The sequence below is a fragment of the Lysinibacillus sp. FSL L8-0312 genome (assembly GCF_038003285.1).
Lineage (GTDB): Bacteria > Bacillota > Bacilli > Bacillales_A > Planococcaceae > Lysinibacillus > Lysinibacillus fusiformis_D.
Window position 1 is genome coordinate 3,569,978 of the sequence record NZ_JBBOOV010000001.1, and the last position, 57,671, is coordinate 3,627,648.

The following is a 57,671-nucleotide window of genomic DNA, read 5'->3' on the forward strand; positions in this document are numbered from 1 at the left end:
AAGATGTTATTGAAATGCTTGATAGTTACACGGAATTTAGTGTCAGTGGTACAGGCATTCACATCATCGTACGCGGCAGTCTACCACAATCAATCTGTGGTACAGGTCGTAAAAATGCCAAATTAGGTTTAGAGATATATCAGCATGGACGTTACTTCACAATGACTGGCAACCGCGAAAATTCGAATGAAATTTTTGATCGCACAGACGAACTTGTCGAATTGCTTGAAAAATATTTTGATGATAGCGATTTGCGAGGGCGTGTTGTAAATATTTCTGAATACGAAAACGATGAAATTAAATTATCAAATGAGCAGCTATGGCAGAAGATGTTCAATAGCCGCAACGGTGATGAAATTCGTGCATTATACAATGGACATTTAATCGATGACGACCACTCATCATCTGATATGGCATTAGCAAACCATTTAGCCTTTTGGACAGGTAAAAGTGCTACGCGTATGGATAGCATGTTCCGTGAGACTTCGCTGATGCGTGATAAATGGGACAGAATCACATACGGCGATACAGGTGAAGCGTACGGAGAGCGAACGATTGCAAAGGCTATCGCTTCTACTACCACAACTATATTGGACCATAAAAACGACAGTGAATTTTCATTTGCCATCCACAGTGATGATGTGGTGGAAGAAGTTGAGCAAAAGCCAGCACGTAAATTCAAATTGACCGATTTAGGAAACGCCGAGCGCATTGCATACGAATATGGTCACATCATTCGTTATATTCCATCGGTCGGTTGGTATGTATGGAACGGCAAGTATTGGGAGTTCGATGATAAAGGTAAGCTACACCGATTAGTCGCGAAGGTTGTTCGCAAGCTAGGCGAATCAGAGGACGAAATCGAAAAAAAATGGGCACGTCATTGCGAAAAGCATAATGTTCGTGAAAGCGCGATTAAGGATTTAAAAATTTTAGTGCCAGGAGATAGGAGCGAATTTGATATGAACAAATTTTTATTTAACGTATCGAACGGTATTGTTGATTTGCAAACAGGTCAGTTACAACCTCACGACCGAGAAAAGCGATTAACGAAAATGGCGAATGTCGAATTTGTGGAAGGCGCAAAATGCCCGACATGGCTTGCGTTCCTTGACCAAATATTTTTAGGCGATAAGGATTTAGCGGAGTATATGCAGCGTTTAATAGGCTACTCATTAACAGGTGATATTTCCGAGCAAATTATGATGTTTTTAGTCGGTGGTGGTAGTAACGGGAAATCAACATTTATCAATACAATAAAAGATTTGGTGGGCGAATATGGCAAACAGGCAAAAGCGGACACGTTCATTAAGAAAAAAGATACAGGAGCTAATAACGACATAGCTCGACTTGTTGGATCACGCTTTGTAAGTGCAATCGAATCAGAAGAAGGCGAAAAACTTTCAGAATCATTCGTTAAGCAAATCACAGGCGGTGAGCCAGTATTGGCCCGTTTCTTAAGACAAGAATATTTCGAGTACATTCCTGAATTTAAAGTGTTCTTCACTACGAATCATAAGCCAATCATCGGTGGACTTGATGAAGGTATTTGGCGCCGCGTTAAATTAATACCATTTGATTTGAACCTACCAGCTCATCAACGTGATAAAAAGTTACCTGAGAAGTTATCACTCGAAATGCCAGGTATTTTAAATTGGGCTATTGAGGGTTGCTTAAAGTGGCAGAAGGATGGATTAAAAGAGCCTGCCATCGTTACGAAAGCGACTGGGTTATACAAAGCAGATATGGATATTTTAGACCCATTCTTAATTGAGTGCTGCTACCAAGATAAAGACAATGATCAAATTAAAATCGAAGCAAAAGAGCTTTATAACGTATATGACAGTTTTTGCTACAAATCGGGTGAGCGTACTTTAGGTAATCGTAGTTTTTACAGAATGTTGGAAACTAAGGGGTATAAAAAGGAACGTGGAGCCGGAAATAAATTGTATGTTTATGGAATTACATTACTCGAGAGAGCGCCGAAAGGGGTTACTCAACAGCACGAAAACGTTACTGAGGAAGCCGAAAAAGTCGGTTTTAAGCTTGTTTAGTACCTCACGGTTACTTTAGTAACTATTTTAGCTAACCTTCGAAAAGTCAGACATACCAAGGGTTTATAGTACTTTTTATAGTTAATTAGTTATTTTTGTTATTGGGAAATCAGTTAAATAAAAAAATAAAAATAAATATATAAGTACTATATAAGAGCGTAATACCTAAATGTGAGTAACTAAATTAACTTTTTAGGGTGCGAACGAACTCAACCCCTTGTGGCTGTAAGGTTTGTGAGGTGTTATTTAACTAACATGTAGCTAACTTTTGTGGTTACTTTAGTTAGTAACGGAGCTTTTTTAAAAATATCGATAACTTACAGGAGGTAAAAATGCTTAATGAATTTATAGCCGAAAATTTAACTATGACATATAACTTTATAAAAATGCCTGCAAATGAAGTTTATGAGAGGTATTTAAAATATTGCAAAGTAAAAAAAATCGAGCCGCTGGGAGTAAGAAAGTTTTATAACAAATTGGAACGATGCGGATTCTCTAAATGTAAGGGTACAGGCAATGTACTTTCTTTTAGAGGGGTTCATTTAAGAAAATGTCTGTACTAATGATTTTATCGCAAATATGGAAATTCGGCGGTGTCATTGAACGAGATGAAATGGATGGTAGCCTTGAATTAAAAAATTCTAAGGATATTCCAGCAGAAGTTTTAAAAGCCTCTGAACCAATTTTCAATGAAATAGATGCATACCTCAAATCTGTGGAAGGCATGAAAGGCGCAGATATGACTTTGTGGAAAATGATCGTTGCATTATGTGGTTGGCAGAAAAATGAATCGATTAGCAATTTCTTAAGCAATGATGAAGTTGCATTAAATCTGTTTTGTGATTACCAAGCAAAATTGGCGGTCAATGGTTGGAAGGAAATCTATGTTGATTGGCGCCAGTATGAAAATAATGAATCAAATGAGTTGAAACAAAAAATATATGAACGGGCAATTTTATATGCTAATCAAAATAAGTGATTTACGGCCCTTCTAAGACGTTTTAGAAGACGGATGATAAATATATCCAACTTTGAAATAGAACATCTGTACGGTGCTTGATTTGAGCTAAAACAAGGAGGTTAAGAGAATGAGAGAGATTAAGTTTCGAGCAAAAGTTGCTGATAGTGATTACGAGAACGAAAAACAATCAGAAATGATAAGTTCCTTTGTACATTTCACTGGATTTATAGGTTCGGAAAATGACATTGGTTACGTTGAGCAATTAGAAGAAATAGATGGTGTTGGTTGGTTCGATATTGATTTAAAAACATTAGGTCAATACACAGGCTTAAAGGACAAGAACGGCAAGGAGATTTATGAGGGGGATATTGTAAAAATCGGCGACTATCCAACGTACGAAGTAACTATAAATGAATTTACACAAATGCATGTAATAGACAATGAAATGGGAATGGAGGAACTTTGGAAAAATCATAAGGTTTGCAAAATCATCGGCAACATTTACGAAAATCTTGATCTGCTAGGTGATTCACAATGATTCACTATAAATACACAGATAAAGAGATTGATAGCGTATTAAAAACATTAACAATCGTTATCGATACGCGCGAACAGGTCAATGACCATATATTGCATTATTTAAGAAAACATGAAATCCCATTCATTAACCGTGCAATTAAAACAGGTGATTATGCTGCAATGATTCCGGCAAATGAAGAACTTGGTATCAAGCGCGATATTTGGCTATCTAGTCGAATTGAACGTAAAGCACATATGGATGAAATCACTGGCAACTTACAAAAAGATACGAAAACAGCTTTTGAAAATGAATTAATACGCGCGAAGGATATTCCTTTCACCCTTTTATGCGAAGATCCTGATGGTTATGGAAAAATGATTCGTGGTGAATATCGAAGCCAGTACAAGCCATTATCTTTACTGGGAATGCTTAATAGTTTCAAATATCGTTACAACTTCGAAATTGTATATTTGGATAAAAAATATAGTGGCAATTTTATTTATTACCATTTTTATTATCAAGCAAAGGACTTATTGAAAAATGGGGTGTTCTAATAATCATGAACATGCGCAATGGGATTCCTATTGTTCAGTCGGTGAAGAAGTCAAAACAGCCACAGGGTAGATTGTGGAAGGCCATACCCAATCCATTTACAAAGTATATAGAGTTGTTTATGACAGTGGATGGATGTGAAGTCAGTATTATCATGCCTTACGATTTCGAGTGGATTCAACAGTATTTAAACGAGGGTTGGATCGAGAGGGGAGTGTGGGATATAGATGAACGCAGACATGCTTGATAAACGTGTAGCGATATTAAAGAAGGTCGATGCACTTACTAACAAATGTAATTGTGAGACCGCAAAGGAAATGGAAAAGTGTCCTAATTGCAAACAATTAACAAAGTATGGCCATGAGTTACTTGCATTAGTAAACAGTCGAATTAGACTTAATGCATCAATTGATCGAGTGCCTATAAGTAGTTCAAAACTTCCATTAACCAAAGTCAAATATCTCAAATTAAAACAAGCAGGAAAAACAGATAGATATATAGCTGATATGTTAGGTGCTTCATGTGGGGCACTACAGAATTGGAAAAAGCTAAATCATGTTGAAGTACGAATAAGAGGAAAGAGGTTAAAAGCAAAATGACCATTGAAGATCAAATATTAGCGAATCCAGTGTTAAGAGAGGTAAATGAACTGTTACAAAATCAAACAGCTAAAGGCATTGCAAAGTACGGTACAACTGTCAATCCAATGGATTACACAACAATCGAATGGATTGAACACGCTAGACAAGAATTAATAGACGAGCTTGTTTATTTGACGGTTTTAAAACAGAAAATGGAGGAAATGCAAAAATGAATGAATTAATCAAACAAGTAGAACGATGGTCGATTGAAAAAGAACTTGATAAAGCAGAATCTAGTAAACAATTTTTGAAAGTAGTAGAGGAAGTTGGCGAGGTTGCGGCGGCATTAGCTCGTAATGATAAAGACGCATTGCGTGATGGTATTGGCGATGTAATTGTAACGATGATTATTCTTGCACAACAAAACGATATGGACTTACACGAGTGTTTAAATACAGCCTACGATGAAATAAAAAATCGTACAGGAAAAATGGTTGATGGTGTATTCGTAAAATCTAGTGATTTAGTAGATGAAGCAACACCATGAAAATCCCATGGCATAAACGGATTTACGCTTTATACAAAGGTGAACAGTTTATTGCAGAAGGAACTATACGAGAAATCAGTAGAGAAACAGGTAAAACAATTGATTTTCTTAAATATATGACTTATCCAATTTATGAAAAGCGAAGCATGAACGGTGAAAATCGACTGAAAATGATTTCACTGGATGATTAATCGAAAGAAAATGTTCAATACGAAGGGAGTAAGTGAAATGAATATGAAAAAGCATGTATTACACCTATTAAAAATCGGAGATATTATTCGATTTCCTAATGATGAATTCGATTATGTAGTACGCCATGTGGGACTACGTTTTGTATTTGCTGGTTCTGATTGTGGTTGCGTATATACAGTAATTGATAAAAAGGAAGAAATTTTAGCATCGACAACAATGCTGTTTGAAGAATTAGCTAACTTTACAGTAGATGGCAATGCACAAAAACTAGAAATACTTTTAACTAATGGCGAACGTGAGTTATCAAAAAAATATAGAGACACATTTAAGGACTTTAATTATTACAAAGGTAAAGTGATTCCAGCGTAAGGTGTTGAACATTTTGAAGAATAAACAAACAAGGTAGGTGCTGCACATGCATTACGAGTGGTTAAAAAACTATCAAAAATTAGAGGATGAAATTGCAGACATCGAATTTAATTTAGAACGTAGTAAAAAGGAATTAAAGCGCTGGGTACATGGTGATTTAACAAAAGTAAAATTAACTTCTGAAAGCCATGGTGCTCAATTAGAAGAAATTATTGAAGCTGCCGAACGTGAATTAGCACATAAAATGAATGACTTGGATGATATGAAAAATCTGATTAATACATTCAGAGGGTTAGATAATCAGATACTGTACAAGCATCATGTGGAGGGCAAAACCCTTATTTCCATTGCAGATGAGTTAAATAAAAGTCCAAATTACATTTACAACAAGCATGCACAGATAATGAAAATGGTTAAGTATAAATATGCGGAGAGTGTAAACGGGTGAATGAAATGAATTCTACAGCAGGGGGTGATGAATTGGAACTTAATAAAATCTATCAAGGGCATTGTCTGGACGTACTTAAAACACTACCCAATGAAAGCATAAATACTGTGGTCACAAGTCCTCCTTATTGGGGGCTGCGTGATTATGGTGTGAAAGAACAAATCGGTCTTGAAAATTCAGTAGAAGAATATGTATCAGCACTTGTAGATGTGTTTCGAGAGATTAAACGGATCCTGAAAGACGATGGTACGGTTTGGCTAAACCTTGGTGATGCATATGCTGGCAGTGGCAAAGGTGCATGGGCTCAAAAGGACAAACAAAAACATGTCTATGTTCCAAACCCTAAAGGCAGCGAAACAAAAATCAACAATGTTCCTATTGGATTAAAGCCAAAAGATTTAATTGGACTACCTTGGCGTGTAGCATTCGCTTTACAAGCTGATGGATGGTATTTAAGACAGGATATTATTTGGAATAAGCCGAATCCGATGCCTGAAAGTGTAACTGATCGGCCAACTAAATCACATGAATATATATTTCTATTAAGCAAGCAGCCTAAATACTATTACGATCATGAAGCAATAAAAGAACCAGCTGTATACGGAACTTTAGATGTTAGAGGATCACAAGGAGCATTCGGACAAGCGCAAAAAGCAAGGCGTACTGATAAGCCTAGAGGCTCGTTTGATGGTAAGTATGGTAATGATGCGTTTAGAGCAATACGAGATAAACGCAATAAACGATCAGTATGGACAGTTTCAACAAAACCGTTAAAGGAAGCTCATTTTGCAGTATATCCAGAGGATTTAATAGAACCGTGTGTTTTAGCAGGATGTCCGTTAGATGGTGTTGTACTAGACCCATTTTTCGGTTCAGGAACAACAGGATTGGTTGCATTAAAACATGACCGTAATTTTATCGGCATCGAGCTCAATCCAGAGTATATAAAAATTGCAGAGAAGCGATTAAGTAAAGTACAGCTGGAACTAATTCATGAATTAGGTTGCTGACCAATATTAGGATACTATCCCAAACCTAACTTAATGTAATGTTAAGTTGTAATTAAATTATAGAACCTATTGAATAATCGAGATATTATAGGAGTATCAAAAAGCGTACGGAAATACGCTAAATAATATTGAATTACAAAATAAACACGTTTGCTTGTACGTGTATGTCGGAAACAAGCGATAGGTCACGCCTGAAAAGGTGTGGCTTTTTATTATGCAATTAACTATAAATTGTGGAGGGATGAACAATGGAACTTACAAAAGCTGAAAAGATTGTATTGGTATCAATGGTTACTGATTGTATAGGTGTCGAAGCGTTTATCGAACTATGTGGAAAAGAAACTGTTAGTAAACTTGATACACTGGCGATTGATTTGGCAGGTAATACAACTCCAAATGAAATGAATGAGATTGGTCCAAGTGTTGTAAAGAAATTAGTTGATAGCATCTTAGAAGATGAATTACCAACTCAATTAGAAGGTAGTGAATAACATGGAACCAATCTACGCTAAATGCAACAAGTCATGCGGTCACAGGTTCAATGTCCAACACTTTAAGCTAGACAAACTAGATAACAAAGTCGAGAAGACATACTTCAACTGTCCTAACTGTGGACGTGAGTATGTCTGTTTTTATACAGATGAATCAACACGTAAGCTACAGGCAAAGATGCGTGAGCTACACCGCAAGATGAAGTGGGCTGATGCTCATAAGCTAGACCAGCTAAAGCAGGACGAGGCACAGCTGAAGGACAACATAGCACATGCCATGGCGAGGGTGAAGCAAGGGGTAGAGCAGCATGAACAGTAAACCTCTACGACCATGCAACAAACCAGGCTGTCCAAACCTGACGCGTAATGGATATTGCGAACAACATAAGACAACCAAGGCAGACAACAACCGGTACTATGACAAGTACAATCGTAACAAGAAGCATGATCAGTTTTACCATTCATCTTCTTGGATTAAATGCCGTGACTACATCAAGATTCGCGACAACGGATTGTGTCAGCATTGCCTAAATGAAAAGCGAATCACAGTCGGGGTTCTTGTCGACCACATCGTGCCACTAACTGCTGACTGGACCAAACGATTAGACGAAAACAATTTACAATTGCTTTGTCAATCTTGTCATAACAAGAAGACGACCGAGGATGTACAGAAATACGGTAAGAAATAGGGTATCCCCCCTCCATTCAGTTCTCATAGGGCAGGGGGCCCTACACCGGCTGACCGTTTTCTGCGTACAAAATTCCCTAAATGAAATATTTTTCAGAAAGCGAGGTGATAGAAATGGCTAGACCGCGACAACCAATAGATTTGCTGGTTTTAAAAGGGAAAAAAAACCTAACAAAAACAGAGATAAAAGAGCGCCAAATGCAAGAAAATGCTTTAAAAGGGCCAACAGAAAACATAAAACCGCCATCTTATTTAACAGCTTCTCAAAAGAAGGAGTTTATTGAGATTGCTGAAAAATTAGTAGCAATCGATATTTTTAGTGAACTTGATGTTGACTCATTAGCGAGGTATTTAGATTCAAAATATCAGTACTTGCAGTTGGTAAAGGATATGAGGAAGATTAAATCCACCGATGTAGTAGAACAGGAGAATGGCAGGAAAATTACTGTTGCGAATGAGGATTACCCGAAGTTGGCTCGTGTGAAAAATACATTATTCAATGAATGTCGTGCTGCAGCAACTGATTTAGGTCTAACTATCACTTCGCGTCTGAAACTTGTTATTCCTGATCCAACACCAGCTGTACACACACCTTCTGAGTTTGAGCAAAAGTTTGGTGATATTTAATGAATTTAAAGAAAAAACTAATTGATTATAGCAAACAAATTATAAACGGTGATATTCCAGCTTGTTTTGAACACAAGTGGGCGTGTCAGCGTTTTTTAAATGACCTAAAACAAGAAAATACAGATGCCTTCCCATATGTTTTCGATGAAGAAAGAGCAAATAAATTCCTTGATTGGATGAGGTTATTTAAACATCGTAAGGGTGTGTTAGCCGGTACTTTTATTGAACCTCATATTATCCAAGAATTTATCTTTGGCAATATTTATGGCTGGATTCATCGTGAAACGGAATATAGACGGTTCAAAAAGATGTACTGGCAAGTAGGACGTAAAAATGCTAAGTCCCAATCATTAGGGGCCGTGGGTAGTTACGAATCATCTGCTTTAGGTGAAGCATCAGCTGAAGTGTACTGTGCAGCTACAAAGAAAGATCAAGCAAAAATCGTTTGGGAAGAGATACGCGACATGATAAAGGGTTCCAAGGATTTAAGAAGTCGATTCAAAGAAGCCTATGGCACCATTACACATTTGAAAAGTGGCTCTATTATAAAGCCGTTATCAAAAGAGGACCGGAAAAGCGGTGATGGTACTTCGCCTTCTTGTTTCATCATTGATGAATACCACGCTCATGAAACTGATGAAATGTATGACATTGGGGATTCTGGCCAAGGAGCTCGACCACAACCTTTACTAGCTATCATAACAACAGCGGGATTCGAATTAGATTACCCTTGTTATCGCGTTGAATATCGTTATGTACGACAAATATTAGATCCTGATAACCCAATTGAAAATGAAGAATACTTCGTGATGATTAATACACTTGATCCAGATGATGACATTTCAGATGAACGTAACTGGATTAAATCTAATCCTATTCTTGCGTCCTATCCTGAAGGGTTATCGTATATACGAAGACAAATGAAGGCAGCACTTGATGTACCTGAAAAAATGCGTAATTTCCTCACGAAAAATATGAATATATGGATTGACCAAAAGCAAGGCGGCTATATGCCATTATCAAAATGGAATGCATGTGCTCGTGAAAATGTTGATGTCACTGGGTATGACGTATTCATAGGAGTAGATTTATCAAAGAAAATCGATTTGTCATCCACAGGATTGATATTCCCAACTGATTATGGATTCCATGTCAAACAACATTCTTTCATGCCTGAAGACGCTCTGAGAGAAAGACAAGCAAAGGATAAAGTACCTTATCAACTCTGGATAGATAAAGGGTGGTTGTCTACAACACCTGGTGCAGTGGTTGATTACAGTTTTATTGAAAACTGGATTATAAAGACTGTGGAGGACAACGGATGGAATCCTATAGTCTTTTGTTATGATCCTTATGGCGCGACACAATTTGCGCAGAATATGGCTGCAAGTGGTTTTGTAGTTGTGGAAGTCCGACAAGGCTATCCAACACTTAGTGAACCTACAAAAGATTTCAGGGAGCAAGTTTATCAGCAAAACATTACACATGATGGTGATGAACTTTTAACATGGGCCATCGGGAACGCGGTTACAGAAGTTGATGTAAATGAAAATATTCGGCTATCAAAAAGAAAATCGAGGGAGCGAATTGATCCAATTGCTGCAGTGATAACAGGGTATGTACAGGCAATGTACAACAAAATCGAAAGTGGAGATGGCAACATAAGCTTTATTTCTATTCACGATTTATAAGAGGGAGGTGAGAAATTGAAGTTATGGCAACGTATAAAAACTACAGCGTACATGGCGTATGCAGGGGCTAGTACAGGTTGGAAAGGATCGACATGGGATTTTAGCAACTGGATTGGACGAACCTTTTGGGGCATCGATAACAGCCAGTTAGCGACTAATGAAACCATTTTCAGCGTTATCAGTCGATTGGCCAACACTATGTCAGCACTGCCCGTAAAATTGCATCAACATTATGACGTGATTCAAAACGATGTTTCAGATGTGCTCATAAATGAGCCTAATCAAAATATGAGTAGCTTTGATTTGTTGAATTCTTTAGAGGTAAGTCGAAACGAAACCGGAAACGGATATGCAGTTATCTTACGAGATATAAGAATGCAACCATCCGACATATTACCTTTAGATCCCAATTGTGTTACGGAATTTATTGATCGTGAAGATGGTTCTTTATGGTATGAGGTACGTGGAGAATCCAAAAATATGTATGTTCATAACAGTGACATGATTCATGTTAAGCACATTCGTGGCCCATCTAGATGGAGAGGACTTTCACCATTAAAAGTATTGGCCAATACCATCAAATACGATAAGGCAGTTCAGGAGTTCAGTTTATCTGAGATGGAGAAAAAAGAGTCCTTTATTTTGAAATACGCTGCTAACTTGGATAAAGATAAAAGAGCTGCTGTAATAGCAGATTTTAGACGGTTTTATCAAGAAAATGGTGGAATTTTAATGCAAGAACCAGGTGTTGAAATTACTGAAATGAAAAAACAATACTTTGCATCCGATACATTGGCATCAGAGCGAATTACACGCTCAAGGGTGGCCAATGTTTTTAATGTACCTGTATCCTTCTTGAATGATGTGGAAGGTGGCACAATGGCATCTAATGAGCAGTTAATGATTCAATTCGTAAACATGACACTGTTACCTATTGTAAGACAATACGAACATGAATTTAATCGGAAATTACTTACGAAAGCAGACCGAAAGCAAGGTATGTACTTCAAATTTAACCTTGGTGGCCTTTTACGAGGCGATACAACAGCACGTACAAATTTCTATCAAGCGATGTTACGAAGTGGAGCTATGAAGCCTGATGAAGTCCGTATGCTAGAAGATTTGGCACCAATGGGTGGCAAGGCAAATGTGCTTTGGATTTCTGGAGACTTATATCCACAAGAAATGGATCCTGTATTGCGGAAGTCCTCTACTGCTGCATCAACTGTGGAAGGAGGTGGGAAAAGTGACTAAAAAACAATTACAAAGTTTTTTTCAAATGAAGGCGTCCGTTGATGGTAAATCTGCTGACGTTTTTATTTATGGCGAGATTACAAAATGGGCATGGGAAGAATATGGAGAAGTATCGTCTGTAACTTTTAAAAATGAACTTGATAAATTAGGTGATGTTGAAACGATTCACCTTTACATCAACAGTGATGGTGGTAGCGTGTTCGAAGGCGTAACAATCTACAACATGTTAAAGCGTCATGAAGCTAGAATTATTGTTCACATAGATGCATTAGCTGCTTCCATTGCTTCTGTAATTGCAATGGCAGGTGATGAAATTAGGATGCCGTCTAACTCTATGCTTATGGTACACAATGCATGGAGTTATGCAGTAGGGAATGCAGAAAAATTACGTAAAGCAGCAGATGATTTAGACCGTATCAATCAGTCCGCGATGATTGCTTATAAAGATAAAGCTGGAGATAAGTTGGAAGATACTACTTTGAAAGAACTTCTAGATAATGAAACTTGGCTTTCAGCTGAAAAAGCGTTTGAGCATGGCTTGTGCGATGTTGTGGAAGAAGCAAATGAAATGGTTGCAAGTGTTAGTGAAAAGGCGAAGAAACGTTACATCAATGTTCCTCAACAATTACTCCAACAATCTAATTGTAAATCTGTAATGTCTGCTGAAGAAAAGGCTTTACGTGAAAAAATTATTGCAGATTCAAAGGCGAATCTAACTTATTTAGAAACTATTCTTTAATTACTGGGAGGAAATTTTATATGAAAACTCAAACGAAAAAACTTTTAATTTCTTTAGAAAACAAAAACTCTATGAAAATGTTAATGCCACTGAACATTCAAATGTTCTCAGGTGACCAAAATCTTTACGAATTAAAGCAATCACTGATGATGATTGGCCAACAATTAAAAAAAGCAGAAGGCGAAGTTACTGCAAAGGCTTCTGATCCAACATCAAATCCAGAAGATATTAAAGCCGCTCAAAAGTCACGTGATGATTTACAATTACGCTTTGATGTAATTAAGCAACAACACGATCAAGTAGATAAAGAAGTTAAAGCTAAAATTGATGCTAACAAAGGGGTAAATGCCATCGATAACCCACAACAAAAGGTTATTGCTGCCAAAGCATCATTAGTCCGTTCTACTATGCGTGGAAAAGCGATTGATGCAGATATTCGCGCAGCACTTGGCGATGATGTAGCTTCTGGTGGTGGTAAATTCTTACCTAAAACTGTTTCACAAGATGTCATCTTAGCACCGTTAGCTAAAAATCCATTGCGTGGAAATTCTGCAGTAACACAAATTACGAATCTAGAATTGCCACGTCTATCTTTCACATTAGATGACGATGACTTCATCGCTGATATGGCTACTGCGAAAGAATTAAAAGCAAAAGGTGATACAGTAGCATTCACACGTAACAAGTTCAAAGTATTTGCAGGGGTTTCTGAAACAGTAATTAATGGTTCAGATGCAGATTTAGTTGGACATGTGGAAAATGCACTTAAATCCGGTGTAGCTGCAAAGGAAAAGAAAGTGGCATTTACAACAACGCCAAAAAGTGGCGAAGAACACATGAGCTTCTATTCTGCAGAAAACGGCATTATTAAAGTGACTGGTGCAGATACTTACACAGCTATTCGTAAAGCTATTGCTGATTTACATGAAGATTACCGTGAAAACGCACAAATTATTATGTCATACGCTGATTACTCTGACATCATTGAAAAATTAGCGAATGGGAATGCTACACTATACACTGCACAACCTGAACAAGTATTAGGTAAACCTGTTATTTTTGCAGATGCAGCCACAAAACCAATCATTGGTGATCTATCATACTCACACTTTAACTATGATATTGGTGAAACTTTCGAATGCGATAAAGATATTAAAACAGGTATTGAGCAATTTGTTGTTACAGCTTACTTTGACCACCGAATCAAATTAGCATCTGCTTTCCGTATCGCAGATGTAGTTCCAGCTCCTGGAGATTAATAGAATTAGAAATTCTTAGTTTGTAGAAAGAAGGTGAATCAAATGAGCCAGTACAAAGTAATTAATCGTTTTCAAGAAAACAACCATACAGGCCATGTTTACGAAGTAGGAGATACTTATCCAGCCGATGGTAAAAAGCTTGTTAAAGCACGCGCAGAGGCTTTGACGGAAGTCCATAAAGAATATGGGGTAGCATTCCTAAAAGCTGTTGAAGAGCCTAAGAAAGCTCCTACAAAGCAAGTTTCAAAACAGCCTTCCACAGATGAAAAGAGTGATGCTTAATGCCATTACTGGATGAGCTTAAAGAATATTTACGGATTGATGGGAATGATGAGGATCGTTCCCTTTCTACTATTCTGCAATCATCCATTTTTTATTTGGAGAATGCAGGGGTGAAACAGCCAGAAGATTATTATTTGATTGTGGAGGACAAAGAGGTTTTTGCCTTACATCGTTTAGCTATTATGACGCTTGCTACGCATTTTTACGAGAATCGTATAGCTATTACGCCTTCCACAATTAAAACAGCCCAACAGCCTATCCCATATGGCTTACAGTCGATGATATTACAGCTAAAGTGGGTGAATCCTGATGAACTATCGCAACAACAATAACGTAGGTCGTATGAACAAGCGCGCTACATTCTTAAATCCACCGGATACGATAACTAATGGATGGCCAAGTGAAGAATGGACTAAACACGTAACGGTATGGGCGGAATTGAAGACTGCAAAAGGTTACAGACTATTTAGTTCTGATGCTACACAATGGCAAGGAAAATGTGTTATTGGTATACGGTACCGGAAGGATATTACAGAACATATGCGGGTTGAAGTAGCTGGCAAAACATACGAAATGGATTCGCCACCTGTGAATGATAATGGAGATAACCAGTGGCTCACAATCTTTTTAAAAGAGGTGGTTTAGATGAATTTTGAAATACAAGGTATGGACGCTTTGATGCAAAATCTAATGAATTTGCCATTAGAAGAGGATGAAGAAAATAAAGCACTTAATGCAGGAGCAAAAGTAGTCAAAGAAGCTGTTGAGAAAGAAGTGCCAGTTGGAAAATCCAAAAATAAGAAAAATAAATTGAAAAATAATATTAAAATAAAACGAGCAAAAGATGGGGAAGCCAAAGTGCACACAGCTAAAGCCTACCACGGCCATATCTTAGAAGGTGGGCGAAGCGCTGGAAGTAAATATGTTACGAAAAAAGGTAAACGTCAGAAAGTAACATGGGGACCAATTGCACCAAATCCATTCTTTACACGGGGATTTGAATTAAGCAAACCAGGTGCATTAAATGCTATTGCTGATGAGATAAAGAAGGCAAAAAATCTATGATTGATATTTCTAAACATATCACAAGTACTTTGTCCCCATTAAGATTAGATGTATTTTTCAACAGTGTTCCAACTGGATCAACCATCCCAAATCAATACATTACATTCTTAGAAATCAATGCAAAGCCTGCTTTAGAAGCATCTGATCAAGAATATGAGACTGAAAGACTTATCCAAGTCAACGTTTGGTCGAAACGCGATTACTTTCAGCTTGTGGAGGACATCAAGCGGATGATGGAATCAGCTGGCTATGAAAGAACATTTGAATATGATGCACCAAAACAAGAAGGCGATTCCCACTTTAACAAAGTGTTGCGATTCGTCTTTTTTGATGAATATTAAATAATAGGAGGTCATGAAAATGGCAGCTACAACGGTAAATGAAAAACCACAAAAAATTAGTTTGAAACGGATCCATTATGCATTAATGACAGATGAACAAACGGAAACATGGGGCGATGTTAAAACATTAACAATGCCAATCTCTTTAACTCTTACACCTAACTTCTCTGAAGCATCATTAGATGCTGGGGACCGCGTGGTGGACCAAGAGGCACAAATGGATTCCATTACAATTGCAGGCGAGACTGCTGATTTACCAACAGAGGTATTAGTTGATTGGTATGGTCATAAGAAATCTGCAGAAGGTGGTATTATCACTAACTCAAATGATTCACCAAATGCTATTGCAATTGGCTTTGAATCAGGATCTAAACTTGTGTGGTTCTTCAAAGCAAAATTAAAGCCAGGAGAGGAATCCAACGCTACTCGTAAAAAAGGTGAAACAAACTACAAAGTATACCCGTTCGCTGGTGAAGCTTTACCTTTAATTGATGGTATCATCAAACATACTGTAGATACGCGTGATTCGGGTGTAACAGCTACCCCTGAAACGTTCTTCTCTACTGTAACAAAACCTACCGAACCAACAGTACCAACTCCTTAAACAGAAGTCCTTTTATAGGGCTTCTTTTCTTTTAACTAAATTAAAGTGACTAACGAAAAGGATGGATGAATTATGCAAATCAAATTACGAATTGATGGACAAGAAAAAACATTTACTAATGATTTTGTGAAGGCGCGTGTTTTCCGTAATGCCCTGAAAATGAATGAAAAAATGCGTGAAGAAGGCGCACAAGTTTCTGCGGAAACTTTTGACGGAATGATTGGATTTGTTGTAAATGTTTTTGATAATCAATTCACTGTGGATGACGTATGGGACGGCTTAGAGGCAGGGGTATTACAAGATGAAATTATGCGTGTATTCAACAGTGTACTTAATATCGGAGGTCTGCAGACGACCTCCACAACAACTGAGGGAAAGTAAGTGGCCTAACAGCCTACCAAAATATAAAAAAATTCTATCGTGAGTTATTAAAAGAAGGATACAAACTTCATGAAATCGATGAAATGGATATTCATTTTTGGTTTGAATTATCCAATGATGTTGATGAGGAAATAGAAGAAGTCACAGCTGATGATATTGATTGGCTGTGATTTTTATTTTGGCCAAGAAGGCGGTGAGAATATATGGCAAGCATAGGAAGTTTAGAAGTCAGCCTTAGTTTAAATGCATCCAACTTTAATGGTACTGTAGCACAGGTAAACCGAAACATGAGAGCGATGGGAAGTGAATTACAGGCTATTAGAGCAAGAGGCTCACAATATGAAAATTCATTGACTGGACTTTCTCAAAAGCAAAATGTTTTATCTCGTTCATTTGATGCTGCATCAATCAAGTTGCAAGAACAACGACGTAGATATGATGAGTTAGTAGCTAGTGGTACCGCATCGTCAGCTCAAATTGAAAGGCAAGCTAATGCGGTTAACCAAGCACAAACTCAATACAATCGCCTAGAACGTGAATTAGCAGAGGTTACAAATCAATTACGTATACAGTCATCTCAGTGGACACAAGTCGGCCAACGCATGCAAGAAGTGGGTAGCAAATTATCTGCTGTAGGCGATGGAATGATGAACGTTGGTAAGAAATTATCAATGTATGTTACAGCACCGATTGCAGCAATGGGTGTTGGGGCATTTAAAGCAGCTATGGACTTTGAATCTGCCTTTGCAGGTGTTCGAAAAACTGTGGATGCAACTGAATCAGAATTCCAATTCTTCTCTGATGAAATCCGAAACATGTCAAAAGAGATTCCAGCAGCTGCTACTGAGATTGCTAAGGTAGCCGAGGCCGCTGGGCAACTCGGCATTAAAAACGAAGCTATTTTAGGCTTCACACGAACAATGACTGATATGGGTGTAGCGACTAATATGTCAGCGGATGAAGCAGCGACTGCTCTTGCACGGTTTGCAAACATCACAAAGATGTCTCAACAAGACTTTGACAAATTAGGTTCTACAGTTGTCGGACTTGGGAACAATTTCGCAACAACTGAATCTGAGATCATAGAAATGTCTTTACGTCTAGCGGGGGCAGGTGCACAAATTGGTATGTCCGAAGCTGACATTCTAGGTCTTGCTACTGCACTTAGTTCTGTAGGTATTCAAGCAGAAATGGGTGGTTCTGCACTATCTCGTGTAATGGTACGTATGCAAGTAGCCGCAACAACAGGGCTTGGTAAAACTGAAGAGTTGTCTAGAAAAACAGGCATGTCTTTACGTGAGTTACAAATGCTTGCAGCCAATAACAGCATGGATTTCACTTCTTTAGCTGACTCATTAGGCATGACCAACAAAGAAATGAAAAACATCGTTAATGCGGGGCTGGATCTAGAAAACTTCGCGAAAGTTGCTGGTTTGACTAGTAAACAATTTAAAGAGATGTTTGAAAAGGATGCAGTAGGTGCAATTGGGGCATTTGTAAATGGCTTAGGTAATGCAGAGCAAGCGGGCGAATCAGCCATCAATATGCTTCAAGAAATGGGTATCACAGAAATCTTATTACGAGACTCATTACTACGTGCTGGGAATGCTAACGAACTATTCGCAAGCTCAATCGATATTGCCAATAAAGCATGGGGTGAAAATGTAGCTTTAGCGAATGAAGCTGAACAACGATACAAAACCACTGAATCCCAGTTAATTATCTTGAAAAACAAAGTGGTCGATTTAGGAATTACTCTCGGAAATATATTAATTCCGTTTGTACTAAAAATGGTTGAATTAGTTGAACCATGGATTGAGAAATTTGCAAATCTATCTGAAAAAACTCAAAAGACCATTCTTATACTTGGTGGATTAGCCGCAGCCATTGGTCCTGTACTCGTTGTTGGTGGAGCTTTAATTTCAAGTATCGGCACAATTGTCAGTGCAGTCGGTGGGCTGTCAGTTGCTATAGGCGCTGCTGGCGGAGCAACAACGGCATTTGGTGCATCATTAGCTTTAGTAACTGGTCCTATTGGGTTAGCTGTTGGTGGGGTTACAGCATTGACTGCAGGAGGGATTGCTCTCTATAAAAATTGGGACAATCTCGTTGAAAAAAATCCGCAGTTGCTAGCAGCGTTTGCGGCTATTTCTCCTCCAGTTGTTTTAGCTGTGGGTGCAATTAAGACGATGCAAGAGGCAATGAACCCAGCAATAGAGAAAGTTGACATGTTTGGACAGGGTGTCTCAAAAGCTACAAAGCAAGCACTTGAAGGATTTTTTGATTTAAGTGACGGTGCTGCAAAATCAGTAACAAATATGTATGTGTCTTCCACAGAGGTTACTTCAGAAATGTCTAAAGAAATTACCTCGAAATTTAATGAGATGAACAAGCAGATTGTGGAAGGCATGAAAAAAAGAAATGCCGAACAACTATCTGATTTGCAAAATTTCTTTATGTTTTCATCAGCTTTATCTTCCGAGGAAGAACAGAAAATAATGGCTGATACACAAAGACGTAATGAATGGCAACTAAAAGAACAAAATGCCATGAATGAACGTGTTAATGCCATTATTCAAAAAGCGGCAGATGAAAAACGTGAACTGACAGAACGTGAGCATGAAATCATCAATAATTACAATCAAATGATGAAAGAAAATGCTGTACGAACGTTTTCTGAAAGCGAGCTTGAACAGAAGGTTATTTTGGAGCGAATGAAAGAGAATGCTTCAATTATCTCTGCTGAACAAGCAGCCGAAGTTGTGAAAAATGCTGTGAAGCAAAAAGAAGAAGTCGTCAAAGAGGCAGAAGAAACATATAACCAAAGGATGGCTCAAATCATCCAGATGCGTGATGAAACAGGTCAAATTAATGCCGAACAAGCTGATCGCATGATTGCCGAAGCTACTAGAGCTAAAGATCAAACAATCTTTTTGGCAGAAGAACAACATCAAAAGATTGTAGAAACTGCCCAAAAACAAGCAGAGGAACATGTTGAAAAAGTAAACTGGGAAACTGGCGAAATACTTTCTAAATGGGAAGTATTTAAAAATAAACACTCTGAAATTTTTAACACTATCGAAGAGTATTACAACAAAGTCATGGATGCCTTAAAAGAGGCTACCTCAACTGCATATGAATTTATTAAATCTGTTGTAGATGAAAAATTAAGCGGTGTTGTTGAATTTGTAAAAGACCAACTTGATACTTTGAAAGAATTTTGGGGTGAAAATGGTCAATTTATTGTTTCTTTAGTGAAATTGCACTTTGAACAAGTGAAATCAACTATAGAAATGGTAATGGGTGTTATTAAGGGAATATTTGAATTTGTATGGCCACTATTGTCAAATACAGTTAAATTGGCTTGGGAAGCAATAAAATTGGTTGTTAGTACTGCAATGGATACCATTCTCGGTGTTATATCAATTGCTCTAAAGTTACTCCAAGGTGATTGGAAGGGAGCATGGGACCAATTAGGTCAAATTGGACAAAAGATGATGAACAACTTCACATCATATTTGGAGAATATTAATCTAGTACAAGTTGGTAAAGACATCATGAGTGGCTTGATTAAAGGTATTGGAAGTATGGCTAGTGCTGTATGGGATAAAGCTAAGTCTATTGCTGAGGGAATTACAAAAACAGTTACAAGTGTTTTAGATATTCACTCACCATCTCGAGTCATGAGGCAAATTGGTTTATGGACAGGCGAAGGCCTAGTGATTGGGTTAAATGAGTCCAGTCCAAAGGTTAATCAAGCCATGTCTAATATTGGTGATGGTATTCTAGCAGTTTCTAAAAACTATCAAAAAGAATACACGAATTTGATCGATGAATTTAATCGAAAAAATGAAGATAAAAACGATAAGACGCTTGAAAAAATCTACAAGATCAGAAATAACGCTGCTAAAAAGAAACGCGCTTTAACTCAAAAAGAATTACAAGACATTGCACTGTTAGAGGCATCTTATAGGGATAACAAGCTTAAAGCAGATGTTGATTTCCAGAAGAAATACAAAGCTTTAGTCGAAAAATCAGAAAAAGAATATCTAGAAGTGATCAAAAACTTTATTGCTGACAAAAAGTCCTTAGAGGAAATGTCCTTAATCGAAGAAGCAGCCATTTGGGAGCAATCAATAGAGTTATTTGCAGAAGGGTCGAAAGAACGTATTACAGCTCAAAAGGAATATCAAAAAGCTGTTGAGACGATTAATAAAGAGATTGTTGCTATTAACAAAGACTACCAAGGGCAAATGCAAAAGATCAATGATGATTTGATCAAACAAGAAAATGACCTGACTAAAGCATATGAGGATGCATTTTCTAAGCGACAATCTTCTTTGATGTCATTCGCTGGATTGTTCGATGAGTTTAAGGTTGAAATTAAAAATAGCGGAGCAGAGTTACTTAGCAATTTACAATCACAAGTTGACGGTTTTAAACAGTGGCAAGATGAGTTTGCAAAGCTTGCATCACGAAACATAGATGCTGATTTGTTGGCAGAATTAAGTGACTTAGGGGTTAAGGCTCTTCCAGAACTAATGGCCCTTAATCAACTTACAGATGAACAATTAACTCAATATAGTGAACTGTATCAAGAAAAAGCAGCATTAGCTAGAGAACAAACTGAAGCTGAACTGGCAGGTATGAAAGAAGATACTGACAAGCAAATTCTTGCTTTACGTGAAGCTGCTATAAAACAGCTAAATATCTTAAAAGCTGAATGGGGCTACAAAATTAAAGAGCTCACAAGCACTACAGCAACTGAATTATCATCATTGCAACAGATTGGTGTAGATGCTGGACAAGGACTACTTAATGGTTTAGCAAGCATGGAAGGGCCTTTGGTTTCTAAGGCACAGCAAATCGCTAATTCGATTGCGAGTACCATTCAACAAGCACTAGACATCCACAGTCCATCACGTGTGATGCGAGGCTTTGGTGTCAACATTGGTCAAGGATTAGTGTTAGGGATGGATGATATGGTAAGCAAAGTTGCCGATGCTTCAAGACGACTAGCATCATCTGTGGAGGACAATGCATCATTTAATGGTGGATCTAAAGGAAGCATAGATAATTCTAAACACTTTAAACCATCTGTGGTCATACACACAAATGATTCAGGAGCTAGAGAGATGGAGCGCACTTTACGTCGTATGCAATTTGGATTTTAGGAGGTGACGACTTGTTAATTAAAGATATGACGATTACTAATAATCGTGGCGACTCGATAGTTTCTGGTCGTCACTTTTTTATTCGTGATGATTTTGCAATTAGTGGATTAGGTGCGAATGTGAATATGTCAGAGACTACTTCTGATGGAGCTCATTATCAATCGACAACGCTTTCCACACGTGATGTAGATGTACCTTTTTATATAAAAAAAACGAATGTAGAGCATTGGTGGATTGAGGAAAAGAGACAAGATATTTATCGCGTTTGTAATCCGAAATTTAATCCGATGAGAATTGATTTTTCAACGAACTCAGGAGATCAGTTCTATGTAAATGCCAATTTAAGTGCAGCACCATTATTCAATCAAGGCAGGGCAAATGATAACAGCAGATGGGTTACAGGATTACTTCAATTTATATCAAGTGATCCGTTTATTTATGAGGCAGCATCGCGAAAAGTAGATATAGCCCTTTGGGAATCAAACTTAGAATTTCCTTTAGAAGTTGTAGAGGAAGGAATTGAAATCGGATATCGTAATCCCTCATTGATTGTGAATGTGTTGAATGAAGGTAGTGAATCGTCTGGCATGTCTATACGATTTATGGCACTGTCACAGGTGGTCAATCCAAAACTGCTTAATGTAACTACCTATGAAGCATTTAATCTAAAGTACACAATGCTTCCTGGTGATGTAATAGAAGTTTCGACTTACAAAGGGAAGCGATCAATCATTTTGATTCGAAATAATGAACAATCTAATATTTTTAATGCCCTAGATTTTGATACTTCTAAGTTTCTTCAATTGGAGCCTGGTGACAATCTGCTAAGATACGATGCAACTAGTGGATTAGATTTTTTGGAAGTGTCTGTTGAGTTTACGCCAAAAAGGATTGGAGTGTAACAATGATTGAATTGTATGTATTCGATTTGGAATTTAATTTATTAGGAGAAATTAGCGAATATAAAGAACTTCAAATTGAACGCAATTATGATAAGGTAAGTCAGCTTATTTTACGTGTTGCAAGCTCATCAGAAGCCATTGAATTGTTAAAACATGACAACATTCTAACAACTCAAGATGATGCTAATTATGGCTATATCATTGAGCATTTTGACTATACAGATGCTGACGAAACAGAAATAGAAATCCATGCTTACTCACTCAATTATATGTTGTCTTGGAGATCGATTGATTTTCAACAACGATATGAAGGCAATGTGGAAGACCTTATCAAGTTTTTCGTAAAAACGAACTTCATTACTCCCAGCAATCCAAACAGAGTACTCCCAAACTTAAGACTGGCACCTAACAAAGGTATAAACATTAATGATGAGTCCACAAAAACAGGCGGAGAAGTAATTGGCCATGTCCTTGAGATATGCAACAAACATGAGGTGAGTATTGATATATTGCTTAATCATCAGGATAAGAAATTTGATGTTGTTACTTGGCAAGGTGTCGACCGAAGTACTCAACAGGTTGTAAATCCACATGTCATCTTTAGTAAAGAGTACGACAATATCATTAACCAAAAGTACATTCATAATAAAGTGGATTATAGATCGACAGCTATAGTGGCAGGCGAAGGTGAAGGTGTTGAACGAAAGCAAGTCGTTACTAATGACAATTTAAGTGGATTTAACCGGCGCGAATTATATGTAGATGCGCGGGATTTGCAAAGCGAATATACAGATGATAACGACAATCAAAAAACGATGACTCCAGCAGAATATGAAGAAGCATTAAAAATTCGTGGAGATGAAAAATTATCTGACTTCCGAATCATCGAAACGTTTGAAAGTGAAGTGGATATGTATAGTCAATTTACGTACAACATTGATTATAAGCTTGGTGATCGAGTAAGTGTACGAAATGACGAGATACAACGCATTTTGCATCCACGTGTTATTTCAGCCACTTTAACAAGCAATAAGGAAGGAATAACACTTAGTATTAACTTTGGTAGCAATATCCCAACTATCTACGAAAAGATAAAAAAGAAGGTGAATAAGTAATGACGATATATAGTGGTATTTTCAACAGTGTCAACGGTGATCGTAAATACAATGCATGGTGGTTTGCGAAATATTTCGCTACCTTTATAGGTAATGGTGTTTTTCCTAATCCATCCTCAAATCTTCAAGTAGCTGCATATCAGAATATGAAAGTAGTCGTTAAACCAGGAAGTGGCTGGATTGACGGCTATTTTATTTTTAGTGATGGAGATCATGTGTTGTCATTAGATGTTGCGGATGGTGTTTTAAAGCGTATTGACCGGGTTGTCATGCGTCTTAATCATTTAACTAGGAAAATAGAAATCGTAGTCAAAAAAGGTACATTTGCAAGTAATCCAGTTGCACCAACACTACAACGTGATGCAGACGCTTATGAGCTAGCCCTTGCAGATGTACTAGTCAACAATGGGGCTACTCAAATAACTCAAGCTAATATTACTGACCAGCGGTTAAATAGTACTCTGTGCGGAATTGTACATGGAACAGTCAATCAAGTAGATACCACTACAATATTTAATCAGTATCAAGCGTGGTTCAATGATATAAAAGGCAGCATTGCTGGTGAATTAGACATTTGGCAAGATGCTCAAGAACAAGAATTTTTAATCTGGTTTGATTCAATAAAGGATATTTTAGATGGAGATGTTGCTGGTAATTTAGCATCTCGAATAGCGAGTTTAGAGCAAGGGCTTGATAATCATATAGCTGATGTTTCACATATAAAGTGGATTGAAACCATAGGTGGCACAGCAAATGTATTAACGGCAACCATTGATGGTCTTACAAGCTATAAAAACGGCTTAGCTGTTTCATTTCCAGTTAACTCAAATAGTACCGCAGCAATGACATTAAATATAAATGGATTAGGTGCAATACCAATCAAAAATTCGAATGGTATTGCAGTAAGCAATTTAAAAGCGAATGGAGTATATACTGTTCGTTATCGTGCAGGGGCTTTTATCTTACAGGGTGAAGGGGGGAGTGGAAATGCAGTAGCCAACGATATAAGAAAAGGAAAAACAGCTACGGTGGATAATGGAGACATTACTGGAACACTCGATTTATCTCAATTGATTCCTGGTAACATCAAGAATGGTGTAACTATTGATGGTGTAACAGGTAATCTTATTGGTTCACCAACGCCTAGTGTTGGTGATGCGGCTGTTGTAGCATCAGTAGGGTATACAGTGCAATACACGAGCGATTTTAAAAAAATCAAAGAAATTATATGTAATTTCAGTGGCAGAGTCAGAATTACATTTGATCTGTATGGCTCAGGAACTGGAAAAGGTTATGAACATGTCTATGGTCAAATATATATCAATGGCATACCAAAAGGTGTTATAAGAAACAATAATAATAGTTCAGGTACTTTCTATTCAGAGGATTTTGATATAAATAATGGGGATCGAGTACAATTATACGCCCATGGGAGAACAAATCCAGATACGTGGGCAACTAGTGATGTACTTGCTATCTGTTTCGCTTCAAATCCGTTAGGTACAGTCGTTCAAGTATAACAAGTAAAAGGAGTGCATAGTATGTTTTATTTAGAATACGATGATGACACAAAGTTAGTGATTAAAATTCATGAAACAGAGCCAGAGTCAGTGGTTGAAGGACATTCAATTGCTAAGAGTGATAGTTTCGATATCGGTATGGAACTTGAATTTATTATTACTGTTGATAGAGTAGACCAAGATGGAAACGTTACTGCATCATCTACAACAAAGCAGATTGTACCAGCTTATCAATTATTGAAGAAAATTGATGAATTAGAAAAAGAGAATCAAGCACTAAAAGGTAGTGTAGCCGATCTGTGGGAAACAATTTTAGTAGCAGGAGGTAATGCATAATGGAAACAGTATTTGCGCCTAAATTAAGAGGTTATTTGTTTTTAATTGAAATGAAACGTATTAAGATTGATGATGTACCCGAACCATATAAACAAGCAATATCAGACGAACAATAAACGCAGCATAAGCTAGCGTTATTTTTTATGTCTGAAAATGAAGGGAATTCTTTCCTTTTGTCGAATTGAGTAAGATAGTTGAAAGGAGAGAAAAAGATGGCTGATGAAAGATTTAATTTGACTAACTTGTTCAATATTTATAACCAAGCTGAAAATGAAACAAAAAATTATATTTTTGAACTGAGTATTGGAAAAGGTAGATTTTTATTTATGAATTTCTTTTCAGAAGAGGATGAAAGTTCGAAGGATAAATTATTTATATTTATGAGGAATACAAGTAGCTTCGCAACAGAAACGTTATATGGTAACCATTCTAAAGGCGATTTTTATATATATCTTAATTCAAAATTAAAAAGAAAAATTATCAATGAACTGCAATTAAAAGAAGGAGATGGAACTTTTAATTTTATGTCCTTCATGGAAGAATTAAATAATAAAATTCCTCAAGTTATATTGCCAGAACAAAAAGGAAGACTAATGAGAGAAAACAAGGATATAATTATCAAAACTGGAGCAATTGATGAGGCTGATAGAATCTATTTTGGCTGGCCAGCAAAAGTAAGTGAAGGAAGAAAACCGAGAGATAAAACATTAAGAAAGTTATACATGTTTACTGATCACAATCCTCAAGATATTGATTTGTTTATTAGAATATTAAAGAAAGTGAATCATACGACCGTATGGCTCGCAGAAAAACCTAAGAATGAATATAACGTACAGGATTGGATAAATAGTAGACCTTAACCTAATCAAAATGCCTTCCACAATTATTCTGTGGAGGGCTATTTTTATACAACAAGACCTAAGCAATGCACTGTGCCGAGCAGTGCTATTTTTATTTGTGAGGTGTTGACATGGACAGTCAAACAGTAGCTTTAATAGGAATTTTATGTACGGTATTAGGTGCTTTTATAGGGGTGCTCACTTACAACCGTAATCGAGACAAGGATGTTAAGAACGATGCATCTGATTCAGCTGTAATACGCACGAAATTAGACAATATTAACGCTGGGGTAGAATCAATACGGATTGATATTAAAGCCCAAGAGATGCGTGTTACAGGGTTATCAGAGCGTGTGATTCGTGTAGAGGAATCAAGTAAACAAGCACATAAACGTTTAGATAAAATGGAGGGAATTACACATGAAAATTAATTGGAAAGTACGTCTTCAACATAAGCAATTTTGGGTGTCATTAATCGCATTACTTCTAGTGCTCGCTAATCAAACAGCAGGCATTTTTAATGTCGATATTACGATTTACAATGCACAAATCACAGCCATTTCAGAGACTGTATTAAGCATTTTAGGATTACTTGGTATTATTATCAACCCGACTACAAAAGGTACCTCAGATAGCGAACAAGCATTGAAATATGATGCACCTAGAAAGGACAATGTTAAATGAGTAAGATCATAGACATTTCGCACCATCAAGGTGATATTGATTGGGCTAAAGCAAGCAAAGACATTAGCTTGGCCATCATTCGTACACAGTACGGTACAAGCACTATAGACCGCAAGTATCAACAAAATATCGAAGGTTGTAAAAAATATAAAATTCCCTTTGGCGTTTATATTTACGTGACATTTAAAAATGCTACGGAAGCATTGGCACAAGCGAAAGATTTTTACAATCGAGCACAAGGTCATAAACCACTTTTTTACGTTGTTGACGTTGAAGAGGCTTTCGGAGCAAGTATACAAAATATCGTACAAGGCACACAGACGTTCATTGATTATTTAAAGGCAAAAGGCGTTAAAATCGGACTATACACTGGCCACCATTTTTATAAGCCGTACAAAATGGATACAGTCAAAGGCTACGATTTTTTATGGATTCCACGATATAGTGGCACAAGTGCACCTGGTAAAAAGCCTAATTTTTCATGTGATCTATGGCAGTATACAGACAAAGGTAATGTTCAAGGGATTAAAGGTAATGTGGATTTGAATTTAGTAAATGGTTCCAAACCTTTATCTTGGTTTACTAATAATGAGGGCAAGCATGAAGTGGCTCAAACTACAGAAGCGAAAGTAATGCTAAATGATGCCAAGTCCATCCCTGCAATCATTCAAGACGGAAGAACGTATGTACAAGTACGAGAGCTTGCAGATTTGTTAGGATTGAAGATAGTCTATAACGACGAGAGCGAAATAACGAAATTGTATGAAGTAAAATGATTAATGCCCAGGTACTCATTATTTTGAGTCTGGGCTTTTTTTATTTCCACAAATTAATTACTTAATAAAATACAAACCAAAATAAACCAAGACAGCTACATGCCATCTTGGTTTATTTTCATTTCTAATAATTCTTGTTTACGTTCTAACATTAATTCCGTGAGCTCGTCTAAATCTTCCTCCAAGGCGTGGTTTCTTATAAAGCTACGTGCTCCAGATCGTGCACTAAGATATTTAGCACGTTCTTTATTCTTCGCTTGCCAACGCTTATTCGCCTCAGTCTGCGGATTCTTCTTCATTAAATCCTCCTTTTTTAATATACTACGATGATCTTTAAAAGGAAGTGCCTGGATTTTTCCATAATTTACATTTGATAAAACGCAAACGTTTGTTCTAATATGTATACAAACAAACGTTCTTACTTAGAATAAGTAAATAAAAAATTACGAGACGCAATGGGAGGAAACTACGATGAGAGAAAACTACGATGGAATGCCAGATAGACCGATCATTTGCATCGATATGAAAAGTTTCTATGCCAGCTGTATCGCCATGCTCGAAGGGTTAGACATTTTAAAAGACCCAATAGCAGTCGTTGGTAACTTTAATCAACCTGGTAGTGTAGTACTTGCAGCATCCCCAGTAATGAAAGAACAATTCAAAATAAAAACAGGCAACAGACGTTACGAAATACCGAAGCATCCTGATATTAAGTTGTTTGAGCCTAAAATGAGTTTCTTTATTCAAATGTCGATGACCATCACACAACTAATCGCTAATTATGTACCTGTGGATGCCATACATGTGTACAGCATAGACGAGAGCTTTGTTGATCTAACTGGCACTGAAAAACTTTGGGGCACAGCTGAGGAAACAGCAAAGGAAATACAGCAAGCCATACTTGACCAATTTAATGTACCTAGCGCTGTAGGTATGGGACCAAATATGTTGATGGCCAAATTAGCACTTGATATTGAGGCAAAGAAAACTGGATTTGCTAAATGGACATATGAAGATATTCCCCAGAAGCTTTGGCCTGTTCGACCCCTTTCTGAAATGTGGGGAATCGGTAAGCAGATGGAGGCAAAGTTAAATGCAATGGGTATTCAAACGGTCGGTGGTTTAGCGAATGCTGATTTAGATGAATTAGAAAAGAAATTTGGCATAATGGGCAATCAACTCTATTACCACGCATGGGGAATAGATCTATCCAAATTAGGGGAGCCGTTAATAGCAAATGGAGCGTTAAGTTTTGGGAAGGGCCAAATGCTGATGAGGGATTATCACACACGTAAAGAAATCTCTGTAGTGCTCCTCGAAATGTGCGAAGATGTCATGAAACGTGCGAGGGATGCTGGATTTGTTGGGCGTACTATCAGTTTAGGCTTATCATACAGTCACAATGCAATGACTAAAGGGTTTCATCGTTCAAGGACTATCTCAAATCCGACAAATGAAACACTCGAAATATATAAAGTCTGCATTGAATTACTCGATGAACATTTTGCTGGTGAACCAGCTCGGCAACTATCTGTCCGTATATCCAACTTAGATCGAGAGCAAAGTATCCAATTAGATTTATTCGATGATCGAAAACCGCAACGACAGCTGATTGGTCCAACGATGGACGCAATACGCAATCGTTTTGGTGCTACAGCTTTATTACGTGCTGTTTCGTTTACAGATGCAGGTACAGCTATCAGCCGTGATCGATTAGTTGGTGGGCATTTAGCATAAGTTGAATACTTCAATCATTTAAGTAATGAACAGGTGCTCGAATGAGGCCTGTTTTTTGTTCAAAAAAAGCCACTCGATTGAGTGACCTACTTTTCATTACTTTACTTCAAAATCCTGACGACCTAATTCTTTACCACCAACACCTTGATTAGCTACTAAGGTTACAGGTGTTTCTAAATCATCTAATTCATAAGCAATGGCATTTTCAACAGTACCATCTTTTTTAATTGTTTCTAATTGAGTATCTAAAAATTTATCATCAGGAAGCATACCTACTTCTAATTCGTTTACAGAATTTGGGTTATTATCTTGGATTGCTGTAAATACAACTGTCCAAGCTGTTGTAGGATCAATGTCTTTGTCACTTAGATTTGTAGTGTTATACCAAATAGCAAATACAGGTTTTTCACCATATTCATTTCCAGTATCACCAACAGGGATTACTTTTGTTTGAGTAATATTTATTTTTAAATCTACTAATTTTGCTTCATTATCTTTAAAATAAATATCTTCACTTTTTGCTTCTTCTTCTATTTTGTCAGTAGTTACAGGTGTTTGAACATCCCCTTTTTGTGGTTCTTCTTTAGCTTTTTCTTCTCCACAACCAACCAACCCTAAACATAATACTAATGCAGCGCTAAAAATTATTTTTTTCATTGTACATAATCCTCCCTCTATATTTCCATTTTAGGAAATTTCGCAAAGAAAGTATACAAAAAACAGACAACCGTGACTAGTTATCTGTTTTTTTGAATTGAATGATCTCAGAAATATCCTCAATGTTTAGGGCATCGGCTATTTTCTCAAGTGCATTCTTATTTATACGAATTGTTTTATCATTTACTAATTCACTTATGGTACGAGGATTTAAACTTGTTCGCTCCACAAGTTTTTTTTGATCCCAGCCTCGTTTTTTTAATATTTCTCCTAGATTAGATCTTAATTCAACGCCCAATTTTATTCACCAACTTTCATGTCATTATGTTACTTTTATTATAAACCATAATTTACTTAAAAGAAATTAAATGTTGACATTTTACTTAAACGAAATTATGATTTACTTAATCGAAATAAATAGAGATGCATTTATTTTTTTAATTATTGATTTCTTTTAAGTAAATCGAGTGAAGAAAGGGTGATACCAAAATGCATATTTACGTAATCCATCTAAGTACAAAAAACGGAAACAAAAGCAAAGGTACAGCGATAGTAGTAGACATAGGTTATAAAAAATTAGAACGTGCCCAAAGTGTTTTAAAGAAAATTGGATTTGAAATGGTTGATGAAACTAATTTCAAAAAGATGACAGAGACAGGTAGTGAGCAAAAGGCTCAAATTGTTAAAGTTTATTTTTATGACTAGGAACAACAGGTAGTGAGGTGAATAACGGTGGCATTTGAATATTTAGCAGCATACACAACATTCGATTCAGTAGCAGATATGGATAAAAGTGTGGATGACCATATAGCAGCACACTACTATGATTTAACAGAATCAGAACGTGTCATCGTTTTTGCATTAGCTAGTCGTTCATTAGCACATCCTGGTGCTTGTCACTTAAAAGCTGAAACGATAGCCGAGCAAACAAGAACATCTAGAAGCACAGTAATGCGCGCTATAAAGAAACTTGTTGAGTTAAACATCATCGAGAAAGTTAAGCAAACAAAACTTAATGGAATCAAAGGAGCTAGCATTTATCGCATTTTACCCTACAGTGATACATCGAGTTTGAAACATCGAGAGAGAGTCGATGGTGCTAGTAATGACGCGGTTTGTCCTCCGCAATCTGAAAACCAAGCATCTAAATCTTTTAATCTTTTAAGTTCTAAACAAGCAAATAATATTATGAGTCTTGGCAATGAATTAGCTTTGCAAGCTGAAAAGAAAAAGGAATACATGAACGAGTACCAAAAGATGCTGTTCGATTTCATGCACTCGCTGCCATTAGTCGATGAATTGAAAGACCAATTACACAAATGCATATTAGCAACAAAAATGAACGATATACATGATTTTGTGAACGCTAAGGACGTTTTAGCTAACATTATCCGTGATATTGCGAACGGTACATTAACTATTGCTAGTACATTAAGAGCCGTATTTGTAGGGGCGTTTAATAAGGCTGTAGAGCGTTCTAGTATGAAGAAATATAAATCATCATCTATAGAAGAAACTCCTGTTAAAAAACGTCCAGTGCCTTTCTATAACTGGCTGAATGAGCGTGATAGCCGTCCACAATCAATAAGTACTGCCTCATTGGATAACTGGTTGGAATGGTAATTTTTATGCCCATTCGTATACCCGATACTGTGCTTGATTAAATGCCACCCGAGTATTGAAGTGGGCATATATGAAATGCTGTTGTGTCAATGGTTTGGACTGTATTTAATGATGCCCAATACAAGCAACTCTTACTACGTAAGAGAACCGTGATGCTGATGAAATTAAAGAAGGGATGAAAGTGTGCTGTTTGAAATATTAACAACTTCGTTAATGGGTGGAATTGCATTAAAAGCTTTCTCAAAGAGTAGGGGAATGACCTCTAATGACAGTGGAAAGATCCAGAGGATAATGTCACTCGCTGGATTAAACGTTCGTGATGGCAAGGATACTTTGACAACTCAATTGGTGAAGAAGAAACAGTTTGAATGGGGATGGGAATACAAATTCAGGATCCCCCTTGGACGTTCGTTCACTGATTATGAAGCAAAGCTAAAAGTACTTGAAGATGGGCTAAACAATCGCAGAAAAAATATTACCTTTAATGATTTACGACAACTGGATTTAAACAAAGACCTTCTTCAGCAACTACAAAGATTGTGGAAGACAAAACTGAATGAGCAAAAAGAAATTGAACTTGATTTTGATGGATTATTGATAATTCGAGTTTATGATAATCCATTGCCAAAGTCGGTACCATTCAGTAATGGCAAGGGTTGGGCAGTTCCAGTTGGAATTATAAGAAGCAAAAATACTTACAAATATCATGACTTTGAAATGGTGCCGCATGTAGTGTTAGGTGGTGCCACACGATACGGCAAAAGTAACTTCATCAATTCGATTATTACATCGCTAGTTCATAGTGAACCATCGTCTGTTAACTTCTATTTAATCGACTTAAAAGGTGGAGTTGAACTGTGCGACTATGAAAATATCAAACAGACGATTTCCATTGCATATGAGCCGTATGAGGCCCTCCACACATTACAGCAAGCTTATGAAAAGATGCGCGATATACAACGTGAATTAAAGCGCAGAGGAAAGAAGAACGTACAAGAGGCTTGCATAAAAGATCGTTACTTTGTAGTCATTGACGAGGTAGGAGAACTGAATGCTGCAGAATCAGTGACCAAAGAAGAGAAACGTTTAAAACTGGAATGCCAAACAATCATGAGCCAAATTGCACGACTAGGAGCAGGGCTAGGCTTTAGGCTAGTTGTAGCTACACAGTATCCAACTGGGGACGTCATCCCTAGACAGGTTAAGCAAAATGCTGATGCCAAGCTATGCTTCCGTGTGCAGTCGGCTATTGCTTCAAGGGTTGTACTGGATGCAGAGGGAGCAGAGGCATTACCAATGGTCAAAGGCCGCGCAATTTACCAAACTGCTGATAAAAGAGAAATACTTCAGACACCACTAATTACACCACAAATTATCCACGATACTATCCAACCTCATATTGTTACGAAAGGGGAGCGCGTTGAAGAAACAGCTATCCAGCCGAGACGAACAGATACTGTTACTTTTGAAGAAGTTTGATTTTATGACGCGCGATCAACTCAGCCGACATTTTAACCTTGGTAAAAAACGTAATACAAACAGGGTCCTACACAATTTATCCAGCTATCTATCATCCATTCGGGATGGTTACGAAACAATCTATTACCTTAATAATTTAGGTCGTCTTTATGTTGACTGTGACAAGATACGTAAGAAAGGCGGCCATGTGCAGCACACCATCATGCGCAATGAGTTCTGGCTGTTTTATAAAACTCCAAGGGACTGGAAAAATGAAGTCAAAATATCGGATGGTACCACTTCAATCATTGTGGACGGCATGTTTACGCGTAATGGATTTCAACATTTTTTAGAAGTCGATAATCTTCAAACGATGAAAGAAAACAGGGAGAAAATCAAACGCTATAAGGAGCTCATGCCAAGCGTTGTGAAGCAATTAGGTTATTACCCAACACTTGTATGGCTAACAACAACAGAATTGCGTAGACAGCAACTAGAAGCATCCTGTGGAGGGCTAAAGTGCAAGATGTACACAATAAATGAAATAAGAGGGGGAATATAGATGTTTAAAAAACGAATTAAACCTGAAGTAGTACCAGCAAATGAGTACACGGATTATAGTGATCGATTTGAAGGAGATGAAAAATATGCAACCTTAAGGCATGTAGCTGTAGCTGCATCAGTTCCAACATTAACAGCCGTTGGCACAGGATTATTCATGTTCAACAAATTCAATAACACTTATTCCTCCACAGCCATACCTGTAAGTGCACCAGTACAACAAGCAATAGAACCAGTCACTGCACAAATACCATCCACACTATCCACAATCCCTGTTAATACAATACCTCAACATACCGGAATCATTGCTGATAAGTCGTTAGAAATATTGGCAACTGCTTTAGATCCAGTTGTTCAAATATTAGTAGCGATTAGTTTTCCTATCGCTTCGGTGATCATGGTTGGTGCATGCTTCTTTTTCATGCTTGGTAATTCCGAAAAGGCTTGGAGCATGATTATGAATGCTGGGCTTGGCTATGTCTTGATAAACCTTAGTCCACTATTCTTACAAATATTAAAACAAATTGGTGAGGCTATTTAAATGGATGAATATGAGTATGATTATCTTTATTTAACTTTATTTACAAAGAAGTTTAACCCCACTTTAACCCCATGGACTATTTTTAAATGAAAAAAGCACCCTAACCAATTTGGTTAAGATGCTATATAAACCTTGATATAACAATATTTAAGTAAAAAGCCGCGTATGCCGTAGTTATTATAGAAAGTTTTAAACCACCACTCCTCAAAGTGGGTGTTCGCAGAAGTTTTCCTGCTTATCCTCATGCACCGTAGTGTGAGGCCCGTCATTCCAACTCCAATAATAAAACTCCCTTTTACAGCTTAAAGGTTAAAACTTAATATTATACGAACAATGCAGCCTTTATGGATATAATAAAGCATGATCGACGAACATGCAAGTAAGATGATTACTGTAAATTAGTCAATGGGCAAGTGTTCCAAATGGTGTAATCGACATCTAGAAATACCTTCAAAATGGTGCCACTGCTTCATATTTTTTTCACAAATACGAACGGAAAATACGAACAGTCTTTACTTATTATGATTGATTATGTAAAGATAGGAGCATAAAGAGGATTTTCCTAGAAAATATGTAAAGGAGGAAGCGGAAATGGCAGCTTATCCAAATTGTCCAAAATGTCATTCTGAATATACGTATGAGGATGGCGTAAACTATGTGTGTCCGGAATGTGCACATGAGTGGAGTATGAACGCATCAGAACAGGAGTCGGATGCACTTATTGTAAAGGATGCAAATGGCAATCTGTTAGCTGACGGCGATTCAGTTACCATTATTAAGGATTTAAAGGTGAAGGGTAGTTCTTCCACTTTAAAAATTGGGACAAAGGTAAAAAGTATTCGTCTTGTAGAAGGCGATCATAATATTGACTGTAAAATTGATGGCTTTGGTGCTATGAAATTAAAGTCAGAATTCGTGAAAAAAGCATAAAAACCAAAAGGCACCTAAACTTTAGAAATCAGTTTAAGGTGCTTTTTGTATAATTATTTATTGAAAAACCCTACGTAGTAGAATGGCAAAAGCAGCACCTAATAAGGCGAAAATTGTATGTAAAAGAGCGATGTAGCCGGCTGCAATCACGAGTGCTCCTATTTCTGCGAAGGAATAGGTTGTAATATAGAGCCCATTATTTAGATTATTAATGATAGCCCAAACAAATACAGGCACGGAGCTTATGATAAAGACAATCCAGATGTTTTTATAGAAAAGGTAAGAAAGACAACCGAAAAGTGCATATGAGATAACAAAGCCCTTTTGATTGCCGAGTAAGGATGAATTAATGGCAAACATAAAAGATAACACAATAAATATGATGTGAAAAAAGGATAATGTTCTTTTCATGGGTAAGTATTCATCTTGAGTTGGCTGTGAATGGGCTAGCCGCTGACATTGCTGACAAGTTGTTAGATGTTGTTCTACAAATTCTATCGTCGGTGCTTGGAGCTTTTGTTTTTTATAAAGAGGTATTAAATCTTCTACAATCGAGCATTCCTGTGACAATACTTTCCCTCCAATCCATGTCCTCTCATTATACGATTTTTTTTAGAAAATAAAAAAAGCCTTCCGTGAATTTTTCAATCGGAAAACTTGTACATGCATCTTATTTATTTGGCTTTAGTACTTCATCTGTTAAGGCTTGAATATCGATATGCGTTTTTTCCTTTACTGCATCCTTTAAAATTTCTGTGCGGAAATATTGCACTGTTGCTTCAAGTGGAATCGCCAAAAGTTTTGAAAGGGCTGATTGGTACATATAGACAAATTCTTTGTCAGTATTGCCACGCTTTAATTCAGCGAAAGCTTCATAAAATTGATCGAGCTTATCCGCAAATTCGAGCAAACGCCCCTCTAACGTATTGTCCTTACCTTCCTTCATCCGTTCAAAGAATATAGCCTGAAATTCTTGTGGAATTTCATTGATAATAAATTTTTCCATCATCTTTTCTTCCACATGTGCTAGCATTTGCTTTAGCTCTGGACTCGCATGTTTGACAGGGGTCTTTATATCTCCAATAAAAACTTCAGCAAAGTCATGGTTGATGGTTTTTTCATATAAGGACTTCCAATCCACTTCTGCTCCATTCATTTCTTCTAATGTTGCGAAGAACATTGCGTATTGTGAGACTTTCCAAGAATGGGCAGCCACATTATGCTCTTCGAACTTGAAGCGACCAGGGCAGCGAATGATACGCTCTAAGTCATTAAGGTTTGTAAAAAATTGATGAATTCCTATAAAAATCACTCCTTTTTGTTCTATAAATGCATGTTACTATAAACAATACCCTCTTTGTGCAGTTTTCAAACAATTTAACAATGATTCAAGCTGTGTTTACAAAGGATTCACAATTGCTGATAAAGTAGACTTAGGTTGGGTGCTATAATGTAGAGGACTGATGAAAAGGGGAGTACACATCATGTTTTCCATTTATACACTTCTTCTTTATATACATATTTTAAGTGCCGTTCTTTCGATTGGGCCTTTGTTCGTTGTGTTAACGATTGTTAAAAAAATGCGCACAGCTTCCAATGATGAAATGCCACCATATATAGAAGCGTTTAAAGGGGCTATTGCTATTGTTAAACATTCAGGACATGTCCTAGTAGCCTCAGGTATTTTGCTAATGTGGTATGCAGGCTATCATTGGAATACTTCATGGATTGTCATGACCTTCCTTGTGATGTTTGCATCCATTGTATTTTTAGCTAGAGCGTTTAAACCGACGTTACGTACATTTAATACGCCTTCTTATAATCAACAACAATTTGTTTCTCTTTTACAGCGTAAAACGTGGATGTATATTCTATTATTGCTTATCATGCTTTGGTTAATGGTAGCAAAGCCGATTTTCTGGTAAAAAGAGCATGGAACAAAAAGATTTTAGCCAATAAAACCCGGACTATTTGACAAAACACAATTAGTATCTTGTCATAGTTCGGGTTTTCTGCGTATATCTATTTGTTAATTGTATCTAGATTGCGTGATGGCCAAAGTTGTAGTCCAGCTTCTTTAGCTTACAAGGCGTTTAAAATAGCTTTTACGAATAAATAGGTAACTAATGAGGAAAAGCACAAAGAAACAGCAAGAGCTAGCCATGGAAACCTGTAAAAATGCCGTAGAGACCATTGTACGCATAGACAATAATGTCGTCAGCAATAGCATAATGGCAATAGTGAACGGCACAAATATAAGGATCGCTAACTCTTTGGCAATAACGGTAGCTAATTCTTTTTTGGAAAGCCCTAGCTTACGGATGCCAATATACTTTTCCTTCTCCTGTAGTAATGTAGTTTGCAAATAGAAATACAGTATACTCATGGCAGCACTTAAGAAAATTAAACTTAACATGGAGCCTATAAAGAACATGACGCTTTTGATAAACATCTCCGTGTCATACAAATCAATTTTGGAAGTAACATAACGTTCTCCAGGTAGAGATGGTATGTTTTTAGTAATTATATTCGCCAATTCTATATGGGCAGCCCAGTTGTCTAGCTCATAAATATAGGTTTTATAAACTGGGTAGTCTATGGCTTGGTAGATGCTGTCAGGTACAATGAAATAACTATGCTGGAAACCAGTAGATAGCAGATTTTGCTCAATCGTTTTAGTAAGTTTGAACAACTTTATATACGGGTCACTGGCATTGTCTGTTATAGTCGCTACACCTCGACTTCCTGCTACAGCAATAAATTCATTTTGATGTAGGACATTTTCCTGTTGTTGTAACAGGTTATAAACCGATAATGCCATATAGCCAATGCGTTGAGCCTCATTTGATTTAAATTCAATAAAAAACTTTTGTGCACGAACCGATGATAGATTATTTTCAAGATAATCAAGATCAGTCTTTACCATATTGTCGTCAGCCTTTGGATCAGCAATGTATTGAAAGCTATACGGGTAATTTTCTTCACTATCCTTTTTTACATTGTAATAAGAGCTAAATAAAATGCTAGTGCATAGAAAGACACCGCTTAATAGGATAGTGATTAGAAACAGCATATTTGCATGTGATTTCATTTTTGCATTTAAATTGGATGCCAACAGCATATTCGTTTTACGAAGATAGGCAGGGGACCTTTCAAATATTTTTAAAAATAGCCTCAAGCCCTGTGCGATGACTAAATGAATTGTACAAAGAATACTAGTGAAAAATAACAGATAATAGAGAATACCTAGCGTGTCTACAATGGCATGCTCGGTTTTTAAGAAGTACGCTAATATACCAGTTATCATTATGCTTAAAATGAACAACACATAATGCGGCTTAATCGATTTTTCGATAATCGTATCACTTTTTAAGAGCTGAATAGATGCTTCTTTATTAATGAACCTCGTTATGACTGTCGATATCACCACAAATAAAATCAGAAATAAGCCAATCGTTAAGCCAATTGCTTGTAGAGGCATGTACATACCAAACGTTTCTGCCTTTAAAACAACCTTTGCCCCCATTAAAAAAAGTGGCGTAATGACAAGTCCGAGAACGATCGCAAATAGAATAGCTAAAATGCCAATTAACAAATTTTCTCGGAATACAAGCTTACGAATTTGCTTCATGGAAGCTCCCGTAATCATAAATATTCCTAGCGTTTTGGTCTTCTTACGTAAAAACGCCATAATTGAATAGGTGATATAAATAAAAGAAAATAAATAAACGAGCATACTAGCTAACATCAGTGAGATACCAAGTGTCGAATCGGGGTCTAAGCTTTTCAGACTTGGATGAAAGACGATCACAGAAAATAAAAAGAAAATAATAATGGAAAACATGCTACTTAAGAAATAAGAAACGTATGTCCATTTGTCCCGTAAAATATTTTGAAGGACGATGTGATTAAAGCTCATGATGCCCACCACCTAAAAAAGCAAGCGTATCCATTATTTCTTGGTAAAATTGCTTGCGGTTGTTGCCACGATGTATTTCATTATACAACTTGCCATCTTTCATAAAAATAATTCGATTGGCGAAGCTGGCTACATAAGGATCATGGGTCACCATGAGAATAGCTGTTTTGAGCTCGTGATTAATGGAGGTAAATAAGTTCATCACATCATTGACCGCCTTTGAATCTAGATTTCCTGTAGGTTCATCTGCTAACAATAGGCTAGGTTCATGAATAACAGCTCGAGCTATGGCTACTCGTTGTTTTTGTCCACCTGAAATTTCATAAATACGTTTAGGTAACAGTTCCTCGATACCAAGAAATTGAGCGACATGCTTTAAGCGCTGATGCATTTTGGGTGCAGGAAAGCTATCTAATGTTAATGGCAATAAAATATTTTCTTTCACTGTTAGTGTATGCACAAGATTAAAATCTTGAAAAACAAAGCCTAGTTCAGAGCGTCTAAACTGGGCGAGTTCTTCATCATTTAAGACATAGGGATTTCTATTATTGATGATGATATCACCAGCAGTAGGCCGATCAATAGTAGATACACTATTTAAAAATGTTGTTTTTCCACTACCAGAAGGACCCATGACAGCTACGAATTCCTGTTGACTTAGCTGAAAATCAATTCCGTTTAACGCTTTATATGTGAGCTCACCGATATATTCTTTTTGTAAATTGGTTACTTGAAGTATTGTATTCCCCACTTGAAACAACTCCTTTATGATCATTAGATAACTTTAGTATAAAAAAGGAGCGGGATATAACCTATTTCGCTTGATGACGTGAAGATGACAAAGTTGTCATCTTCGTTCATGTTGAAAAAGGATGACGTCATAGTAGAAAAAGCCCTCTTGGCTGACACAGTTCCTATGTTTATTTTTTTTGGCTGTTTGAAAAATTTATGGAAAAAGTCGTAACACGGTCAGAGGATTGAAGAGTGAAGGGGTGCTCTAATGTAGTTAATATCTTTTTCACTAAATATAATCCTATACCTGTTGCTTCGCCACTCGTTCGCCCCTTCATACCCGTATAAAATAAATCAAACACTCGTGATATTTCGCTAGTAGGGATTGTTTCACCATAGTTTTTTATGTGTAAAGTGGCGTTGTCATAATGAATTTGAATTGTGCTTGCTATGTCACTATATTTAATGGCGTTATTGAACACTTGATAAAGTACAATTTTTAACCATTTTCGATCTGAATAAATAATATGGTTTTCAGCAAGCATCATTTTTGGAAAAATGTCATTCATGATAAAGTAATCCTTCAAATCATTGATGACCTCCTGCACTAGTTCCTTTAAAACAATGGGTTCAACTTTTAAATCGGCTACTAAATGAGATGTGCGCTCATACGTTAATAGCTGATTAAGTGTAAATGTCAGTTTATCGCATTCTTTATTAACGATTTGCCATTGTAGTAATTCTTCAGTAGTTTTGTTGGATGCGGATTGAACAATTAATTGAATAACAGATAATGGCGTCTTCATTTGATGTGCAAAATGTGATAGAACCAATTGCTTTTCTTGTGCTTGTTCGTCTAATTGTTGTTGCTGAGTTAAAAATAGATACTGTATTTGTCTCAATCTTTCGCTATAAACTTGTTCAATTGGTGCACGTGGTTCAAACAGATGAAGATCCTCCTGTGTGTGGATATCTTTCTGTAGATGCTTATAAAACTTTCGTCTACGATAATAACGACCTAGTAGCCATATACTAAACAGAAAGCTGGCAAGAAAGATAAAGTAGCCATAGTGTGACGCAAGGTCATCTAAAGTATGAATAATCCAAGGTAATAGCAGAAAGCTTATGCCATAGAGAATAAGAATGCTTAGATGTTCTCGAAAGAATAGCTTCATTTACCTTCCTCCACTAATTGATAACCTAGACCACGAATGGTTTTAATCTCAAGTTGTGATTGGATTGCTTCCATTTTTCTACGTAGTCGACCAATGTTCACGGACAATGTATTTTCCTCTACAAAGGCTTCATCATCCCAAATAGCACTTAGTAGCTTTTGACGAGGCACAACATTGGGATAGGCTTCAAATAATAGCTTACTTAGCTGCATTTCTTTTAATGTTAACAGGCTCTCATTACCTTCTGCCTGAAGACGAACTGTATCTGGATTTAATGTAGTATTAGCTATGGTCATGGTAGTTGTTTCGGTTGAAGCATATTCACCATATGTGCGTCGGAGTAATCCATTAACCTTTGCCATAAAGACGTCTAATGAAAAAGGTTTCGTGATAAAGTCGTCAGCCCCATTTTCAATACCATATACTTGATCAATATCATTTACTCTGGCAGAAACAATGATGATGGGGCAGGTTGAGAGCTGACGAATTTTTCGTGACCAAAAATAGCCATCATAGGTTGGGAGATTGATATCCATAATGACTAGATGGGGTTGAATGGCATTAAATTCTTCGATAATGTGCTGAAATTGTTGGACAGGATAGCATTCATACTGGTACTTGGATAAGTGCTCAACGATTAGTGAAGCAATATTTACATCGTCCTCTATTATGTATATTTTGTACATATCTATCGATCCTTCCTTTCTTCATTCTATATGTATAATGTACCCTGATTCCCTTAAATCTATAGAAGAATTGTAATTTGAAATAAGAGCCACTCCAAACTCGGAAAGAGGATGTAATGACTCTTATTTATTATTTTTTGGGAATATGGAAGGTTACATTTGTGCCTTGATTGACTGTACTTTGAATTTGTAATCGCTGACCATAAATTCTTTTAAGGCGTAAATCCGTATTTCGTATACCTATACCAGAGCATGCAGTTTCGTGATTTGCTTGTAATTCCTCTAATAGACTAGGGCTAATTCCCACACCATCATCAATCACGCTAATGGCTATATAAGTTGTGTAATCTTTAATACGGATACAAACAGTACCGCCTTCTGTCTTTTTTAAAATACCGTGTCGAATGGCATTTTCAACTAAAGTCTGTAAAGAAATGGGGGGTATTTCAATTTCTATATTTTCATCAATATCCCATTCAATATGAATTAATTCCCCAAATCGCTGTTGTTTAATGTAAAGGTAAGAGTGAACTAACTCGAGCTCGTGCTCTAGCGGTACAACTCGTTGAAGATTACGAACATCAAAGCTGGCATGTAAATACTCACCAAAATGGTGCATTAAGTCAATCATTCTATCAGTATCAATGGTACTAAGAGAAGCAATCGTATTGAGCGTATTAAATAAAAAATGTGGTTGGATTTGAGCTTGAAGCCAGGCACTTTCCAAATGTAAGTGTTGTTGAATACTGTATTTTAAATCAATTAAGGCGCGACTTCTTACTTTTAACTCTAATGCATTAATAGGTTTTGTTACATAATCATTGGCCCCATAGGCAAAGCCTGTATAAACATCTTCAGGGTGCTTTCTTATTGTTAGTAATAAGATAGGTAATTCGAGCAATGAGTATTGTTTTCGTATTCTTTCGATTACAGCGTAGCCTGAAATATAGGGCAGCATTGCGTCCACAATCACTAAATCCCATGAGGCTTGCTGAATGAGCGTTAAAGCTTTCTCACTGCTTGTAACAGTAGTAACTTTGTATTCAGACTTCGAAAATATACTTTTCATCGTTGTTAAATTTGTAGGATCATCATCAATCATTAAAATACTGAAATGCTTTTCTGATACTGTGGATAGCCTTTGTTCTATAGTTGGTAACTGAGTATTATCTTGAAACATGTAGGATGTATGTTCGCTCTGTTTACTTTCATCTGCAAGCGGTAATGTAAAATAAATGTCTGATCCTTTATTTTGAACAGATTGTATATGCATCGTACCACCATGTAACTCAATTAGTTTTTTTGAAATGAGAAGCCCAATTCCAATGCCTTCATCATGTTCTTGACCTTGTTCATAAGGTGTAAACACAAGACTTTTCACAAAATCGTCCATTCCTTGTCCAGTGTCACGAATGTGGATAATGGCCATATGCTGTTCCTCACGAGCGGTAATTTCTATAGAGCCTTCACTTGTATATTTTAGCGCATTATGCAAAAGGTTAAAAAGGATTTGAATAAGACGATTTTCGTCAGCTAATACATTTGGGAAATTTCGAGGTACCGATGATACCATATGTATTTGCTTTCCGTCTATAATAAAACGAAGCATATCAAAGACCCCATAAACAGCACCTTGAAGGTTTACACTTTGTGTATGAAGATGTAAATTACCCTCTTTTAAGCGGGTATAGTCCAGTATGTCGTTTAATGTGAAGGACATACTTCTCCCTATATCAATCAGATGTTTAAGATTTCGATGATCTTCAGCTACAAGTCTATTCTTCGGATTATCATAAATAGACTGACCTAGGGTAATCATCCTATTCATCGGACTCCACAGTTTCTGTGCATTACTTGTGAGAAATTCATCTTTCAAAGTATCCTCCTTTTGTAGTTTTGCGACTAACTTTTGGATTTGCTGAGAGTTCTCATGAAAACGTCTGAACCAATAGCTAGAAAAACCGAGCATAACAAATAAATAATCAAATGGATAAACAGGTATATCAAATACGTAAATAGATTTGATTAATCCCCATAAAATACCGTTTGTTGTACCAACAGCTGTTAGAGCAATAAAAGCAGAGCTCCTTTTTTGGTTTTCTAAATACTCTCTAAGAGCCAATACCACGACGTAGAGAAAGGACACTAGATAAAGTACGAAGAAAATCATTTTAGTAGGTACCAGCCACGACATTGGTAAAACTATAATGAATACAGCGTCTAGTACATAAAAGGCAACAATCCATTGAAATGTTTTAGTGCTGTGATATTTAACCAAGAGGACTCTCATAAATTGAACAAAGAAAAAAGAGGCTCCGAGAAAAATAATAGAAGAAAGCTTATAGGACCATACATAATCAAGGTGCAACCAATCTAGCAGAGAGCGATCAAACGTAATTAATTCATCTGCCAAGGGTAGAAGAAAGCCAAATGTAAATAGTAAAACGATAGGTTTCCTATAGATGAACAGAAATACAAGTATGCTAAAAAGAGCAAACAGTATTAGCATAACGACAATTGTTGAAAGAGATAGACCTGTAATTAATTGATGATGAGTCATCGCTGACGCAGTGCCAAATGAAATCCTTTTATTAATAATTGGGCTTTTAGATGTATCAAAATTAGATACATGAAGCATGATGTTAATTTCAGAATGCGTATTTGTAAAATAAACTGTGTAGGGTGCAGCTTGCCCTTTATGATCCTGCCTGTTATCTGCCACTTTACCTGACTGTCCTACAAGTTCGCCATTTATATACAAGGAAGAGGCGGTTGAGATAGCAGGAATACGAATGGCATATCGGCTGTTATCTGCAAGATTAGGTAGCAGAATTTTTAGTTGATAAGTACCATAGGGGTGAATTGTTTTCCCGCCTTTTAGTGTAGGAAGAGTTTGGATAGTATGGTCCTCGATATTGGTCTTTTGACTACTTCCTTTATTTTCAGGATTGACGAACTGTCCAGGGGAATAGAGCCATTCGCCATTTAAAGAAAGAACTTCTTCATTCAAAAGGTCCTGATTGTTCAGATCTACAATACCACCTTGGGCACTAGGCTGATGATTAGAGGGCAGGAAGTAGTTTAACCATAGCAATCGTAAAGAAGTAAGGACTATAAAAATGGCAATTATAATAAGTAGATGTCGGATAGTCGTTTTTCTCAACACAGCCATTTTCCCTCCTAATGTATTTCTTAAATAACTTCATCTACCATGCCATGGAATTGGAAAAAAGGAAATATGAAGGGGTGTAAAAGAATACTTTAAACCTATATAAATAGAACTATATGGGGGTCGTAGTACTATCGATTTTTTCCTATTAATCTGAAAAAAAGTAAAATCTCATTAGTTTTTAAGTTTTCTTTAAGAGATATGGCTTATGATGATTGAATAAATATATTAAATTTTGAGTTGAAACATAGATAAGATTTAACGAAAAAATCATCTCAATGGGAGAAATGATCTATTGTGGGTAAATTCAAGTTAAAGTTATCGTTTCTTATTGTTAGTATGACGATTGTCGTTGTACTCGCGACATCTAGTATTAGTATTTGGAGTAGCTATCGAAATTTTAATGAAATTTTGAAGGAAAATAAAACAGACATGCAAGAAATCTATGTAAAGGAAGTCTCTACAATTACGGAAGACTATTTACAAGGTGCTAAGACAAATGATCATTCATTAGAACCGTATATGGAACAAGTAGTTGATACTTTACTTGATGAAAGAATGGTTTCTTTTAGTTTGTTTTTTAAGAAAATTATTATCCCAATCATCATAGTTGTAGTAGCTGTGTTGGGCCTAGCTATATGGTTAGCTATCAAAATTACACAGCCTCTAAAAGATCTTTCAACAAAAATTGAAGTAGGTGAAGAGGGCCAGGAGACTGAGGAGATTGCTGATTGGTATTATGAAGCAAAGCTGTTGAAAAACAATGTACAAAAAATGGTGATTTGCTCGCAAAGTAAAATTTCTGATTTAACAGAGCAATTAAACTTAGATTCATTAACAGGAATCCCTAATCGCAGAAGAATGGATCAAACTTTACATGAATTGATTGTAGATAAGGTCCCGCATGCCATCATCTTAATAGATCTAGATGATTTTAAAAGTATAAATGATACATATGGTCATACAGTAGGGGATGAAGTTTTAAAAGCCTTTGCTATTAATATGCAAAACAGTGTGGGGGATCAAGGTTTTTGCTTTAGATATGGCGGAGAAGAATTTATGGTCATTCTGCCTTCAATGAACATAGATGATGCTGTACAATTAGCAGAAAGTCTACGGATTAAGCAAGCCCTACAAGAAACTGCATGTGGTAGACCCGTAACCATGTCTGCTGGAATTACGGCTTTTACACCAAATATCCAGAGTCCTAACCAATTGATAGAAATTGCAGACCATGCTTTGTATAAAGCTAAACAATCAGGACGTAACTGTTTATGTGTAGTTAGAAATATGAGACAAATGATTGTTAAATAATGTAAAAGCATGCTAGTACTGTACACTAGCATGCTTTTTCCTATCCTCAACATGATGGGTTATATACTTTTTTCAAGCTCCTTTGCTTGTGCCTGTACAACATTTTGAAAAAGGTCTGTTGTCTCCTGAGTGGGTGATACATTTAATTCTGACAATAAAAGGCTATTAAAAGAATGATACATTTTTATGGCTTCAGCACGATTACCAATCTCAGTGTAATGCCGAATTAATAGCTGAACAGTTTTATCGGAATATGGATTTAACTCTAAAGCTAACAATAATGAACGTTCTCTATTTTTAAAATTCCGGTTTTTAGTGTAATAATGAATCAATTCATCGAGTAATTGAGTAAATTGTTTATTCATTAAGTTAGCTTTACTAGCAGTCCATGAATAGTCCAATGTCGCCATAAACTCACCATGATAATTTTGGATGAGCTCCTCCGCCTTCTCGATATCCAATCTTCCTGTTTCTGCTTTAGTATTCAAAATATACTCCAAATCATGTGCATCACATTGAAAATCCTCTAGTTTCAAAATATAGCAGCCATTCGTATATTCAATCACATCAGAGTAACCATACGATGAAAGCGTTGTACGCAAGTATGAAACGGTAGTATGCAATTGGACTCTTGCCTTTTTAATATCCGTATCACTCCAAAGTGTATCTAGGATGGTATCACGGGGTACAGGCATATGAAGCTGTAAAAAAAGAAAGGCAAACAATTCTTTTGTTTTAATCGTTCTCCAATGAATTGCTTTTTCATCATAAGAAACGACAAATTCTCCAAAGCATCTGATCGTAAGCGAAGGCTTTTGATGAGTTTGAGCTGCTGATGTTAGATCTTTCTGGAACAGCTCTTGAATTCTATTAATCGTCATTTCTAAGCGAGATTTCGAAATCGGCTTTAATAAGTAATCAAGAGATTGTACATCAAAGGCTTGAACAGCATAGTCTCGATAGGCAGTGACAAAAATGATACAGATGTTTTTGTCCCATGTTTTTATTAATTGTGCAACTTCTAGACCGCTCATGCCTGGCATTTCAACGTCTAAAAATGCTACTTGAAAGTCTAAGGTAGGTCCTTCTATCAGTAAGTCTTTTGCTGTAGTAAACGTTTCAATGACCTCAATGTCATCAAATGCATTTAAATGTTTTTTTATATTAACAAGAGCTAATGGTTCATCGTCCATCACAATTACCCGGATCATATAAGGACACCACCTTCCGCTAAATATAGCTGCATTATCAGACTGAGATGTCTATTATTGATCCTTTGTATGGATGTGTAGGAACTTGTTGAGGTAGATCTTGTAATAATTCAATAGCTGTAGATGTGTTTAAATTGAGTGCGTTTTGCATTACGCTCATTTGTACAGTTTGTTGAAGTTCCATCAGCTGTGATGACATGAGTGAATTAATTTCCATTTCTACATTCCCCCCCTTTCTTTATTTATCGGCTAAAAATAGCAAATATCTAATATAAAAAAGTCCGAAACTGTACTACAAAATTATAGATTTTTCCCTCTCAAATTCTGCGAATTACTAAAAAATTAATTGAAATTGTATATTTTTCCGTTTTTATAGTAATAATTCCTAATATCAGGAGGATAACCCTGAGTTATTAATTTGCAAACTTATGGTTGCTGTCATAGTAGAGCTTTCAACTCTAGCGTGCTAGCAGCAGATTTGCAACAAATAATAAAATGATGGAGGTATTACTAAACATGAAGAAAAAAGCATTAGCTTTAGCAGTAGCGGTGACCTTTGGTTTGAGTCTGTATGCAAGTCCTTCCTCCGCGAAGGACAAATCACCAGGCAATATACTATGGGCAATTCCTGAGATTTATAATTTAACGGTTGGAGAATTCCAGCAACTAAATGAGATGGAGTCGTTGTGGTTCTATCCAGAGCAGGATTTAGTGAAGGACACGACAACGAAAATAGAGTCGGCAAATGAAGATGAATATGTCATCAAAGGCGGTGACACATTATTTTCAATCGCTCGTACAAATAATGTGACGGTTGATGAACTAAAAGCATGGAATAACCTTGGTTCAGATTTAATTTTAGCTGGTGAGTCATTGGCTATTAAGGCTTCGGCTGCAAAACCAAAGCCCAAAACTTCTGAGGGAATTGCAGCTGCAAAACCTGCTACAACGACTACAACTAAACCAGCAAGTGCACCGGCAAGTGCTCCAGCAACTGGTTCTGGTAAAACATTGACAATGCGTGCGACTGCATATACGGCCTATTGTGAAGGTTGTTCAGGTATTACCGCAAATGGCACAGATATTAGATCTAATCCCAACTTAAAAGTCATTGCAGTAGACCCTCGAATTATCCCTCTTGGTACAAGAGTTTGGGTGGAAGGCTATGGTGAAGCGATAGCAGCTGATACAGGGGGAGCTATTAAGGGCAATAAAATTGATGTATTTATTCCTACTGAAGGACAAGCACTCCAATGGGGTGTGAAACACGTAACAGTAAAAATTTTAGATTAACTATGAAAAGGGATTTCTCAAGCTTTGGGAAATCCTTTTTTTGATTCAGCAAAGATATTTCATACTAAAAACGATGTACAGGCATTAAAAATACTCCTTTTTCTTAGGAGAGGAGGAGTCGTATTTATTTGTTTTGTGCATAAGTACTGGGTAAGTTGGTAATCATCAGAAATAGAGGAGGAATTTTTTATGAAAAAAATAAGTTTAATTGGCATTTCTTTATTAGTTTTTGTTGGTGGTTGTAGTTTCTTTAATAAAGAAGAAAAGTTACCTGTAAATGCGACGTCCCCCTTAACGGCTACTGCAAAAGTGATTGGTGCAAATAACGAAAGCTATGGGAATGCGTTTTTTCAAGAAGAGGATAATGGCGTTAGAATGACGCTGGCCTTAACTGGCTTACCGCCAGGCACACATGGTATTCATATTCATGAAGTAGGGAAATGTGAACCACCTAAATTTGAATCGGCTGGTGGACACTTTAATCCAACTAATAAAGAGCATGGTAAATTAAATCCAAATGGCTATCATTTAGGGGATTTACCAAATTTAGAGATTGGTGAGGATGGTAATGTTGATTTAGATTTCCTAGCTGAAGGATTGACTTTACAAAAAGATCAACCAAATTCGTTATTAGATAGCGATGGCAGTGCTATTGTTATTCATGAATCAGCTGACGATTATAAAACAGATCCAGCAGGTAATTCTGGAGCAAGAATTGCTTGTGGTGTGATTCAATAAAATGATGTCGAAGACTGTATCTAATAATTATTAGATGCAGTTTTTTATTATATGGAATAAAATGGTGTTCTATCTAATGATGAGATCAGTTTTATATTTATAATGCATAATGTGTATTATTTATTGCATTTTGCTAAATTACTATTGTATAATTCTTTTATCAGAAAATTCAATCAAATAAGGAGTGATACAATGGGGAAATTGTTAAATTCAAAATTTGAAACGTATTTAATGGATCAAGAGTTTGATTTCTATGAAGAGGAAGAAAAAAATGAGGAGCAAATGGAGAAGGTACATTATGAAGAATATCCAGAAGGATTTTTTACAAGTTTATAATGAATATTTGATGGGCTATGTTGAAAGTGATGATAACTTTTAACATAGCCCATTACTTTGTACACCTCTATTTATAAACGGCTTGTTAGGAGCATAATAATGAAATACATCCCTTTACTATTTTAGTTAGGTCTTAAGGCATATGTACTTTTCTGAAATAGATTCATGTATAATGGGAAACAAAAATGCGTATAGAGGTGTAGTTATGTCAAAAGCTTTAACAGTAGAAGAAACGATTTATCAATGGTTTGATCATTTTCACAAATATCCAGAAGTAAGCTGGAAGGAGTTCGAGACAACTAAGAAAATCGCTTCGATACTGGATGAATTACAGATTAGTTATCGTTTACTAGGTGACATACCTGGGTTAATAGCTGAAATTGGAACAGGTGAAGAAATAATTGCAGTCCGCGCTGATATCGATGCTTTATGGCAAGAAGTTGATGGAAAATGGCAAGCGAATCATTCTTGTGGACATGATGCCAATATGACAATGGTTCTTGGGGCATTACTACTACTGAAGGATCGCCCATTGCAACATCGTGTGCGTTTCATTTTCCAACCTGCTGAAGAATTAGGAAATGGTGCATGTGCAGCCTTCGATCGAGGAGCGGTTGATGGGGTAACACATTTATTTGGAGTTCATTTAAGACCAATTGAAGAATTACCACTTGGTAAAGTTTCGCCAGCAATCCATCATGGTGCAGCTTATTTTTTAGAGGGGACTATTCAAGGCATTGATGCACATGGCGCTAGACCTCACCAAGGTAAAAATGCGATTGATGTCATTATGGCTGTGCAACAAATGCTACACAGTATTCATTTATCTCCATTTGAACCACATTCTGCGAAGTTAACGAAAATTATCGCAGATGGAGGTAGTACAAATATTATTCCAGGTAATGCTAGCTTTTCAATGGATATTCGAGCACAACACAATCAACAACTCGAATTGCTACGCAGCAAAATTGAGTTTGGTTTAACATCAATACAGCGACAATTTGAAATTGATATGACGTGGAATTGGATAGATTTTACGCCAGGTGCTGAAGTTTCGCCAATTGCAGCCAATATGGCGAAGGCTGCCATCATTGAAACTTTAGGTGAAGAACATTTAGCGGATGAAATAACTACACCAGGTAGTGATGATTTCCATTTCTATACAGTGAAAAAGCCAGAATTAAAAGCAGCGATGATTGGAATCGGGGCAAACCTAACGCCAGGATTGCATCATCCTAAGATGACATTTGATCGTAGTGCTTTAATGGATGCTGCAAAAGTACTTGCTTGTGTATTAGAAAAAAAACCTGAATAAAAAAATAATTTTTAAGCTATATGAAAAAATGTAATTTATTTTTTCATATAGCTTTTTTTGCATGAACATTTCCTGAAATGTATGGATATTCAAGGGTTTGCATTGCTTTTTATTGCTACTTGAAAACGTTTTATTACGCTAAAACAAAGGGATTTGCTAGAGAAGCATAAATTTTTTGCGTTGACTTTTAATTTTTTGAATATTAAGCTAAAAAACGTAAAAAATTATTTGCGTCTTTGAAAAACCGAAATGGGATTTGGTGCAAAAAAAGGGGATGGAAGAATGAAAAAGGATATTAATGCAGGTTGGGCACTACTAACTTTTGCAATTATGATTATTACAATGTTGATTACAGTAGTTGTTTTAGAGCAAAGTCCTCACGTACCTCTTCTTGTTGGCACAACTGTAGCAGCAATTGTTGCCAAAATGCATGGATACAAATGGTCAGAAATTGAAGAAATGATGTATAAGGGGATACGACTGGCATTACCTGCCATTGTCATTATTATTTTAGTAGGTTTGACAATTGGGGCATGGATTGGCGGCGGGGTCGTAGCAACGATGATTTTCTATGGCTTAAAATTAATTTCTCCAGCGTGGTTCTTAGTGACAATCATGCTGTTATGTTCAATCGTGTCATTAGCTATTGGTAGTTCATGGTCAACGATGGCGACAATTGGTGTCGCAGGTATGGGTATTGGTTTAAGTATGGGTATTCCAGCGGCTATGATTGCTGGTGCGGTTATTTCAGGTTCATACTTTGGAGATAAGATGTCACCACTATCAGATACAACGAATCTAGCAGCAGGTTTAACAGGTACAGATTTATTTGAGCATATTAAGCATATGCTTTATACAACAATTCCAGCGTTAATTATTTCGCTTGTTGTTTTTGGAATTCTCGGTAGAAAATTTGCAGATGTTTCCATGAAATCAGAAGAAATTTTAACAACGTTAAAAGTGATGGAAGAAAGCTTTGTCATTTCTCCTTTACTATTACTTGTACCAGTGGGTGTTATTGTTTTAGTAGCTAAAAAGGTGCCAGCAATTCCAGCTTTAATTATTGGTATTGTTTCAGGTTTCTTACTGCAAATTTTTGTACAAGGTGGTTCAGCCGCAAGTGCTGTACAAGCATTGCAAGCTGGATTCGAAATCTCGACAGGTAATCACATGGTGGATGATTTATTTAACCGTGGTGGTTTAGATTCAATGATGAATACGGTTTCAATGACCATTGTAGCGATGACTTTTGGTGGTATTTTAGAGTATTCAGGAATGTTAAAAGCGCTTATGAACGTAATTGTGAAGTTTGCTAAGTCTACTGGAAGCCTTATTGCTTCAACTATTGCAGCATGTGTAACAACAAACGCAACTTGTTCTGAGCAATATATTTCAATTGTTGTCCCTTCACGTATGTTTGCGGGGGTATATCAACAACGTGGTTTGCATTCTAAAAATCTATCTCGTGCATTAGAAGATGGGGGAACATTAACATCTGTTTTCTTCCCTTGGAATACTTGTGGTGTATTTATTCTAGCTACTTTAGGTGTAAGTGCTATGGAGTACGCACCATATGCCATTCTTAATTTTGCTGTACCTATTATCTCCATCATTTATGGATATATTGGATTTGCCATTGTTAAATTAACACCAGAGGAAATAGCAGAAGCTGAGAAGCGTAAAAAAGAATTAGAGCTAGAAAGTTCTGAGAATGTAGCGATTGCAGATTAAAATAAAATTCTCGTAGATACATGTTTATCTACGAGAATTCCTTTTTCTTTTGATGCCATCATTTAGTAGGTCGCAAAATTCAATTCATAAATGGTACGAGGGCGACCTTGTTGATGGGTCATTTCCTCACCGACAACGTTTGCATAACCATTATCAACTAATTTTTTGATAATACGTTCGGTTGTTCGTCGTGTAACTTGAAGATATTCAGCAAGATTTTGTGATGTAAATTGTGCGGATTGTCGATCATGGCTGAAATTGATTAGTTTAGAGATATTTAATGGACTGAGGCTTGTTAGCTTAGCCATTTGTAAAACGTAGGGTTCATCTGTTTTTAAAGACACTTTACCTTCTGAATTCGGAAAAGGTCCTAATAGATTTTTATGTTCATCAAGAATGAAAATCTCGAAAGGCTTCGTAAATGTTAAAGCTTGCTGTGCATTTTGTGTTGCTTCCAAAATGGAGTAACCATAACCGAATGCTAGCTTAAATGGTTGTTCGATTTGTTGTATTAGTTCTTCTAAGCTTTCCCTTTCTAGTGCATTTTGTAAATGACCTGCGGTTGTGTAGAGCTCAAAGGTGTGGGCAGCAATTTGCTTGTACGTTGAAAAGGTAGCCTTAGCAATTTGATTTAAAATAGTTGATTCGATTGAAGAATCCCCCTGAATTTCTAATAGACCGACAACGGCTTTAAAGGCTTCGGATTTGGTTAGTAATGACTTGGATTTAGTTTCTTCTAGACATTGCAGAATAGAATTTGTAGTATCTAGCATACGCATTGCGGGTATGTGAAGTGCTTGTAATTCATCGAAAACACTATGAATACTTGTAATGACAAATTCTATACTTTTGGCATTCCACAAGGTGATATGACGCTGTAAAATATGTTCAGTTGGTTCTGTAATCGATATATGCTGAACATGTGGCTTAGGTCCAGTATATTCTATTTCTGTTAAAACATTGTCAACGAATGCTGGATTCATGACATCAATGGAAATTCTATCGATTGCTACACTATGTTTGGCTACTAGTGATAAGAGTGTTGTAGAAATGGCTGTTTCATCTTGTTTAATATAATTCCATGGTATTGGGATTTCCGAAAGTAATGACTGGGCATGTAAATAGGGTAATGTTCCTCCTAATAGCAGTGCGTCACATGGTTTAATTTGCTTCATTAAAGTTGGTGCTTCAGATGGGTGGTTGTAAAGATAAAATTCTAATTGAACATCGGCTATGTTTTGTGCGATACTAATAATACGATTCATAAATGCTTTAGAACAAATAATCGCTATTTTGGTAGACATGGGCATCGTTCCTTTTCTATTTTTTTAAATATTTAACGACGTATTAACGACATATATAACGACAAGGGAGATTGATTATGATGAAAATCCAACAAGTAGAAATCTTTGCAATACATTTACCTCTAATTGATCCATTTATCATTAGTTATGCTACATATGATACAATGCCTTCTATTATTTTAAAAGTGACTACCGATACAGGTATTGTGGGGTACGGGGAAGCAGTTCCTGATGAGCATGTAACAGGGGAATCATGGGAAAGCACATATGCTGTGCTAAAACATCAACTTGCTCCTGCGGTTATTGGAGAAAATCCAATGGCTTTTGAAAAGCTGCACGAAAAAATGAATAAAATTGTAAAAGACGTACCAGCTGCAAAAGCAGCACTTGATATTGCTTGCTTCGATATCACTGGGAAAGCATTAGGAGTCCCTGTATACCAACTTTTAGGTGGACGTTATCATGACAAATTCCCAATTACCCATGTATTAAGTATTGGGATGCCTGAAGAGATGGCAGAAGAGGCTGCTAATCGAGTAGAAATGGGCTATCGTTCTTTTAAAATGAAAGTAGGCACAGAGGTAACTCGTGATGTTGCACGCATTAAAGCAGTACGTGAACGTGTAGGTGAAGATATTGCTATCCGAGTGGATGTAAATCAAGGGTGGGGCAATGCGTCTACTACCTTACAGGGTTTACGTGCTATGAAGGATTTAAACATTGATTGGTTAGAGCAACCGGTAGATAGTGAAGATATTGATGGAATGGTTGAGATTAAATCAAAATCGGATGTGTCATTAATGATTGATGAAGGACTTCGTGGTGTACGTGAAATGCGTGAAATTATTGCCAAGCGTGCCGCTGATAAAGTAAATATTAAGTTAATGAAGTGTGGTGGCATCTACCCTGCGATGAAGCTAGCTGTCATGGCAGAGATGGCGGGAATTGAATGTCAAATTGGCTCCATGGTAGAATCATCTGTTGGCTCTGCTGCAGGTTTTCATGTAGCATTCTCTAAGAAAATTATGACAAGTGTAGAATTAACAGGCCCGCTAAAATTCTCTAAAGATGTAGGGAATCTACATTATGATGTTCCATTTATTTGCTTAAATGAACAGGCTGGGCTAGGTGTAGAAGTGGATGAGGATGTAATCCAGGAACTATGTAAGTTCTCAACTGTTGTAACAGCCTAAGGAGGCGTAATATGGAAAAGATTTATGAAGGTATGCTTGATAAGACGCCGTTTTTTGTCATAAAATTAACACCTCAGCATTTACAACAAATTGAGGAGTTACAGGTTGAAGTTTATGAAGCATTAGCAGATCAAAGTATCTTGCAGCCTTTAAGTACAGAGGAATTTGAATATATTCTAAATGGCAACGGTATGATGATTGGTGCTTATGTAGAGGACGAATTAATTGCCTTTCGAGCACTGTTAAATCCGCCTATTGATGAGGAACATCTAGGCTATGATTGTGGAATTACGGAAAATGAATTTCAGCGTGTTTTATATCAAGAAATATCGAATGTTTCACCGAAATATCGAGGTTATGGCTTACAAAAAACATTGGCTACAGTAGTAATGAATGCGATTGATTTAGAAAAATATGATTATGTTTGCTCCACTGTAAAGCCATATAATATACCAAGTTTAAAAGATAAATTTTCGCAAGATCTCGTTATTAAAGGCTTGAAAATTAAATATGTTGATAAGCTCCGTTATATTTTCTATAAAGACTTACAACAGGAATTGTCCCCAGTATTTACTGACAAACAAATAATATCAATGGGGGATACAGCCGCACAACAGCAACTGCTAAAACAAGGCTTTCTTGGTACGAGGATGTTTGAAGAAAACAATGATTGGTTTGTTGTATACGAAAAATAAAGTAAAGCCTTACCCTTCGCATAAATTGGTGGAGGGTAAGGCTTTTTTACGAGAGTCTATTATTTCTTCATTGGACAAAAGCCACAGGCCATTAAACCAGGGATATCTTTAGAAAAACAACAAGATTTTCTAACAGGAATATTGATTAAATTCGTAGGGCTCTGACAGCCTGTATATTGCGCCCACCAAGATTTATTTGAGAAGCGTGCCCATGTTTCTGGATTTTCTAAAGCTTCAATATCGTCCATGGCTTGATCGGCCAAGCCTGGATTAGATAACAAAACATGATAGTGCCATAGCAAATAACCAAAGAAGTTTTCCCAAATGGTAAGAGGGGAAATCGATGTTACTTTACGAAGCTGTTGAACAATCACATGGCCATCATAAAGGATTTTCTCAATGACCGCTTGACGTTCATCTTCCTCAACATAACGCCAATCATTTGGATTGGCGAACATGGCAACGGTAAAGCTATTGAATTCCTTTGCAGCATCGAAACGTAATTCGAGTGGCTTGCCATCCCATACCTCATCATAAGCGGCAAGCATATAAAATTGCATAGCAAAGAACATACCATAGCGGCGAGCAAAATGAGAAATAGCGGCCGTTTCTGTTGCGGCATCTGTTATACCCATCATGAGGTTCAAAAAATCAGGATGGTAAAAATCTTTATGTATATCAGCTAATGTAAATAAAGTCCGCTTAGGTTCAGCTGTGTAGATGCTATAGGAATTTAATTGTTGAACTTGATCCATCGTTAAAGCTGGCATGGTAATCCTCTTTTCCTTTGAACTCTGTTAATTTCATTATAAAGTAATCAATTTTGCTTCACAAATGGAATGTCATGCAGTAAAATAAATTAAACATATCTGAAAGGTAGGTTTTAGAATGTCAGTGCCTCATGCAATTCCAAGACCACTCGTTCGACTGAATCAATGGATCATTCTTTTAAGTGTTATCTTTACATGGCTAACAGGGGTTACATGGCTTCTAGTCATTCCACTGACTGCAAATTTATTGGGTATTATATGCCATTATAACCCTATTATTCGTGTCGGTAAGCTATTTCTAAAAAAGGCCCCATCTGCTTATATACCAGAGGATGCACAACAGCAAAAATTTAATTCCAGCATTGCTAGCTTTTGTTTAGGGGTAGGCTTGTTAGGTTATATGTTGAATTGGGCTGTTGTCGGTTATATCTTTACTAGCATGGTTGCAATCGCATCATCTATCGCAATCGCAGGTTTTTGTATTGGTTGTTTTCTACATTTTCAATTGAAGCAATGGCAGTACCGTCGTTCATTAAAAAAATCTTTTTAAAAAAGGGAAAAATTTTATTAGATTATTGTTG

At 36.7% G+C, this 57,671-nt stretch carries 67 protein-coding genes and 1 other RNA gene (1 of these 68 cut by a window edge); 53 read left to right on the top strand and 15 right to left on the bottom strand.

Annotated features, from left to right (window positions below):
- From MHI22_RS18050 to MHI22_RS18225, 36 genes are all read left to right on the top strand, one after another.
- Positions 1-2,054, top strand: the 3' portion of a protein-coding gene (locus MHI22_RS18050; RefSeq protein ID WP_340812467.1) for a phage/plasmid primase, P4 family. 328 nt of this gene lie to the left of the window's left edge; 2,054 of the gene's 2,382 nt are visible here — the last part of the coding sequence; its start codon lies beyond the left edge, outside the window; its stop codon occupies positions 2,052-2,054.
- Between the two features lie 550 nt (positions 2,055-2,604).
- On the top strand, positions 2,605-3,033 hold the full coding sequence (locus tag MHI22_RS18055) for a hypothetical protein (protein WP_340812468.1): 429 nt from the start codon (positions 2,605-2,607) through the stop codon (positions 3,031-3,033).
- A 109-nt stretch (positions 3,034-3,142) separates the two neighbouring features.
- Complete coding sequence (locus tag MHI22_RS18060) at positions 3,143-3,553, top strand: YopX family protein (RefSeq protein ID WP_340812469.1); 411 nt, start codon at positions 3,143-3,145, stop codon at positions 3,551-3,553.
- Entirely contained in the window at positions 3,550-4,089 is a 540-nt protein-coding gene (locus tag MHI22_RS18065; RefSeq protein ID WP_197224435.1) for an ERCC4 domain-containing protein, read from the top strand. Before MHI22_RS18060 ends, MHI22_RS18065 begins: the two co-directional genes overlap by 4 nt.
- 5 nt (positions 4,090-4,094) lie before the next feature.
- Entirely contained in the window at positions 4,095-4,334 is a 240-nt protein-coding gene (locus tag MHI22_RS18070) for a hypothetical protein (protein WP_340812470.1), read from the top strand.
- Positions 4,327-4,686: a hypothetical protein gene (locus tag MHI22_RS18075; protein ID WP_340812471.1), complete on the top strand. Its 360-nt coding sequence runs from the start codon at positions 4,327-4,329 to the stop codon at positions 4,684-4,686. The genes MHI22_RS18070 and MHI22_RS18075 overlap by 8 nt, the downstream gene beginning before the upstream one ends.
- Positions 4,683-4,901: a hypothetical protein gene (locus MHI22_RS18080; protein WP_340812472.1), complete on the top strand. Its 219-nt coding sequence runs from the start codon at positions 4,683-4,685 to the stop codon at positions 4,899-4,901. The genes MHI22_RS18075 and MHI22_RS18080 overlap by 4 nt, the downstream gene beginning before the upstream one ends.
- Positions 4,898-5,215, top strand: a complete 318-nt coding sequence (locus tag MHI22_RS18085; RefSeq protein ID WP_340812473.1) for a MazG-like family protein — start codon at positions 4,898-4,900, stop codon at positions 5,213-5,215. Before MHI22_RS18080 ends, MHI22_RS18085 begins: the two co-directional genes overlap by 4 nt.
- Positions 5,212-5,406 carry a hypothetical protein gene (locus MHI22_RS18090; RefSeq protein ID WP_340812474.1) on the top strand — a complete coding sequence of 65 codons (195 nt, stop codon included), beginning with the start codon at positions 5,212-5,214 and terminating at the stop codon, positions 5,404-5,406. The genes MHI22_RS18085 and MHI22_RS18090 overlap by 4 nt, the downstream gene beginning before the upstream one ends.
- A gap of 37 nt (positions 5,407-5,443) precedes the next feature.
- Positions 5,444-5,776 (top strand): hypothetical protein, encoded by a 333-nt coding sequence (locus MHI22_RS18095; protein WP_340812475.1) that lies wholly within the window; start codon positions 5,444-5,446, stop codon positions 5,774-5,776.
- Positions 5,777-5,822: 46 nt separating this feature from the next.
- Positions 5,823-6,224 carry a hypothetical protein gene (locus MHI22_RS18100; protein WP_340812476.1) on the top strand — a complete coding sequence of 134 codons (402 nt, stop codon included), beginning with the start codon at positions 5,823-5,825 and terminating at the stop codon, positions 6,222-6,224.
- 32 nt (positions 6,225-6,256) lie between these two features.
- Positions 6,257-7,234, top strand: coding sequence for a DNA-methyltransferase (locus MHI22_RS18105; protein WP_340812477.1), 978 nt, complete (start codon positions 6,257-6,259; stop codon positions 7,232-7,234).
- Between the two features lie 248 nt (positions 7,235-7,482).
- Entirely contained in the window at positions 7,483-7,725 is a 243-nt protein-coding gene (locus MHI22_RS18110; RefSeq protein WP_340812478.1) for a hypothetical protein, read from the top strand.
- A gap of 1 nt (position 7,726) precedes the next feature.
- Entirely contained in the window at positions 7,727-8,044 is a 318-nt protein-coding gene (locus MHI22_RS18115) for a hypothetical protein (protein ID WP_340812479.1), read from the top strand.
- Positions 8,034-8,414, top strand: a complete 381-nt coding sequence (locus MHI22_RS18120; RefSeq protein ID WP_340812480.1) for an HNH endonuclease — start codon at positions 8,034-8,036, stop codon at positions 8,412-8,414. Before MHI22_RS18115 ends, MHI22_RS18120 begins: the two co-directional genes overlap by 11 nt.
- 113 nt (positions 8,415-8,527) lie before the next feature.
- Positions 8,528-9,040 (top strand): phage terminase small subunit P27 family, encoded by a 513-nt coding sequence (locus MHI22_RS18125; RefSeq protein WP_340812723.1) that lies wholly within the window; start codon positions 8,528-8,530, stop codon positions 9,038-9,040.
- Positions 9,040-10,731 carry a terminase large subunit gene (locus MHI22_RS18130; RefSeq protein ID WP_340812481.1) on the top strand — a complete coding sequence of 564 codons (1,692 nt, stop codon included), beginning with the start codon at positions 9,040-9,042 and terminating at the stop codon, positions 10,729-10,731. The genes MHI22_RS18125 and MHI22_RS18130 overlap by 1 nt, the downstream gene beginning before the upstream one ends.
- A gap of 15 nt (positions 10,732-10,746) precedes the next feature.
- Positions 10,747-11,985: a phage portal protein gene (locus tag MHI22_RS18135; protein WP_445668842.1), complete on the top strand. Its 1,239-nt coding sequence runs from the start codon at positions 10,747-10,749 to the stop codon at positions 11,983-11,985.
- A complete protein-coding gene (locus MHI22_RS18140) occupies positions 11,978-12,724 on the top strand; it encodes a head maturation protease, ClpP-related (protein ID WP_445668843.1) in 747 nt (248 codons plus the stop codon). The genes MHI22_RS18135 and MHI22_RS18140 overlap by 8 nt, the downstream gene beginning before the upstream one ends.
- A gap of 71 nt (positions 12,725-12,795) precedes the next feature.
- Positions 12,796-13,983, top strand: a complete 1,188-nt coding sequence (locus MHI22_RS18145; protein ID WP_340812726.1) for a phage major capsid protein — start codon at positions 12,796-12,798, stop codon at positions 13,981-13,983.
- Between the two features lie 42 nt (positions 13,984-14,025).
- Positions 14,026-14,265: a hypothetical protein gene (locus MHI22_RS18150; protein ID WP_340812482.1), complete on the top strand. Its 240-nt coding sequence runs from the start codon at positions 14,026-14,028 to the stop codon at positions 14,263-14,265.
- Complete coding sequence (locus MHI22_RS18155; protein WP_340812483.1) at positions 14,265-14,597, top strand: head-tail connector protein; 333 nt, start codon at positions 14,265-14,267, stop codon at positions 14,595-14,597. The genes MHI22_RS18150 and MHI22_RS18155 overlap by 1 nt, the downstream gene beginning before the upstream one ends.
- 10 nt (positions 14,598-14,607) lie before the next feature.
- Complete coding sequence (locus tag MHI22_RS18160; RefSeq protein ID WP_340812484.1) at positions 14,608-14,910, top strand: phage head closure protein; 303 nt, start codon at positions 14,608-14,610, stop codon at positions 14,908-14,910.
- Positions 14,911-15,330, top strand: coding sequence for an HK97-gp10 family putative phage morphogenesis protein (locus MHI22_RS18165; protein WP_340812485.1), 420 nt, complete (start codon positions 14,911-14,913; stop codon positions 15,328-15,330).
- Complete coding sequence (locus tag MHI22_RS18170) at positions 15,327-15,671, top strand: hypothetical protein (RefSeq protein WP_340812486.1); 345 nt, start codon at positions 15,327-15,329, stop codon at positions 15,669-15,671. The genes MHI22_RS18165 and MHI22_RS18170 overlap by 4 nt, the downstream gene beginning before the upstream one ends.
- A gap of 19 nt (positions 15,672-15,690) precedes the next feature.
- On the top strand, positions 15,691-16,275 hold the full coding sequence (locus tag MHI22_RS18175; RefSeq protein ID WP_241604944.1) for a major tail protein: 585 nt from the start codon (positions 15,691-15,693) through the stop codon (positions 16,273-16,275).
- A 72-nt stretch (positions 16,276-16,347) separates the two neighbouring features.
- Entirely contained in the window at positions 16,348-16,656 is a 309-nt protein-coding gene (gene gpG, locus MHI22_RS18180) for a phage tail assembly chaperone G (protein WP_340812487.1), read from the top strand.
- A 203-nt stretch (positions 16,657-16,859) separates the two neighbouring features.
- Entirely contained in the window at positions 16,860-21,830 is a 4,971-nt protein-coding gene (locus tag MHI22_RS18185) for a phage tail tape measure protein (RefSeq protein ID WP_340812488.1), read from the top strand.
- Positions 21,831-21,856: 26 nt separating this feature from the next.
- A complete protein-coding gene (locus MHI22_RS18190; protein WP_340812489.1) occupies positions 21,857-22,732 on the top strand; it encodes a phage tail family protein in 876 nt (291 codons plus the stop codon).
- Positions 22,733-22,734: 2 nt separating this feature from the next.
- On the top strand, positions 22,735-23,847 hold the full coding sequence (locus MHI22_RS18195) for a siphovirus ReqiPepy6 Gp37-like family protein (RefSeq protein WP_340812490.1): 1,113 nt from the start codon (positions 22,735-22,737) through the stop codon (positions 23,845-23,847).
- Positions 23,847-25,367: a hypothetical protein gene (locus tag MHI22_RS18200; protein ID WP_340812491.1), complete on the top strand. Its 1,521-nt coding sequence runs from the start codon at positions 23,847-23,849 to the stop codon at positions 25,365-25,367. The genes MHI22_RS18195 and MHI22_RS18200 overlap by 1 nt, the downstream gene beginning before the upstream one ends.
- A gap of 21 nt (positions 25,368-25,388) precedes the next feature.
- Positions 25,389-25,703, top strand: coding sequence for a hypothetical protein (locus MHI22_RS18205; RefSeq protein WP_340812492.1), 315 nt, complete (start codon positions 25,389-25,391; stop codon positions 25,701-25,703).
- Positions 25,704-25,915: 212 nt separating this feature from the next.
- The gene (locus MHI22_RS18210; protein WP_340812493.1) at positions 25,916-26,563 is read left to right on the top strand and encodes a hypothetical protein; all 648 of its coding nucleotides are present in this window, start codon (positions 25,916-25,918) and stop codon (positions 26,561-26,563) included.
- Positions 26,564-26,673: 110 nt separating this feature from the next.
- Positions 26,674-26,973, top strand: a complete 300-nt coding sequence (locus tag MHI22_RS18215) for a hypothetical protein (RefSeq protein WP_237497350.1) — start codon at positions 26,674-26,676, stop codon at positions 26,971-26,973.
- Positions 26,963-27,226, top strand: a complete 264-nt coding sequence (locus MHI22_RS18220) for a phage holin (RefSeq protein ID WP_340812494.1) — start codon at positions 26,963-26,965, stop codon at positions 27,224-27,226. The genes MHI22_RS18215 and MHI22_RS18220 overlap by 11 nt, the downstream gene beginning before the upstream one ends.
- The gene (locus MHI22_RS18225; protein ID WP_340812495.1) at positions 27,223-28,002 is read left to right on the top strand and encodes a GH25 family lysozyme; all 780 of its coding nucleotides are present in this window, start codon (positions 27,223-27,225) and stop codon (positions 28,000-28,002) included. The genes MHI22_RS18220 and MHI22_RS18225 overlap by 4 nt, the downstream gene beginning before the upstream one ends.
- A 95-nt stretch (positions 28,003-28,097) precedes the next feature.
- On the opposite strand, the gene MHI22_RS18230 is transcribed toward MHI22_RS18225, so the two are convergent.
- The gene (locus MHI22_RS18230) at positions 28,098-28,301 is read right to left on the bottom strand and encodes a hypothetical protein (protein WP_340812496.1); all 204 of its coding nucleotides are present in this window, start codon (positions 28,299-28,301) and stop codon (positions 28,098-28,100) included.
- 172 nt (positions 28,302-28,473) lie between these two features.
- Here MHI22_RS18230 and MHI22_RS18235 point away from each other — a divergent pair, with 172 nt between their 5' ends.
- Positions 28,474-29,739, top strand: coding sequence for a Y-family DNA polymerase (locus MHI22_RS18235; protein ID WP_340812497.1), 1,266 nt, complete (start codon positions 28,474-28,476; stop codon positions 29,737-29,739).
- 96 nt (positions 29,740-29,835) lie between these two features.
- Here the strand turns inward: MHI22_RS18235 and MHI22_RS18240 are convergent, their stop codons facing one another.
- Both MHI22_RS18240 and MHI22_RS18245 read right to left on the bottom strand, forming a co-directional pair.
- Positions 29,836-30,396 carry a DUF5067 domain-containing protein gene (locus tag MHI22_RS18240; protein WP_340812498.1) on the bottom strand — a complete coding sequence of 187 codons (561 nt, stop codon included), beginning with the start codon at positions 30,394-30,396 and terminating at the stop codon, positions 29,836-29,838.
- Between the two features lie 76 nt (positions 30,397-30,472).
- Positions 30,473-30,694 (bottom strand): helix-turn-helix domain-containing protein, encoded by a 222-nt coding sequence (locus tag MHI22_RS18245; RefSeq protein WP_340812499.1) that lies wholly within the window; start codon positions 30,692-30,694, stop codon positions 30,473-30,475.
- 191 nt (positions 30,695-30,885) lie between these two features.
- On the opposite strand from MHI22_RS18245, the gene MHI22_RS18250 reads away from it, so the two are divergent.
- From MHI22_RS18250 to MHI22_RS18270, 5 genes are all read left to right on the top strand, one after another.
- Entirely contained in the window at positions 30,886-31,101 is a 216-nt protein-coding gene (locus tag MHI22_RS18250) for a hypothetical protein (protein WP_340812500.1), read from the top strand.
- A gap of 27 nt (positions 31,102-31,128) precedes the next feature.
- Entirely contained in the window at positions 31,129-32,019 is an 891-nt protein-coding gene (locus MHI22_RS18255) for a helix-turn-helix domain-containing protein (RefSeq protein WP_340812501.1), read from the top strand.
- Positions 32,020-32,310: 291 nt separating this feature from the next.
- Positions 32,311-33,498: an FtsK/SpoIIIE domain-containing protein gene (locus MHI22_RS18260; RefSeq protein WP_340812502.1), complete on the top strand. Its 1,188-nt coding sequence runs from the start codon at positions 32,311-32,313 to the stop codon at positions 33,496-33,498.
- Positions 33,499-33,502: 4 nt separating this feature from the next.
- Positions 33,503-34,039, top strand: coding sequence for a replication-relaxation family protein (locus MHI22_RS18265; protein WP_340812503.1), 537 nt, complete (start codon positions 33,503-33,505; stop codon positions 34,037-34,039).
- Positions 34,040-34,579 carry a hypothetical protein gene (locus tag MHI22_RS18270; protein ID WP_340812504.1) on the top strand — a complete coding sequence of 180 codons (540 nt, stop codon included), beginning with the start codon at positions 34,040-34,042 and terminating at the stop codon, positions 34,577-34,579.
- 152 nt (positions 34,580-34,731) lie between these two features.
- On the opposite strand, the gene ssrS is transcribed toward MHI22_RS18270, so the two are convergent.
- Positions 34,732-34,924, bottom strand: a non-coding RNA gene (ssrS, locus tag MHI22_RS18275) — 6S RNA.
- 246 nt (positions 34,925-35,170) lie between these two features.
- Here ssrS and MHI22_RS18280 point away from each other — a divergent pair.
- On the top strand, positions 35,171-35,509 hold the full coding sequence (locus MHI22_RS18280) for a zinc ribbon domain-containing protein YjdM (RefSeq protein ID WP_036117890.1): 339 nt from the start codon (positions 35,171-35,173) through the stop codon (positions 35,507-35,509).
- Positions 35,510-35,566: 57 nt separating this feature from the next.
- Here MHI22_RS18280 and MHI22_RS18285 read toward each other — a convergent pair whose 3' ends face one another.
- Together MHI22_RS18285 and MHI22_RS18290 are read right to left on the bottom strand one after the other, a co-directional pair.
- Positions 35,567-36,079, bottom strand: a complete 513-nt coding sequence (locus MHI22_RS18285; protein WP_101966956.1) for a zf-HC2 domain-containing protein — start codon at positions 36,077-36,079, stop codon at positions 35,567-35,569.
- Positions 36,080-36,179: 100 nt separating this feature from the next.
- A complete protein-coding gene (locus MHI22_RS18290) occupies positions 36,180-36,821 on the bottom strand; it encodes a YfbR-like 5'-deoxynucleotidase (protein WP_080717022.1) in 642 nt (213 codons plus the stop codon).
- A 172-nt stretch (positions 36,822-36,993) separates the two neighbouring features.
- Here MHI22_RS18290 and MHI22_RS18295 point away from each other — a divergent pair, with 172 nt between their 5' ends.
- The gene (locus MHI22_RS18295; RefSeq protein WP_036117885.1) at positions 36,994-37,434 is read left to right on the top strand and encodes a DUF2269 family protein; all 441 of its coding nucleotides are present in this window, start codon (positions 36,994-36,996) and stop codon (positions 37,432-37,434) included.
- A gap of 152 nt (positions 37,435-37,586) precedes the next feature.
- Here the strand turns inward: MHI22_RS18295 and MHI22_RS18300 are convergent, their stop codons facing one another.
- The 5 genes from MHI22_RS18300 to MHI22_RS18320 all read right to left on the bottom strand — a co-directional run bounded on the left by MHI22_RS18300 (position 37,587) and on the right by MHI22_RS18320 (position 45,187).
- Complete coding sequence (locus tag MHI22_RS18300; RefSeq protein ID WP_340812505.1) at positions 37,587-39,428, bottom strand: ABC transporter permease; 1,842 nt, start codon at positions 39,426-39,428, stop codon at positions 37,587-37,589.
- Positions 39,418-40,179: an ABC transporter ATP-binding protein gene (locus MHI22_RS18305; RefSeq protein ID WP_340812506.1), complete on the bottom strand. Its 762-nt coding sequence runs from the start codon at positions 40,177-40,179 to the stop codon at positions 39,418-39,420. Before MHI22_RS18305 ends, MHI22_RS18300 begins: the two co-directional genes overlap by 11 nt.
- 169 nt (positions 40,180-40,348) lie before the next feature.
- The gene (locus tag MHI22_RS18310) at positions 40,349-41,335 is read right to left on the bottom strand and encodes a sensor histidine kinase (protein ID WP_340812507.1); all 987 of its coding nucleotides are present in this window, start codon (positions 41,333-41,335) and stop codon (positions 40,349-40,351) included.
- Positions 41,332-42,021 carry a response regulator transcription factor gene (locus MHI22_RS18315; RefSeq protein WP_340812508.1) on the bottom strand — a complete coding sequence of 230 codons (690 nt, stop codon included), beginning with the start codon at positions 42,019-42,021 and terminating at the stop codon, positions 41,332-41,334. Before MHI22_RS18315 ends, MHI22_RS18310 begins: the two co-directional genes overlap by 4 nt.
- A gap of 130 nt (positions 42,022-42,151) precedes the next feature.
- Positions 42,152-45,187: a hybrid sensor histidine kinase/response regulator gene (locus MHI22_RS18320; RefSeq protein ID WP_340812509.1), complete on the bottom strand. Its 3,036-nt coding sequence runs from the start codon at positions 45,185-45,187 to the stop codon at positions 42,152-42,154.
- A gap of 300 nt (positions 45,188-45,487) precedes the next feature.
- Here MHI22_RS18320 and MHI22_RS18325 point away from each other — a divergent pair, with 300 nt between their 5' ends.
- Positions 45,488-46,504, top strand: a complete 1,017-nt coding sequence (locus tag MHI22_RS18325) for a GGDEF domain-containing protein (protein WP_340812510.1) — start codon at positions 45,488-45,490, stop codon at positions 46,502-46,504.
- 59 nt (positions 46,505-46,563) lie between these two features.
- Here the strand turns inward: MHI22_RS18325 and MHI22_RS18330 are convergent, their stop codons facing one another.
- Positions 46,564-47,715 (bottom strand): response regulator, encoded by a 1,152-nt coding sequence (locus MHI22_RS18330; RefSeq protein ID WP_340812511.1) that lies wholly within the window; start codon positions 47,713-47,715, stop codon positions 46,564-46,566.
- 37 nt (positions 47,716-47,752) lie between these two features.
- Positions 47,753-47,914, bottom strand: coding sequence for a YjfB family protein (locus MHI22_RS18335; RefSeq protein ID WP_340812512.1), 162 nt, complete (start codon positions 47,912-47,914; stop codon positions 47,753-47,755).
- 317 nt (positions 47,915-48,231) lie between these two features.
- On the opposite strand from MHI22_RS18335, the gene MHI22_RS18340 reads away from it, so the two are divergent.
- From MHI22_RS18340 to nhaC, 5 genes are all read left to right on the top strand, one after another.
- Positions 48,232-49,008: a 3D domain-containing protein gene (locus MHI22_RS18340; RefSeq protein WP_340812513.1), complete on the top strand. Its 777-nt coding sequence runs from the start codon at positions 48,232-48,234 to the stop codon at positions 49,006-49,008.
- A 189-nt stretch (positions 49,009-49,197) separates the two neighbouring features.
- Entirely contained in the window at positions 49,198-49,746 is a 549-nt protein-coding gene (locus MHI22_RS18345; protein WP_036117859.1) for a superoxide dismutase family protein, read from the top strand.
- Positions 49,747-49,938: 192 nt separating this feature from the next.
- Entirely contained in the window at positions 49,939-50,082 is a 144-nt protein-coding gene (locus MHI22_RS18350) for a hypothetical protein (protein ID WP_340812514.1), read from the top strand.
- A gap of 205 nt (positions 50,083-50,287) precedes the next feature.
- The gene (locus tag MHI22_RS18355; protein ID WP_340812515.1) at positions 50,288-51,397 is read left to right on the top strand and encodes an amidohydrolase; all 1,110 of its coding nucleotides are present in this window, start codon (positions 50,288-50,290) and stop codon (positions 51,395-51,397) included.
- A 282-nt stretch (positions 51,398-51,679) separates the two neighbouring features.
- Positions 51,680-53,128, top strand: coding sequence for a Na+/H+ antiporter NhaC (gene nhaC / locus MHI22_RS18360; RefSeq protein ID WP_058844790.1), 1,449 nt, complete (start codon positions 51,680-51,682; stop codon positions 53,126-53,128).
- A 62-nt stretch (positions 53,129-53,190) separates the two neighbouring features.
- Here nhaC and MHI22_RS18365 read toward each other — a convergent pair whose 3' ends face one another.
- Positions 53,191-54,432 (bottom strand): hypothetical protein, encoded by a 1,242-nt coding sequence (locus MHI22_RS18365; RefSeq protein WP_340812516.1) that lies wholly within the window; start codon positions 54,430-54,432, stop codon positions 53,191-53,193.
- A gap of 80 nt (positions 54,433-54,512) precedes the next feature.
- On the opposite strand from MHI22_RS18365, the gene MHI22_RS18370 reads away from it, so the two are divergent.
- On the top strand, positions 54,513-55,625 hold the full coding sequence (locus MHI22_RS18370) for a mandelate racemase/muconate lactonizing enzyme family protein (protein ID WP_340809882.1): 1,113 nt from the start codon (positions 54,513-54,515) through the stop codon (positions 55,623-55,625).
- Between the two features lie 11 nt (positions 55,626-55,636).
- Entirely contained in the window at positions 55,637-56,320 is a 684-nt protein-coding gene (locus MHI22_RS18375; RefSeq protein ID WP_036117848.1) for a hypothetical protein, read from the top strand.
- A gap of 59 nt (positions 56,321-56,379) precedes the next feature.
- Here MHI22_RS18375 and MHI22_RS18380 read toward each other — a convergent pair whose 3' ends face one another.
- Positions 56,380-57,090, bottom strand: coding sequence for a Fe-S oxidoreductase (locus MHI22_RS18380; protein ID WP_036117844.1), 711 nt, complete (start codon positions 57,088-57,090; stop codon positions 56,380-56,382).
- A 118-nt stretch (positions 57,091-57,208) separates the two neighbouring features.
- Here MHI22_RS18380 and MHI22_RS18385 point away from each other — a divergent pair, with 118 nt between their 5' ends.
- Entirely contained in the window at positions 57,209-57,640 is a 432-nt protein-coding gene (locus MHI22_RS18385; RefSeq protein WP_058844788.1) for a DUF4395 domain-containing protein, read from the top strand.
- Positions 57,641-57,671 lie beyond the last annotated feature (31 nt).

Bases quoted from the DNA above. Each gene is read 5' to 3' on its own strand.
- MHI22_RS18055 (WP_340812468.1), top strand. From the start codon at position 2,605: ATGTCTGTACTAATGATTTTATCGCAAATATGGAAATTCGGCGGTGTC.
- MHI22_RS18060 (WP_340812469.1), top strand. From the start codon at position 3,143: ATGAGAGAGATTAAGTTTCGAGCAAAAGTTGCTGATAGTGATTACGAG.
- MHI22_RS18065 (WP_197224435.1), top strand. From the start codon at position 3,550: ATGATTCACTATAAATACACAGATAAAGAGATTGATAGCGTATTAAAA.
- MHI22_RS18070 (WP_340812470.1), top strand. From the start codon at position 4,095: ATGAACATGCGCAATGGGATTCCTATTGTTCAGTCGGTGAAGAAGTCA.
- MHI22_RS18075 (WP_340812471.1), top strand. From the start codon at position 4,327: ATGCTTGATAAACGTGTAGCGATATTAAAGAAGGTCGATGCACTTACT.
- MHI22_RS18080 (WP_340812472.1), top strand. From the start codon at position 4,683: ATGACCATTGAAGATCAAATATTAGCGAATCCAGTGTTAAGAGAGGTA.
- MHI22_RS18085 (WP_340812473.1), top strand. From the start codon at position 4,898: ATGAATGAATTAATCAAACAAGTAGAACGATGGTCGATTGAAAAAGAA.
- MHI22_RS18090 (WP_340812474.1), top strand. From the start codon at position 5,212: ATGAAAATCCCATGGCATAAACGGATTTACGCTTTATACAAAGGTGAA.
- MHI22_RS18095 (WP_340812475.1), top strand. From the start codon at position 5,444: ATGAATATGAAAAAGCATGTATTACACCTATTAAAAATCGGAGATATT.
- MHI22_RS18100 (WP_340812476.1), top strand. From the start codon at position 5,823: ATGCATTACGAGTGGTTAAAAAACTATCAAAAATTAGAGGATGAAATT.
- MHI22_RS18110 (WP_340812478.1), top strand. From the start codon at position 7,483: ATGGAACTTACAAAAGCTGAAAAGATTGTATTGGTATCAATGGTTACT.
- MHI22_RS18115 (WP_340812479.1), top strand. From the start codon at position 7,727: ATGGAACCAATCTACGCTAAATGCAACAAGTCATGCGGTCACAGGTTC.
- MHI22_RS18120 (WP_340812480.1), top strand. From the start codon at position 8,034: ATGAACAGTAAACCTCTACGACCATGCAACAAACCAGGCTGTCCAAAC.
- MHI22_RS18125 (WP_340812723.1), top strand. From the start codon at position 8,528: ATGGCTAGACCGCGACAACCAATAGATTTGCTGGTTTTAAAAGGGAAA.
- MHI22_RS18130 (WP_340812481.1), top strand. From the start codon at position 9,040: ATGAATTTAAAGAAAAAACTAATTGATTATAGCAAACAAATTATAAAC.
- MHI22_RS18145 (WP_340812726.1), top strand. From the start codon at position 12,796: ATGAAAATGTTAATGCCACTGAACATTCAAATGTTCTCAGGTGACCAA.
- MHI22_RS18150 (WP_340812482.1), top strand. From the start codon at position 14,026: ATGAGCCAGTACAAAGTAATTAATCGTTTTCAAGAAAACAACCATACA.
- MHI22_RS18155 (WP_340812483.1), top strand. From the start codon at position 14,265: ATGCCATTACTGGATGAGCTTAAAGAATATTTACGGATTGATGGGAAT.
- MHI22_RS18160 (WP_340812484.1), top strand. From the start codon at position 14,608: ATGAACAAGCGCGCTACATTCTTAAATCCACCGGATACGATAACTAAT.
- MHI22_RS18165 (WP_340812485.1), top strand. From the start codon at position 14,911: ATGAATTTTGAAATACAAGGTATGGACGCTTTGATGCAAAATCTAATG.
- MHI22_RS18170 (WP_340812486.1), top strand. From the start codon at position 15,327: ATGATTGATATTTCTAAACATATCACAAGTACTTTGTCCCCATTAAGA.
- MHI22_RS18175 (WP_241604944.1), top strand. From the start codon at position 15,691: ATGGCAGCTACAACGGTAAATGAAAAACCACAAAAAATTAGTTTGAAA.
- gpG (WP_340812487.1), top strand. From the start codon at position 16,348: ATGCAAATCAAATTACGAATTGATGGACAAGAAAAAACATTTACTAAT.
- MHI22_RS18185 (WP_340812488.1), top strand. From the start codon at position 16,860: ATGGCAAGCATAGGAAGTTTAGAAGTCAGCCTTAGTTTAAATGCATCC.
- MHI22_RS18190 (WP_340812489.1), top strand. From the start codon at position 21,857: ATGACGATTACTAATAATCGTGGCGACTCGATAGTTTCTGGTCGTCAC.
- MHI22_RS18195 (WP_340812490.1), top strand. From the start codon at position 22,735: ATGATTGAATTGTATGTATTCGATTTGGAATTTAATTTATTAGGAGAA.
- MHI22_RS18200 (WP_340812491.1), top strand. From the start codon at position 23,847: ATGACGATATATAGTGGTATTTTCAACAGTGTCAACGGTGATCGTAAA.
- MHI22_RS18205 (WP_340812492.1), top strand. From the start codon at position 25,389: ATGTTTTATTTAGAATACGATGATGACACAAAGTTAGTGATTAAAATT.
- MHI22_RS18210 (WP_340812493.1), top strand. From the start codon at position 25,916: ATGGCTGATGAAAGATTTAATTTGACTAACTTGTTCAATATTTATAAC.
- MHI22_RS18215 (WP_237497350.1), top strand. From the start codon at position 26,674: ATGGACAGTCAAACAGTAGCTTTAATAGGAATTTTATGTACGGTATTA.
- MHI22_RS18220 (WP_340812494.1), top strand. From the start codon at position 26,963: ATGAAAATTAATTGGAAAGTACGTCTTCAACATAAGCAATTTTGGGTG.
- MHI22_RS18225 (WP_340812495.1), top strand. From the start codon at position 27,223: ATGAGTAAGATCATAGACATTTCGCACCATCAAGGTGATATTGATTGG.
- MHI22_RS18230 (WP_340812496.1), bottom strand. From the start codon at position 28,301: ATGAAGAAGAATCCGCAGACTGAGGCGAATAAGCGTTGGCAAGCGAAG.
- MHI22_RS18235 (WP_340812497.1), top strand. From the start codon at position 28,474: ATGAGAGAAAACTACGATGGAATGCCAGATAGACCGATCATTTGCATC.
- MHI22_RS18240 (WP_340812498.1), bottom strand. From the start codon at position 30,396: ATGAAAAAAATAATTTTTAGCGCTGCATTAGTATTATGTTTAGGGTTG.
- MHI22_RS18250 (WP_340812500.1), top strand. From the start codon at position 30,886: ATGCATATTTACGTAATCCATCTAAGTACAAAAAACGGAAACAAAAGC.
- MHI22_RS18260 (WP_340812502.1), top strand. From the start codon at position 32,311: ATGTCACTCGCTGGATTAAACGTTCGTGATGGCAAGGATACTTTGACA.
- MHI22_RS18265 (WP_340812503.1), top strand. From the start codon at position 33,503: ATGACGCGCGATCAACTCAGCCGACATTTTAACCTTGGTAAAAAACGT.
- MHI22_RS18270 (WP_340812504.1), top strand. From the start codon at position 34,040: ATGTTTAAAAAACGAATTAAACCTGAAGTAGTACCAGCAAATGAGTAC.
- MHI22_RS18280 (WP_036117890.1), top strand. From the start codon at position 35,171: ATGGCAGCTTATCCAAATTGTCCAAAATGTCATTCTGAATATACGTAT.
- MHI22_RS18295 (WP_036117885.1), top strand. From the start codon at position 36,994: ATGTTTTCCATTTATACACTTCTTCTTTATATACATATTTTAAGTGCC.
- MHI22_RS18300 (WP_340812505.1), bottom strand. From the start codon at position 39,428: ATGAGCTTTAATCACATCGTCCTTCAAAATATTTTACGGGACAAATGG.
- MHI22_RS18310 (WP_340812507.1), bottom strand. From the start codon at position 41,335: ATGAAGCTATTCTTTCGAGAACATCTAAGCATTCTTATTCTCTATGGC.
- MHI22_RS18315 (WP_340812508.1), bottom strand. From the start codon at position 42,021: ATGTACAAAATATACATAATAGAGGACGATGTAAATATTGCTTCACTA.
- MHI22_RS18330 (WP_340812511.1), bottom strand. From the start codon at position 47,715: ATGATCCGGGTAATTGTGATGGACGATGAACCATTAGCTCTTGTTAAT.
- MHI22_RS18335 (WP_340812512.1), bottom strand. From the start codon at position 47,914: ATGTCATCACAGCTGATGGAACTTCAACAAACTGTACAAATGAGCGTA.
- MHI22_RS18340 (WP_340812513.1), top strand. From the start codon at position 48,232: ATGAAGAAAAAAGCATTAGCTTTAGCAGTAGCGGTGACCTTTGGTTTG.
- MHI22_RS18345 (WP_036117859.1), top strand. From the start codon at position 49,198: ATGAAAAAAATAAGTTTAATTGGCATTTCTTTATTAGTTTTTGTTGGT.
- MHI22_RS18350 (WP_340812514.1), top strand. From the start codon at position 49,939: ATGGGGAAATTGTTAAATTCAAAATTTGAAACGTATTTAATGGATCAA.
- MHI22_RS18355 (WP_340812515.1), top strand. From the start codon at position 50,288: ATGTCAAAAGCTTTAACAGTAGAAGAAACGATTTATCAATGGTTTGAT.
- nhaC (WP_058844790.1), top strand. From the start codon at position 51,680: ATGAAAAAGGATATTAATGCAGGTTGGGCACTACTAACTTTTGCAATT.
- MHI22_RS18365 (WP_340812516.1), bottom strand. From the start codon at position 54,432: ATGTCTACCAAAATAGCGATTATTTGTTCTAAAGCATTTATGAATCGT.
- MHI22_RS18370 (WP_340809882.1), top strand. From the start codon at position 54,513: ATGAAAATCCAACAAGTAGAAATCTTTGCAATACATTTACCTCTAATT.
- MHI22_RS18375 (WP_036117848.1), top strand. From the start codon at position 55,637: ATGGAAAAGATTTATGAAGGTATGCTTGATAAGACGCCGTTTTTTGTC.
- MHI22_RS18380 (WP_036117844.1), bottom strand. From the start codon at position 57,090: ATGCCAGCTTTAACGATGGATCAAGTTCAACAATTAAATTCCTATAGC.
- MHI22_RS18385 (WP_058844788.1), top strand. From the start codon at position 57,209: ATGTCAGTGCCTCATGCAATTCCAAGACCACTCGTTCGACTGAATCAA.